Raw genomic sequence first — 57078 nt, 5'->3', positions numbered from 1 at the left:
CGAACGTGCGCGCCCTCAGCCGCCACACCACCAGCCAGCCGAACGCCACCACGCTCAGCCCCAGCGCCAGCGTGCTCACCAGCGGCACGTGCGGGCCCAGGAACTCCAGCGAGCCGTAGTGCAGCTCCACCCGGCCCCGCCAGCCGAACTGCCGCGCCACATGGAAGACCAGCGCCCCCAGCGACTCGACCTCGGTGCCCCGGTCGCGCTGGAATCCGAGAAAGGCCAGCGCGCCGGGCGCCGCCACCGCGCACAGCACCAGCAGCCCGAGCGCCACCCCCGCCGCGGTCGTCCACGCCAGACGCGTGCGGCGCCCGCGCGCCGTACCGGCGAGCAGCAGCACCGGCCACACCTTCAGCGTCGCCCCGACCGCCGCCAGCGCTCCCATCACCCGCGGATGCCGGACACCGGCCAGCAGCGCCGCCACCGCGACGGCCGTCACCATCACGTCGTACCGGGCGTACGCGGTCGCACCGAGCAGCGGCACCCCCGCCACCCACACCCACGCCCCGGCCGTCCGCCGGGCGGCGCCCCGGCCCGCGTACAGCAGCAGACCCAGCACCAGCGCGTCGCAGAGGAACGCCAGGACGAAGAAGGCCGAGGCGTAGTCCAGGAACGGCAGCAGGGCGGGGGACAGGATCGCGAGCGCCGCGACCGGCGGGTACTGCCAGGTGACGTCGGACTGCGGGTAGCTGCCCGAGCGCAGCACGTCGTACCAGCCGTGGTAGATCACCGAGACGTCGTTCGTCACGTCCGCCCCCGGCAGCGTGATCACCTTGATGACACAGAGCAGCAGCAGCGCCCTGGTGAGGGCCCACACCACGAAGGCCGGTTGTGCGCTGCTCGAACCCGTCATGTCCCGTCCTCGTCCGTTCCGTCGGTTCCGTCGGTGGTACGACAGGACATGATGCCCGGCCGGTCCGTGCGAGAGCCGAAGGGCCTGCTCCGCCCGGTACTGTCGGCGGCGATGGACAAGACCCTGATCGTGACCAACGACTTCCCGCCCCGCCCCGGTGGCATCCAGGCGTTCCTGCACAACATGGCGCTGCGGCTGGACCCGGACCGGATCGTCGTCTACGCCTCCACCTGGAAGCGCGGCCCCGAGGGCGCCGCCGCCACCGCCGCGTTCGACGCCGAGCAGCCCTTCACCGTGGTCCGCGACCGTACGACGATGCTGCTGCCGACCCCGCGGGTGACCCGGCGCGCCGTCCAGCTGCTGCGCACCCACGACTGCTCGTCCGTCTGGTTCGGCGCCGCCGCCCCGCTCGGGCTGATGGCACCGGCGCTGCGCCGGGCCGGTGCCCGCCGGCTGGTCGCCACCACGCACGGGCACGAGGCCGGCTGGGCCCAGCTGCCCGCCTCCCGGCAGCTGCTGCGGCGGATCGGCGAGGGCACGGACACGATCACCTATCTCGGCGAGTACACCCGGTCCCGGATCGCCGCCGCGCTCACCCCGGCGGCCGCTGACCGCATGGTCCAGCTGCCGCCCGGCGTGGACGAGAAGACCTTCCACCCGGACTCCGGCGGCGATCTGGTCCGCGCCCGGCTCGGGCTCACCGACCGGCCGGTCGTCGTCTGCGTGTCCCGGCTGGTGCCCCGCAAGGGCCAGGACACCCTGATCCTCGCGATGCCCGCGATCCTGGCCGAGGTGCCCGACGCCGTCCTGCTGATCGTCGGCGGCGGACCGTACGCCGGGGAGCTGGAGAAGCTGGCCGCCGAGACCGGGGTGCTGGACTCCGTGCGGTTCACCGGCCCCGTGCCCTGGGCGGAACTGCCCGCGCACTACGGGGCCGGTGACGTCTTCGCGATGCCGTGCCGCACCCGGCGCGGCGGCCTCGACGTGGAGGGGCTCGGCATCGTCTACCTGGAGGCGTCCGCGACCGGGCTGCCGGTGGTGGCGGGCGACTCGGGCGGCGCCCCGGACGCGGTGCTCGACGGCGAGACCGGCTGGGTGGTGCGCGGCGGCTCGGCCGAGGAGTCGGCGGAGCGGATCGTCGCGCTGCTCGGCGACGCGGAGCTGCGCCGGCGGATGGGGGAGCGGGGCCGGGCCTGGGTCGAGGAGAAGTGGCGCTGGGACCTGCTGGCGGAGAGGCTCAGGGCGCTGCTCTGAACGCCGGACGGGCCCGCACCGGAAAGCGGTGCGGGCCCGTCCGTAAGCGTCACGCACCGGAAAGCGGTGCGGGCCCCTGCGTAAGCGTCACGCGGATCAGGTGCGGTAGATCGACTCGACCTCGTCCGCGAAGTCCTTCGCCACCACGTTCCGCTTCAGCTTCAGCGACGGCGTGATGTGGCCCGCCTCCTCGGTGAACTGGGCGGCCAGGATCCGGAACTTGCGTACGGACTCGGCCTTGGACACCGCCGCGTTGCCGTCGTCGATCGCCCGCTGCACCTCGGCCAGCAGCTCCGGGTCCTCGCGCAGCGACAGGGCGGTGGAGCCGGCCGGCCTGCCGTGCTCCTCGGCCCAGTGGCCCAGGAACTCCTCGTCCAGCGTCACCAGCGCGCCCACGAACGGGCGTCCGTCGCCGACCACCATGCACTCCGCGACCAGGGCGTGCCCGCGGATGCGGTCCTCGATGACGGCGGGAGCGACGTTCTTGCCGCCCGCCGTGACGATGATCTCCTTCTTGCGGCCGGTGATCGCGAGATAGCCGTCCTCGTCGAGGGTGCCGATGTCGCCGGTGTGGAACCAGCCGTCGGCCAACGCCTCGGCCGTCGCCGTCTCGTTGTTCCAGTACCCGGAGAACAGGTGCTCGCCGTGCAGCAGCACCTCGCCGTCGTCCGCGATCCGCACGACCGAGCCGGGCAGCGGCTGGCCGACCGTGCCGATCTTCTGGCGGTCCCACGGGTTGAAGGCGGTCGCCGCGCACGTCTCGGTCAGGCCGTAGCCCTCCAGGACGGTGAAGCCGATCCCGCGGTAGAAGTGCCCGAGCCGCTCACCGAGCGGCGCACCGCCGGAGATCGCGTACTCGCCGCGTCCGCCGAGCACGGCCCGCAGCTTGCTGTAGACGAGCCGGTCGAACACCTTGTGCTTGAACCTCAGGCCCACGGACGGACCCTGCGGCGTGCCCAGCGCGCGGCTGTAGGCGATCGCGGTGTTCGCGGCCCTGTCGAAGATCTTGCCCTTGCCGTCGGCCTGGGCCTTGGCCCGCGCCGAGTTGTAGACCTTCTCGAAGACCCGCGGCACCCCGAGGATCAGGGTCGGCCGGAACGCGGCCAGTTCATCGGTGAGGTGCTTGACGTCCGGTACGCAGCCCAGCTTGATCGGGGCCATCACGGAGGCGACCTCGACCAGCCGTCCGAAGACGTGCGCGGCCGGCAGGAAGAGGAGGACGGAGCACTCACCCGTACGGAAGAGGGGCTTGAGCCGCTCCACCACGTTGCCGCACTCCGCGAAGAAGCTGCGGTGCGTGAGCACACAGCCCTTGGGGCGTCCGGTGGTGCCCGAGGTGTAGACGATGGTGGCCGGGTCGTCGGCCTTGGCGCTCCCGCTGCGCAGATCCACGGTCTCCTCGGAGACCTCCGCGCCCGAAGCGGTGAGCGCGTCGACCGCGCCCTTGTCGATCTGCCACACATGGCGCAGCTCCGGCAGCCGGTCGCGCACGGAGGCCACGGCGTCGGCGTGCGCTTCGCTCTCCACCAGGACCGCGACGGCGCCCGAGTCGCCGAGGATCCACTGGACCTGCTCGGCCGAACTGGTCTCGTACACCGGCACGGTGACGGCGCCCGCGCTCCAGATCGCGAAGTCCAGCTGCACCCACTCGTAGCGGGTGCGCGACATCAGGGCGACCCGGTCGCCGGGTTCGACACCGGCGGCGATCAGTCCCTTGGCCGCGGCTCTGACCTCGGTCAGGAACTGCGTGGCGGTGACGTCGGTCCAGGCACCCGCCACTTTGCGGCCCATCACCGCGACATCGGGATGCTGAGCGGCATTGCGGCGGATGAGATCCGTCAGGTTGCCGTCCGAGGGGACCTCGTACAGGGCCGGAAGGCTGAACTCGCGCAAGACTGCTGCTCCTCATCGGGCTCCGGTGCCACGGCTCTGTGTGACGCACCGGCTGCGGTCCAAGACGGCGGGTGCTCAGTGGGGTGAGCACGACTGGACTGCCCGGACGTTACCCACCAGTACTCGGTTCCGGATAGGGGGTTCCGGCCAGATGTCTTACGCGTCACACATATCGGCTGGCCTTTCGCGCACAGTAGTGCACCCCGGCCGGGCCCTGGAAGTAACCGCAGGTCCGATGGCCTCTACCCAGGCGGACGCGGGGGACCTAGGGTGATCGTCATGAGGGCCGGACCGAACAGCCGGGGGGCCGCCGCCGAGCGGCGCACCCGCATCCACGTGGTCAGTGACGTGCACGGGAACACCGAGGCGCTGGCCCGCGCGGGGGACGGCGCCGACGCCCTCGTCTGCCTGGGCGACCTGGTGCTCTTCCTCGACTACGCCGATCACTCGCGCGGCATCTTCCCGGAACTCTTCGGCGTGGAGAACGCCGACCGGATCGTCGCGCTGCGCACCGAGCGCCGTTTCGAGGAGGCCCGGGACTTCGGCCGGGGCCTGTGGACGGGCGTGGACCGCGACACCGCGATCGTCGCGGCGGTGCGCAAGCAGTACGCCGAGATGTTCGCCGCGCTGCCCACTCCGACGTACGCCACCTACGGCAACGTGGACATCCCCGGCCTGTGGCCCGAGTACGCCGGCCCCGGAACCACCGTCCTGGACGGCGAACGCGCCGAGATCGGCGGCCGCGTCTTCGGGTTCGTCGGCGGTGGGCTCCGGACCCCGATGCGCACCCCGTACGAGATCAGCGACGAGGAGTACGCCGCCAAGATCGAGGCGGTCGGTGAGGTCGACGTGCTCTGCACCCACATTCCGCCCGACGTCCCGGAGCTGACGTACGACACCGTGGCGCGCCGTTTCGAACGCGGCAGCCGGGCCCTGCTCGACGCCATCCGCCGTACCCGCCCCCGGTACTCCGTGTTCGGCCATGTCCACCAGCCCCTGGTCCGCCGGATGCGGATCGGCGCCACCGAGTGCGTGAACGTCGGCCACTTCGCCTCGACCGGGAGGCCGTGGGCGCTGGAGTGGTGACCGGGCCCGGCCGCACCGGGCATCCCGGCAGGCCCTGGGCCGAGGCGCGGCGCACACGCGATAGCCTTCTGGCGGCAGGTCTCTGCCGATCGACCGGTACACCGCACTGGAGGGCCACAGCGATGGCTGAACACACCAGCTCGAGCATCACCATCGAGGCGGCACCGGCCGACGTCATGGGCGTGATCGCCGACTTCGACCGCTATCCGGAATGGACCGGCGAGGTCAAGGAGGCCGAGGTGCTCGCCGCCGACGAGCGCGGCCGCGCCGAGAAGGTCCGCCTGGTCCTCGACGCCGGAGCGATCAAGGACGACCACACCCTCGCGTACACCTGGATCGGCGACTACGAGGTCAGCTGGACCCTGGTCAAGTCCCAGATGCTGCGTGCCATCGACGGCTCCTACGCACTGGCCCCGCTCGGCGACGGCGACCGCACCGAGGTCACCTACCGGCTGACCGTCGACGTCAAGATCCCGATGCTCGGCATGATCAAGCGCAAGGCGGAGAAGGTCATCATCGACCGCGCCCTGGCCGGACTGAAGAAGCGCGTCGAGTCCGTCCCGAAGGCCTGACCCGGTGCGTACGGTCCTGGTCACCGGCCCCGGCGGCGCCGGCCGTACCACCGTCGCGGCGGCGACCGCGCTGGCCGGCTCCCGCCGAGGCGCCCGAACCCTGCTGATCTCGGCGGACGCCATACCCGGCTTCCCCTCCGCCACCGAACCCGCACGGGTCACCGACACCCTGTGGTCCGTGCGGACCGACTCCGCGGAGACCTTCCGCGGCGAACTCCTCGCCCTCCAGGACCAGCTGTCCGGCGTACTCGGCATGCTCGGCGGCAACCAGCTGGACGGCGAGGAACTCACCGAACTCCCCGGCAGCGGCCAGCTCGCCCTTCTGCAGAGCCTGCGCCGCGCCGCACAGGGCGACTGGTCCGGCCACGGCTACGAGCTCCTCGTCGTCGACCTGCCGCCGCTGCGCGAAGCCCTCGCCCTGCTGGCCCTGCCCGAACAGCTGCGCCGCTACCTGCGCCGGCTGCTGCCCCAGGAACGCCAGGCCGCCCGCGCCCTGCGCCCGATGCTCGCCCAGCTGGCCGGCGTGCCCATGCCCGCACACTGGCTGTACGAGGCCGCCGCCCGGCGCGACGCCGAACTGGCCGCCGTCCAGGCCCTCATCGAGGACCGCGCCACCACGCTCCGGCTGGTCGCCGAACCGGGCCCGGCCGCCGAGGACACGCTGCGCACCGCCCGGACCGGACTCGCCCTCCAGGGAGTGCGCGTGGACGCCCTGGTGGCCAACCGGGTGCTGCCCCGGCACTCCCCGGACCCCTGGTTCGCGGCGCTCGCCGCCCAGCAGGAGAAGTGCCTCGACCACTGGCGCGAGGAGTGGGCCGCCGGAGCCCCGCCGGTGGAGGTGCCGCACCTGGGCCGCGACCCGCAGGGCCCCGCCGACCTGGCCGCCCTGACCGGCGGGGACACCGCGCCGGCCGTGGCCGTGGCCGACCGGGGGACCGGCCGGGCCGAGAACCCCTGGTGGATCGAGGAGTCCGGCGCGCAGGACGGCCCGGACGGCTCCGACGGCCCGGACGGCCCGGACGGCCCGGACGGAATACTGATCTGGTGCCTGCGGCTGCCCGGGGCGGTCAAGAAGGACCTCCAGCTGGTCCGCCGCGGCGACGAACTCCTGCTCACCGTCGGCCCGTTCCACCGCATCGTGCCCCTGGAGTCCGCGCTGCGCCGCTGCACCGTCTCCGGCGCCTCGCTCACCGACGGCGTGCTCCGTGTCCGGTTCACGCCCGACGCGGACCTGTGGCCCAGGACGAGCTGAACGGCCCGGGGGCCTGTCGCCAAACCGCCGTCGTCAGTTCGACGACAGGCCCTGCCACCGTTCGGGTACCGTCGTAGGTACGGGTCCCGTGTGCCGGGCCGCCGGCCACCCACGTCGCAGGAGTCCGCCATGAGCGAAGCCACCGATCGTCCCGTTGACGACGACGCGTGGGCGCAGGCCTGCGCCGAGGACCTCGCCGCCGAGAAGGCCCGCCGCCGTGCCGAGTACGGTCCGCCGCCCGGCTCCGCCGCCGAGGAGCTGCGCAAGCTGATGGACGCCGTGGCCGACAAGGTCTCGTCCCTCCAGTCGCCGCTGTTCGGCATGGCGGCCCAGGGCGCGGTCCAGCAGGTCATCAAGCAGGCGAAGTCCGCGGTCGAACCCGTCATCGAGCGCAACCCCGACGTTTTCGATCACATCGCCGCGGCCGGCGGCGAACTGCTCGCCGCCTACCGCTCGGCCGTCGAGGGCCAGGAACGCCGTTGGACCCAGGGCGCGGGGGACCCCGCGGGCACCGAAAAGAAGGCGGACGACGCGACCGACCCCCGAGACGAGGGGCCCGGCACCGGCGAGCAGATCGACCTGGACTGACCGGCGCCGACAGGGCGGGGCCCGGCCTCGGGTACGGTTGCCCCAGCGGGGCTCGACCGAAACTGAGGGATTCATGGGACTCACCATCGGCGTCGATATCGGCGGCACGAAGATCGCAGCTGGAGTGGTCGACGAAGAGGGCCACATCCTCTCGACCTTCAAGGTGTCGACCCCGCCGACGGCCGAAGGCATCGTGGACGCGATCGCGGCGGCGGTGTCCGGCGCCAGCGAGGGGCACGCGATCGAGGCGGTCGGCATCGGCGCGGCAGGATACGTCGACGACAAGCGTGCCACGGTGCTGTTCGCACCGAACGTCAACTGGCGGCACGAGCCGCTCAAGGACAAGGTCGAGCAGCGCGTCGGCCTCCCGGTGGTCGTCGAGAACGACGCCAACGCGGCGGCCTGGGGCGAGTACCGCTTCGGCGCGGGCCAGGGCCACGAGGACGTCATCTGCATCACGCTCGGCACCGGCCTCGGCGGCGGCATCATCATCGGTAACAAGCTGCGCCGCGGACGCTTCGGCGTGGCCGCCGAGTTCGGCCACATCCGGGTCGTCCCGGACGGTCTGCTCTGCGGCTGCGGCAGCCAGGGCTGCTGGGAGCAGTACGCCTCCGGGCGGGCGCTCGTCCGGTACGCGAAGCAGCGGGCCAACGCCACCCCCGAGAACGCCACGATCCTGCTGGCGCTCGGCGACGGCACGGTCGAGGGCATCGAGGGCAAGCACATCAGTGAGGCCGCCCGGCAGGGCTGCCCGGTGGCCGTCGACTCGTTCCGCGAGCTGGCCCGCTGGGCCGGCGCGGGACTGGCCGACCTCGCCTCGCTCTTCGACCCGTCCGCCTTCATCGTCGGCGGCGGCGTCTCGGACGAGGGCGATCTGGTCCTCGACCCGATCCGCAAGTCGTTCCGGCGCTGGCTGATCGGCGGCGAGTGGCGTCCGCACGCCCAGGTTCTCGCGGCCCAACTGGGCGGCAAGGCCGGGCTGGTGGGCGCAGCGGACCTGGCCCGGCAGGGCTGATCCACCCAGGCACCACGGACATGACGGACGCCCGTCGCACTCCTCTCGGAGCGCGGCGGGCGTCCGTCGTATCGTGAGCGCCATGGCCATGACGTCGCTGCCAGAATCCCGTACCGAGCAGGACGGCTCGGCCGTCATCAGAGTGCTCAGCTACAACATCCGGTCGATGCGCGACGACCGTGCGGCGCTGGCCCGGGTGATCCGCGGCTGCGCACCCGATCTGGTCCTCGTCCAGGAGGCGCCGCGCTTCTTCCGCTGGCGCAAGCGTGCCGCCCGGCTCGCCCGCGCCACCGATCTGGTGGTCCTCGGCGGCGGAGCCACCGCGGCCGGACCGCTGCTGCTCTGCTCGCTGCGCGCCACGGTGGAGCGCACCGAGGACGTCCTGCTGCCGCTCACCCCCGGACTGCACCGCAGGGGCTTCGCCACCGCGGTCGTCCGGATCGCGGGCACCCGGATCGGAGTGCTCAGCTGCCATCTGAGCCTCCAGCGCGAGGAGCGCCTCGCCCAGGCGGAGGCGCTGCTCGACCGGCTGGACGCGATGGGGGTCGAGCACGCCGTGGTGGGCGGTGACCTCAACGAGGTCCCGGGCGGGCAGGCGTTCCGGCGGCTGGCCGGGCGGCTCCAGGACTGCTGGACCGTACGGCCCCGGGGCGGCGAGCACACCTTCCCGCCGCACGACCCGCGCAAGCGGATCGACGCGGTCTTCGCGACCCGGGGCATCGAGGTGCTCGGCTGCGGTGTCCCGGCCGGGCTGCCCGGCGTGGCCGGGGGCGACCTGCGGGCCGCGACCGACCACCTGCCGGTGCTGGCCGCGCTGCGGGTGCCCGCGGCCGGTACGCCGTAGGGCGGCTCAGACCACCGCGCCGCGGCCGGGGTCGTCGCCGTCCTCGTCGTCGTGTTCCATCCGCGCCACCAGCGTCACGAAGCCGCCCAGGAAGCCGCCGACGCAGACCGTCGTCAGCCACCAGGTCATCTCCCACTGGAGCAGCACCGCGAGCAGCAGCAGGACCGGCCCGCCGATCACCGCGAGCCAGGCGAACTTCGCCGTGACGTCGGCCTCCGGCAGCGGTGGCGGCTCCGGCGGCACGAAGTGCCCCTCGCCGCTGTCGTCCCCGCCGTCCGTGTCACCCGCGGCCGGCTCCGCCGGCTCGTAGTCGCGCGGGCCGTTGCCGACGCCGGGGGCGAACACCACCGAGCTGCCGAGCGGCTTCTCCGGCGGCTTGGGCGGCCGCTTGCCGATGCCCTTGTCCGGATCCAGGGCGCTCAGCGGACCGTCCTCCAGCAGCGCGATGTCCTCGATGGACCGGAACGGCCTGGCGCCCGGCGGGTCCGGCGGCTCGTCGCCGTACCCCGCGACGATCGCCTCCCAGACGGCCTCCTCGTCGACCGGCCGCTCCCCGTCGCCGCCCTGGGCGATGCCCGGGGCCTCCGACGGAGGTGCGCCGCCGTCATCGGGGACGGCCGCTCCCTCGGCGGGGAGCGGCTCGCGCTCCTCCTCGCCGCCCGCGCGATCCGCGTTGTGCTCAGCCACCGGACGTGCTCCCCTTCTTCCCGACGCTCGGAGCGAGGCGGCCGATGAACGAATAGCTCTCGTCGAAGATCCGCTCCGCATCGTGGTCCAACGTCGCCACGTGGTAGCTCTGTTCCAGCAGGATCTCCTCGACGTCCCTGGACGAGACCCGGCTCAGGATCCGGGCCGAGTCGGCGGGCGGCACGACATGGTCCTGCGGGCTGTGCAGCAGCAGGACCGGCTGGGTCACCTGCGGCAGTTCGGCGTCGACCAGCCGGAAGAACTTCCGTACGGAGTGCGCCGCGTGCAGCGGTACCCGGTCGTAGCCGACCTCTTCGGAACCCTCCAGCGCGATGTCGCTGGCCAGGCCCTTCGCCGTCGGCACCAGATGGCGGGCGACCGGCAGCGCGTGCGCCGCGAGGCCGTGCACCTTGTTGGCCGGGTTGACGAGCACCAGCCCCCGGACCGCGTCACCGTGCTTCGCCGCGAGCCGCAGCGCGAGGGCTCCGCCCATGGAGAGACCGAAGACGAAGACCTGGGAACACCGCTCCAGCAGCGACCGCAGCTCCCGGTCCACCTCCGCGTACCAGTCCTGCCAGCCGGTCACCTGCATGTCCTGCCAGCGGGTGCCGTGCCCGGGGAGGAGCGGCAGCGAGACCGTGAGCCCGCGTCCGGCCAGGTAATCGGCCCAGGGGCGCAGCGACTGCGGGGAACCGGTGAATCCGTGACAGAGAAGGACGCCGACCTCTCCGCCCTCGTGGCGGAACGGCTCGGCTCCAGGAAGGACCGGCACCGGGGTCTCCTGTTCGTGAGGCTCGCAGGGGAGCGAAGGGGGAGTGCGGAAGGATTACTTCACCGTACGCGACCGGGCCGACACCGACCAGGGCCGTCACCGGCACGGGCCGGGTACCCCGGGCCGTGCCGGGCGGGAGCACGGACGGCGGCACGGGTTAGGGTCTGTCCGGGGGATCGCAGCCGGACAGGGTGAGGCGCCGTGCCGGATGTCGCGACCCCGGCCGCGAGCCGCCGGGCAGGCCCTGAGGTCTGCCGGACAGCACACTGGAGGCACCCGAGTTGATCTACGGCGCTATGAAGTTCTCCATCGGCGGGTCGCTGAAGCTCGCGTTCAGGCCATGGGTGGAGGGCCTGGAGAACATTCCCGCGCAGGGACCCGCGATCCTCGCGAGCAACCATCTGTCGTTCTCCGACTCCTTCTTCCTGCCCGCCGTCCTGGACCGCAAGGTCACCTTCATCGCCAAGGCCGAGTACTTCACCGCGCCCGGCGTCAAGGGCAAGCTGACCGCCGCCTTCTTCAAGGGCGTCGGCCAGCTCCCGGTGGACCGCTCGGGCGCCCGGGGCGCCGGTGAGGCGGCGATCAAGGCCGGCATCGAGGTGATCGAGAGCGGCGGCCTCTTCGGCATCTACCCGGAGGGCACCCGCTCGCCCGACGGCCGCCTCTACCGGGGCAAGCCCGGCGGGCTCGCCCGGGTGGCGCTCGCGACCGGGGCGCCGGTGATCCCCGTCGCGATGATCGACACGGAGAAGATCCAGCCGCCCGGCCAGGTGATGCCCAAGCTGATGCGCCCGGGGATCAGGATCGGCAAGCCGCTCGACTTCAGCCGGTACCACGGCATGGAGGGCGACCGCTTCATCCTGCGCTCGGTCACCGACGAGGTGATGTACGAGATCATGAAGCTCTCCGGGCAGGAGTACGTCGACATCTACGCGACCGCCGCCAAGCGGCAGATCGCGGAGGAGGCGAAGCGGCGCTCGGAGGCCGCCAAGCAGGCCGCGTCCGGCGGCCGGGACGAGCAGCAGGGTATGGACGAGGACCGCGGCGGCGCCTGAAGCGCGCGCCGGTCCGTCCGGGGTGGGGGAGAAGAAGATGGCCAAGCGCGTGCGGGTCGTGCGGATGTCGGTCGAGCAGCCGCTGTGGCGTGCGCTGACCGCGTACCGCATTCTGACGATGCTCTACGCGATCCTGCTCGCCGTCTTCGGACGCGACAAGTACGAGCGGCCGTGGGTCGCCGTCGTCTTCCTGACGGTGATGGCCGTCTGGACGCTCGCCACCCTGCCGAAGGTCGCCGGCGCGGCGGCCTGCACCAAGCGCTTCCTCGGCGCCGACCTCACCCTCGCCCTCGCCGGCATCCTCCTCACCCCGCTCGCCGACTTCCAGGCCCAGCACGTCGACGGTCCGACCCTGCCGTCGATCTGGACCGCGGGGTCCGTCCTGGCCTTCGCGATCAAGGGCGGCTGGCGCTGGGCGGCCTTCGCCTCCAGCTTCGTCGCCGCCGCCAACATCGTCGAGCGCGCCGAACCCAGCCGCGACACCCTGCACAACGTGCTGCTGGTCTGGGTCGCCTCCATCGCGATCGGCTACGTCGTCGAGGTGGCCCGCGCCAGTGAGCGCACCCTCGCCCGCGCCCTGGAGATCGAGGCCACCACCCGGGAACGGGAACGGCTGGCCCGCGACATCCACGACAGCGTGCTCCAGGTCCTGGCGATGGTGCAGCGCCGCGGTACGGCGATCGGCGGCGAGGCCGCCGAGCTGGGCCGGATGGCCGGGGAGCAGGAGGTCGCCCTGCGCACCCTGGTCTCCAGCGGCCTGGTGCCGCCCACCCGGGTCTCCGAGGACGCCGCCGAGGGCGCCGTGGTGCGGACCGTCGAGACCGACGACGAGCGCGGCGCGCCGGGCGTGACCGATCTGCGCACCCTGCTCGCCCCGCACGCCGGCTCCCGGATCAGCTTCGCGGAGCCCGGCGCCCCGGTGCTGCTCGCGCCCGAGGCGGCGATGGAACTGGCGGCCGCGGTCAGCGCCGCCCTGGACAATGTCCGGGTGCACGCGGGGGAGAACGCCCAGGCCTGGATCCTGGTCGAGGACTGGCCGCACGAGGTGATCGTCACGGTCCGGGACGACGGGCCGGGCATCCCGGAGGGACGGCTCGCCCAGGCCGAGGGCGAGGGGCGCCTCGGCGTCGCCCTGTCGATACGCGGCCGGCTGGCCGAACTGGGCGGCACGGCAGAGCTGGTCTCGGTGCCCGGCCAGGGCACCGAGGTCGAATTGAAGGTTCCGAAAGTTTCACGGGGGAAGGCGGGTTCGGTCCGATGAGTACGGAGCACGACCAGGGCGCGGCGGGAGAACGGCTGCCCATCAGGGTGATGGTGGTCGACGACCACCCGATGTGGCGCGACGCCGTCGCCCGCGACCTCGCGGAGTCCGGCTTCGACGTGGTGGCGACCGCGGGCGACGGCCCGCAGGCGGTCCGCCGGGCCGGGGCCGTCCGCCCCGACGTCCTCGTCCTCGACCTCAATCTGCCCGGGATGCCGGGCGTCCAGGTCTGCAAGGAGCTCGTCGGCTCGCACCCCGGACTGCGGGTCCTGGTGCTCTCCGCGAGCGGCGAGCACGCCGATGTGCTGGAGGCGGTCAAGTCCGGCGCCACCGGCTACCTGCTCAAGTCGGCGAGCACCCAGGAGCTGACCGAGGCGGTCCGGAGCACCGCGGCCGGCGACCCCGTCTTCACCCCCGGCCTCGCCGGGCTGGTGCTCGGCGAGTACCGCAGGCTGGCCTCCGAACCCGCGCCCGTGGCGTCCGACGAGCCGAAGGCCCCGGAACTCACCGACCGGGAGACCGAGGTGCTGCGGCTGGTCGCCAAGGGACTCTCGTACAAGCAGATCGCCGAACGGCTGGTCATCTCCCACCGCACGGTCCAGAACCACGTCCAGAACACCCTGGGCAAGCTCCAGCTGCACAACCGGGTGGAGCTGGTGCGGTACGCCATCGAGCGGGGACTCGACGACATCTGAGATCAATTCCCGCATATTGCACGGAATTTGACCGTCCGGCCCATCCCGGAGTGACCTGGGTCACCCTTAGGCTGGGTGTCACATGGGCTCACTTCGGCGAAGGGATGCTTTCATGCGGGTCGGAGTACTGACCGGGGGCGGCGACTGCCCCGGGCTCAACGCGGTCATCCGTGCCATAGTCCGCAAGGGCGTGCAGGAATACGACTACGACTTCATCGGATTCCGGGACGGCTGGCGCGGACCGCTCGAGGGTGTGACGGTCCCGCTCTCCATCCCGGCGGTGCGCGGCATCCTGCCACGCGGCGGCACCATCCTCGGTTCCTCACGCACCAACCCGCTCAAGGCGGACCACGGTGTCCGCCGGATCCGGGACAGCCTCGACAGGTACGAGGTCGACGCACTCGTCACGATCGGCGGCGAGGACACCCTCGGGGTGGCGGCGACCCTGTCCGACGAGCACGGCATCCACTGCGTCGGCGTGCCCAAGACCATCGACAACGACCTGTCCGCCACCGACTACACCTTCGGTTTCGACACGGCCGTCGGCATCGCGACCGAGGCCATCGACCGGCTCCACACCACGGCCGAGTCCCATATGCGGGTCCTCGTCGTCGAGGTGATGGGCCGCCACGCCGGGTGGATCGCGCTCCACTCGGGGCTGGCGGGCGGCGCCAACGTCATCCTCATCCCGGAGCAGCGCTTCGACGTCGACCAGGTCTGCGCCTGGGTGACCTCCCGGTTCCGGGCGAGCTACGCCCCGATCGTGGTGGTCGCCGAGGGGGCCATGCCCGCGGAGGGCGAGATGGTCCTCAAGGACGGGTCGCAGGACTCCTTCGGCCATGTCCGTCTCTCCGGGGTCGGCGAATGGCTGGCCAAGGAGATCGAGCGCCGCACCGGCAACGAGGCCAGGACCACCGTCCTGGGCCACGTCCAGCGCGGCGGCACCCCCAGCGCCTTCGACCGCTGGCTGGCCACCCGGTTCGGCCTGCACGCCATCGACGCCGTGCACGACGGCGACTTCGGGAAGATGGTCGCCCTGAACGGCACGGACATCGTGCGGGTGCCGATCGCGGAGGCGACCGCCCGGCTCAAGACGGTCGACCCGGCGCTCTACGCGGAGGTGGGGGTCTTCTTCGGCTGAGGTCCGGGCGGCGTGCCGGGCGTCCCGGCCTTATATTCGCGATGACCGGACCGGCCGGGTCCGTACGCACCCCCGTGCGTACGGCCCCGGCACCCCGCCCGCACCAGTCACGGGAGACGCAGTGGAGATCCTGGCCTTCGGCGTGCAGTCCGACGAGAAGCCGCTGATCGAGAAAGCCTTCGCCGGGAAGCACGAGGTCCGCTGCCTGGACGTCTTCCTGAACCGGGACACCGCGCCCATCGCGGCCGGCTACGAGATCATCTCCACCAGTGTCAACGCCGACCTGGGCAGCGGCGTACTGCAGACCCTCGCGGCCGGCGGCACGCAGATGATCGCCCAGCGCTCCACCGGCTTCAACAACATCGACCTGGACGTCGCCGAGCGCCTCGCCATGCGCGTCGCCCGGGTCTCGTACTACTCGCCCTACTCCGTCGCCGAATTCGCCTGGACCCTCGCCATGGCGGTCAACCGCCGCGTCATCCGGGCCGCGAGCCGCACCCGCGACTTCGACTTCCGCCTCGACGGGCTCCTCGGCCGGGACATGCACGGCCGCACCGCCGGCGTCGTCGGCACCGGCAAGATCGGTGAGGCCTTCACCCGGATCGCCCACGGCTTCGGCATGAATCTGCTCGGCTGGGACGTCGCGGAGAACCCGGCCTGCGTCGAACTGGGCATGCGCTACGTCGACAAGGACCAGCTCCTCGCCGAATCCGACCTGATCAGCCTGCACGTCCCGCTGCTGCCCTCGACCCACCACGTCATCGGCAAGGACGCCCTGGCCCGGATGAAGGACGACGCGATCCTGATCAACTCCAGCCGCGGCGGACTCATCGACACCACCGCCCTGGTCGGGGAGCTGCGGGCCGGCCGGTTCCTCGGCGTCGGCCTCGACGTGTACGAGGCCGAGGCCGGGCTCTTCTTCCTCGACAAGTCCCTGGAGGGCATCGACGACGACACCCTGGCCCGCCTTGTCACCTTCCCGAACGTCATCGTCACCTCGCACCAGGCGTACTACACCGAGGACGCGGTGGGCCAGATCATCGAGGCCACCGTCCAGAACGTCGACGACTACCTGGCCCGCCGCCGCGGCGACAACGTCCTGGTCCCGGCGCCGCCCGGGTCCTGATTCCGGCGGACCCGGGCGGCCCGCTCAGCCGCGCACCGGCAGCCCCGCCAGCAGCTCGCCCACGATCGCCGCCCCGCGCAGCGTCAGCACCGACTCCGGGTGGAACTGCACCGAGGCGAAACCGTCCCCGCGCAGCGCGTGCAGCTCCCCGGTCGCCCCGTCCGCGCTCGCCTCGATGCCGTGCGCCGCCAGCTCGGTGACCACGGCGTCGTCGCAGCGCGCGGTGAAACTGTTGTAGAAGCCGACCGTCTCCGGCCGCCCGAACAGCTCGATCCTGGTCTGCGCACCCTGGTACGGCACCGCCTTGCGGACGATCTCAAGACCCAGCTCCGCCGCGATCAGCTCATGGCCCAGGCACACCCCGAGGAGCCCGTGCCGGTGGTCGCGGACCAGCTCCGCCGCCAGCGACCGCAGCAGCCGCATCTTCGGATCGTCCGGGTCGCCCGGATTCCCCGGCCCGGGGCCCAGCACCACCGGCCCCTCGTGCGCCCGTACGGCCTCGCGCAGCCCCGGCTCGTCGTAGTGGCGCACCGACACATCGAGACCCGAGGCGCGCAGCAGATGCCCCAGCATCGCGGTGAACGTGTCCTCGCCGTCGATCACCAGCGCATGGCCGGACAGCTCGTCGGTGCGCTCCTGCATCCGCAGCCAGAACGGTGCGAGCCCCTCCCGCCTGGCGTCCAGCGCCGCCCGCACCCGCGGGTCCCCGGCCAGTCGCGGCAGCGCGCCTCCGGCCCTCGGCCGGCCCGGCAGCACGCCCAGCGCGGTCAGCACCCCGGCCGCCTTGGCGTGGGTCTCCGCTACCTCGCTCTCCGGATCGGAGTGGCGCACCAGCGTCGCCCCGACCGGCACCCGGAGCTGCCCATCCGCCGAGATGTCGGCGGTCCGGATCAGGATCGGTGAGTCCAGCGTCTGGGCCCCGTCGGGTCCCTGCCGCAGCAGGGCCAGCGCGCCCGCGTAGTAGCCGCGCCCGCCGGGCTCGTACCGCTCGATGACCCGGCAGGCGTTCTGCACGGGGGAGCCGGTGACCGTCGCCGCGAACATGGTCTCCTTCAGCACCTCGCGCACATCCAGCGAGGAGCGCCCGCGCAACTCGTACTCCGTGTGCGCGAGATGGGCCATCTCCTTGAGCCGGGGGCCGATCACCACGCCGCCCATGTCGCCGACCGTGCACATCATCTTGAGTTCCTCGTCGACCACCATGGAGAGCTCCTCGGTCTCCTTGCGGTCGCCGAGGAAGGCCAGCAGGCCCTCGGCGGACGGCCCTTCGGCGGGGTAGCGGTAGGTGCCGCTGATCGGATTCATCACGACCGTCCCGCCGGACATCCGCACATGCACCTCGGGGCTGGCGCCGACCAGTGTCCGCCCACCCGTCGCCCGCCGCCGCCCCGACGACGAGAGCCCTTCGGGCCCGCTGTCACCCGTGTGCACGACGAACGTCCAGTACGCGCCCCGCTCGCCCGCCAGCAGCCGCCGGAACAGCGCCAGCGCGTCCGCCCTCCCGAACCCCGGGATCTCGCCCCGGAAGGTGCGCCGGATGACGAAGTTCGCGCCCTCGCCCCGGCCGATCTCGTCCTCGATGACCCGCCGGACGGTCCCCGCGTACTCCTCGTCGGCGACATCGAACGCGCCGTCCTCGACCCGTACCTCGTGCGCGGGGAGCAGCTCCAGCGCCGCGTCGAGCGGCAGCGTGTACGTCTCGTCCGCGACCAGTACGGCCAGCGGCGTCCCGTCGTCCCGTACGTCGAAACCGCGCTCGGCGATCTGCCGGAACGGCACCATGGCGAGCGAGGGCCGCTCACCGACCGGGAGGTCCGCGAGCCGGTCCACCTCCCGCACCTCGCCGATCATGACCTCGACGGTGTCGTGGTCATGGCCGGGGGTACGCCTGCGGAGCAGGGCGAAGGGCGGGCAGTCGTCGCGGAGAAGTCTCTGGACAATCGTGTGCGGTGTCATGCGGGGTGTTCCTTCCAGTGGAATCAGCTGGGAGGAACGGCCCGTGGAAACGGAAAAGGCCGCCCCTCGGGCGGCCTCTGCGTCTTTCTGCGTACGCGCAGTCAGTGGGCCGCCGGATGAGCGGTCCACCACCAGTTACGGGTCGAGTGCGCGAACATGCCCGAACCATAACCCACGACCGGGCACGAGGAGGCCCGCTCCACCCGATGGATGGAACGGGCCTCCGGTCCGGCCGACTCGGCCGGGCCCGCAACAGCGGGTCTCAGAACAGCGTGTCGTAGATCTGCCAGCCGGTGCCGACCTGCGCCTTGGTGGCGAAGGGCTTGGCCGCGTTACCGGTGCCCTTGTAGTACCAGAGCACTCCTGATCCGTTCACACCGACCAGGTCGCCGATGCCGTCCCGGTCCAGGTCGCTCGGACCCAGCATCAGCTTGTAGGCGCCCCAGCCGGAACCGATCTGCACCCGCTTGGCATACGGTGCGGTGGCGTTGCCGGTACCCGTGTAGATCCAGAGCACCCCGGACTTGTCCCGCGCCACGAAGTCGGCCTTGCCGTCACCGTTCAGATCGCCGGTGGAGACGAGGGCGTCGTAGATCTGCCAGCCGGTGCCGATCTGCGCCTTGGGCGCGAAGGGCTTCGCCGGGTCACCCGTTCCCTTGTAGAAATAGATCACCCCGGAGCCGTTGCGGGCGAGCATGTCCGCCTTGCCGTCCCCGTCCAGGTCGCGCATGCCCCAGATGCCGTCGTACTGGTTCCAGCCGCTGCCGACCTTGAGGCGTGCCAGGTACGGCTTGTCCGGGTTGCCGCTGCCCCGGTAGTACCAGAGCACGCCGTCCTTGTCGCGGGCCGTGATGTCGCCCGTGCCGTTGGCACGCATCGCGGTCATCGCGGTGATGGCGGTGTAGTTCTGCCAGCCGTAGCCCATGAGGTAGCGCTTGTAGTACGGGGACGTGGCGCTGCCGGTGCCCTGGTACTGCCAGACGTCGCCCTTGCTGTCCCGGCCGATCATGTTGTAGCGGTCCGTCCCGGCATCCGGGACGGTGCCGCTCGCCTGCTGGACGTCGCTCGACTTCACCCAGGCGATGCGGTGGTTGTAGCGGATCGGGGTGTACAGCTCGGTGCCCACGACGCGGATCTGCGAGGAGCCGAAGTAGTCGTCGCCCTGGACCTCGTCCCCGGCCTTCACGTACGACTGCCCGCTGGGGAGCTTGTACTTCGACAGGTAGTCGGGGCTGTCCGTCGGCGCGGTGGCGCCGGTCCCGTCGTAGGCCGAGGCCTCGGGGAAGGAACGGCCGTAGAGCCGTGGCGTGGATCCGGCCTTCGCCTTCAGCACGGTCGGGGCGGTGCCGGCGACGCGTGCGGTGAACTGCCCGCCCGGGTTGGAGAACCAGGCCTTCTGCCCGCCGTACCAGATCGCCGTCCAGTCGTTCCGGGCCTCGGCCACGACGTACTCGCCGCCCGCGACGACCTTGTTGCCCCAGTTCGGGCCGTCAGTGGCCTTCACGTTCGGGATGTACGGGTCGGTGATCCTGGCCGACGTCGTCGAGGGCGAGGTGTGGAGGTAGCCGAAGTTCGCCGGCTGCTTGGTGACCGTGCTGCCGTTGTACGTCAGCTCCGGCTGGTTGGCCGTGGTGAACGGGGGCACCACCCGGACCACCTGGCCGGCCTTGACCGGGCCGCCCGCGCCACTGGCACCGGTCGGGGCGCCCATCAGCGACATGTAGTGGTTCCAGTCCCAGAACGGGCCCGCGTCCCAGTGCATGGGGGCGACATCGGCGTCCAGCGCACCGGGCACCTCGTCGTGGCCGATGACGTGCTCACGGTCCAGCGGGATGTCGTACTTGGCCGCCAGGAACTTCACCAGGGCCGCGGAGGACTCGTACTGCGGCTCGGTGTACCACGTACCGGCCTTGATGGCGTAGCCCTCGTGCTCCACGCCGATGGAGTGCATGTTCAGCGACCAGTTGCCCGCGTGCCACGCCAGGTTCTTGTTCTCGACCATCTGGGTGACCAGACCGTCCGAGGCGCGGACCAGGTAGTGCGTGCTGACACCGTTCGCCGAGTTCTGGAACGTGTCCACCGAGCCCTGGTAGGTGCCCTCGGTGTCGTGGATGACGATCTGGCGGATGCCGAACCCGCCCGCGGGCCGGTCGGCCGTGCTGTAGTTCCGCGTGCCGGTCTTCGGGTCCTCGGCCGGGATGAAGTTGCAGTTCAGGCCGGACGGGCACTCCGGTGTGACGGCCGCGGCCTTCGTCGTGGCCCTGCTCTCGGCCGCGGCGGCGAGCGGAATCTTCGACGGCTTGACCGGTTCGACGGAGGGGTCGGCGGGCAGCGTGACCTGCTGGCCCTCCGTGGTGAGCTGCCGCTCACCCGTCCTGATCGAGTCGAAGACCCGCTCGGCGAAGAGATCGGCGCCCTTCGTGTCCGTCGACTCGCTGAAACGGGCCACCGCGGGGTACCACTCACCCGCGCTGTCCGGCAGGGAGCCGGTCGCCTGCCGCTGGTACTCGGCCAGCAGCGCCGCGCCCGCGCGAATGCTCTGCTCGGTGCTGTCGCGGACCGCGTCGGTGCCGGCGTCGATGAGACCGGCGGCCTTGTCCAGGGTGTGGAGCCGCGGGTCGTCGGTGGCGACGGCTTCCCCGGGCAGCCCGCGCAGCGCCTCGGCGGCGTCGAACTTGCGCTCGATCTCGGGGCTGCCGCTCATGTTGAGGTGCGCGAGACGCTCCTTGCCGTCCGGCTGGACGACGTCCTTCGGTGTCACCCGGGTGAGCCCCATGACGTTGTACGCGCCGCTGGTGCTCGGCTCGCCGTCGTGGCTCTCCCACAGCGTCTGGCGGTACGAGACCGCCATCAGCACGCTCTGCGGTACGTCGAACTCGCGCGCCGCGTCCTTGAACTGCGTCTGCAGCGCGGCGGCCGCCGGAGCCGGCTTGCCGTCGGACGTCACGGTGTCCTGCGAGGCCATGGCGACCGTGCCGATCGTCGCGGTCGCCACGACCGCTGCCCCCACCCCGTAGAGCAGCCGTCTCTTCTTGAGATCCTTGCGATGGTTCCGCTTCAAATCCCCACCCCCAGTTGTCCACTTGTCCGAGTCTGAAAGTCGTGAGGCTAGCAGCCCCGACTGTGTCCCTCGTCACTGACCGCGCCGCGTCGTCCGTCTCAGTGACTGAGCACCAGGAAAAGCAGTCGACACGACCCCGTAATGTGGGACCCGTGACCGTGAACGCCAATACCTCCGTCGCCGGTGGCAACACCTGGCGAGACCTTCCCGCGGCGCAGCAGCCCGAGTACCCCGACTCCGAGGCGCTGCGCGATGTACTCGCGGACCTCGCGTCGTATCCGCCGCTCGTCTTCGCGGGCGAGTGCGACCAGCTGCGCGCCCGCATGGGAGCCGTCGCCAAGGGCGAGGCGTTCCTGCTTCAGGGCGGTGACTGCGCCGAGGCCTTCGACGCCGTGTCGGCCGAGCACATCCGCGCCAAGCTGAAGACGCTGCTCCAGATGAGCGCCGTCCTCACCTACGCGGCCTCCGTGCCCGTCGTCAAGGTGGGCCGGATCGCCGGCCAGTACTCCAAGCCCCGCTCCAAGTCGACCGAGACCCGCGACGGCGTGACCCTGCCGACCTACCGCGGCGACTCCGTCAACGGCTTCGCCTTCACCGAGGCCGAGCGCATCCCGGACCCGGACCGGCTGAAGCAGATGTACCACGCGTCCGCTTCCACGCTGAACCTCGTCCGCGCCTTCACCACCGGCGGTTACGCCGACCTGCGCCAGGTGCACGCCTGGAACCAGGACTTCGTGAAGTCGTCCCCGTCCGGCCAGCGCTACGAGGCCCTGGCCCGCGAGATCGACAACGCGCTGAACTTCATGAAGGCGTGCGGCACGGACCCGGCCGAGTTCAAGGCCGTCGAGTTCTACGCCTCGCACGAGGGCCTGCTGCTGGACTACGAGTCGGCGCTGACCCGCACCGACTCGCGCACCGGTGAGCTGTACGACACCTCGGGCCACATGGTGTGGATCGGTGAGCGCACCCGCCAGATGGACGGCGCGCACATCGAGTTCGCCTCGAAGATCCGCAACCCCATCGGCATCAAGCTCGGCCCGACGACCACCGTCGACGAGGCGCTCGGCTACATCGACCGCCTCGACCCCGAGCGCGAGCCCGGCCGGCTGACCTTCATCGTCCGGATGGGCGCCGACAAGGTCCGCGCCAAGCTCCCCGAGCTGGTCGAGAAGGTCACCGCCTCCGGGGCCACCGTCGCCTGGGTCACCGACCCGATGCACGGCAACACCTTCGAGGCCGCGTCCGGCCACAAGACCCGCCGCTTCGACGACGTCCTGGACGAGGTCAAGGGCTTCTTCGAGGTGCACAAGGGCCTCGGCACCCACCCGGGCGGCATCCACGTCGAGCTCACCGGTGACGACGTCACCGAGTGCGTCGGCGGCGGCCACGAGATCTTCGTGGACGATCTGCACCAGCGTTACGAGACGGCCTGCGACCCGCGGCTCAACCGCAGCCAGTCGCTGGACCTCGCGTTCCTGGTCGCCGAGATGTACCGGGATCAGTAGGCATCACCGCTGGTAGCGCGCGTACGACGGTGGGGCACGGATCGATGTGATCCGTGCCCCACTGGGCGTTCCGGGGCTTTTACCGCCCTTGAGTGGCGGGTAAGGTTAGGTTAGCCTCACCGACTATCGGGGCGGCCGCCACGACCCATCCCGCCGGGAGGTGAAACCGCGTGTACGTCTGCTCGTGCTTCGGCGTTACGGAGCAGCAGGTCAAGGAGCATGCGGAAGCCGGCGCCTGCACGCCCCGCCAGATAGCCTCCGCCTCCAAGGCGGGGACCGACTGCGGTGGCTGCGTCCGCACCATTCAGGCGATGCTCGGCCGCGGCGCCTGTCCGCGCCGTGAGCTGCTCGACCGCAAGCAGCCGCCCGGCACCGCTCCTGAACCAGGTATCGCCCCCGGTGCCGGTACCGGCACCGCTCTCGGGTTCCCCGAAGCCGCCTGAGCGTGACGGGGCACGAACGCGGGCCCGGTGCGCCCCGTGCCGGTCAGCTGTCCGGCTGCTCGATCAGCTGCGCGATGTAGAGCGGCTCGCCGAGCTTCTCGACCAGTTCCAGCTGGGTGTCGAGATAGTCGATGTGGTGTTCCTCGTCGGCCAGGATCGATTCGAAGATGTTCGCGGACGTGATGTCGCCCTTGCCGCGCATCAGCTCGATGCCCCGCTTGAGGCGGTCGATCGCCTCCACCTCGACCTGGCGGTCCGCCTGGAACATCTCGGTGACCGTCTGGCCCACGCGTACGTGGAAGAGCCGCTGGTAGTTCGGCAGTCCGTCGAGGAAGAGAATCCGGTCGGTCAGGATCTCGGCGTGCTTCATCTCGTCGAACGACTCGGAGCGGGTGTACTTCGCGAGCTTCGTCCAGCCGAAGTTGTCCTGCATCTTGGCATGCAGGAAATACTGATTGATGGCAGTCAATTCGGCGGTCAGCTGTTCGTTCAGGAACTCAAGGACCTCGGGGTCGCCCTGCATCGCAGAGGCTCCTTCCAACCGGTGAACTGGGCAAGTTGGCCGCATCTTCGCATCGCGCTCGGTGGCCGTCCAGTAAGTACATGCTTAGTAGTTCTTGCCCGAAACGTCTCTGTGCTGGTCATGACCACCCCTGCCTGTCTGTCACCATGGAGGCATGGGTCAGCCGGAAAGCCGGGAGAACCGCGCGTCAGAGCAGTCCGAGCTTCCACCGGGACAGCGACTGCAGCGCGGCTGGCCGGTCACCCATTACGGGCCGGTGCCGAAGTTCAAACCCGACCGCTGGGAATTCCGGGTTTTCGGCGCCACGGCCGACGGCGACAAGCACTGCTGGAACCATCAGGAATTCTCGGCGCTGCCGTTTTCCTCCGTCGTCGCCGATCTGCACTGCGTGACGAAATTCAGCATGCTCGGCGCGGAGTGGGGCGGGGTGCTCGTCCGCGACGTCGTGGCACTCGCGCCGCCCGCGCCTCATGTCACCCATGTGATGGTCTGGGCCGAGTACGGATTCAGCTCGAACCTCAGGATCGAGGACTTCACCGCCGAGCGGGCCCTGTTCGCCACCCACAAGGACGGTGAGCTGCTCACCGCCGAACACGGCTTCCCGCTCCGGCTCGTGGTTCCGCAGCTGTACGCCTGGAAGGGCCCCAAGTGGGTCCGGGGCGTCGAGTACATGACCGCCGACCGCCGCGGCTTCTGGGAGGAGCGCGGCTATCACAACGTCGGCGATCCGTGGAAGGAACAGCGCTACTCCTACCAGGAGGAGCCCGGGGACGGCCCCGAGCTCTGACCCCCGGCCCCTGCCGGTCCCCGGTCCACGGCCGCCTCAGTGGTGGTACTGGTGCGGGAGCGGGACCTGATCAGCTCCGGCCGCGCAGCTCCTTCAGCCGGGCCACGTCCGCCGCGTGCCCCTCCTTGCCGCCCGGTGTCTCGATGATCAGCGGTACGCCCTCGGTGGCCGGATGGGAGAACAGCTCCCGGAACGGCTCCGCGCCGATACGGCCCGCGCCGATGTTCTCGTGCCGGTCCTTGTGGGCCCCGGCCACGTCCTTGGAGTCATTGGCGTGGATCAGTTTCAGCCGGCCCTCGCCGACCGTCTCCACCAGCAGGTCCAGCGTCTCCGTCATCCCGCCGGGACCGGCCAGATCGTGTCCCGCCGCGAAGATGTGGCAGGTGTCGAGGCAGATGCCGAGCTTCGGGTGGGCGTCGAGCGCGTCAAAGTACGGGCCGAAGTCCCAGGTCCGCGAACAGAGCGAGAACCCCTGGCCGGCGGTCGACTCCAGCAGCAGGAACGGGTCGTCGTCGTGCGTCAGCTCGTCCAGCAGCGGCCGCATATGGGTGCGCACCTGGGCGAGCGCCTCCTCGCGGGGCCGGCCGTTGGTCGCCGAGCCGGTGTGCACCACGACGCCCAGGGCGCCGATCTCACGGGCGCGGCGCAGCGAGTGGCGCAGCGAGGTCACCGACTTCTCGACGGTCGCCGGGGTGTGCGAGCCGAAATTGATCAGGTACGGGGCGTGGACGTACGCCGGCACGGACTCGGCGGCGCACTCGGCGCGGAACTGCTCGTCCTGCGCCGGGTTACCGGGCGAGGTCGCCCAGCCGCGCGGGTTGGCGACGAAGACCTGGACGGCCTCCGCGCCCATCTCGCGGGCGTACGGGAGGCCCGCCCTGGCGAGGCCGCCGGCCACCGGTACATGGCCGCCTACAGGGTTGCGCATACGGATCTAGAGCCTCTTGGTCTTGATGGTGATGGTGCTGCCCTCGGGGGCCCGGTCGCCGCCGTCGACGGACTGGCTCGCGACAGTGTCGCTGATGGAGAGGAACGGGCGGTCGACCTTGACCTCGAAGCCGGCGTCCTCCAGCTCGCCGCGGGCGTCGTCGACGTCCTTGCCGGTGACGTCCGGCACATCGATCATCTGCGGGCCCTTGGAGACCGTCAGTGTGACGGTGTCGCCCTCGGCGGCCTCCTGGCCCTCGGCCGGTGACTGCTCGGCGATGTCGCCCGCGTCCTGCGGGGAGTTCACCCGGCCGGGCAGCACCTTGGCCTTCAGCCCCTCGTCGTCCAGCGCGTCGGTGGCGTCCTCGACGGAGAGGCCGGTGACATCGGGGACGTCGACCGGGCTGCCCTTGGACACCACGATCGCGATCGCGCTGTCCGCGTGGCGCTCGGTGCCCGCCTCGGGATCCGTCCGCACCACCTCACCGGCCTCCGCGTCCTCGCTGAACTCCTTGGTGGTCATGCCGGGCACCAGGCCCGCCTTCGTCAGCTTCCGCTTGGCCTCGGCCAGCGCGATGCCCTCGACGTCGGGCACCTTCACGATCTCGGGCCCGCGCGAGACGACGAGCGTCACCGAGCCGTTGCCCCGGATCCTGGCGGCCGGCTTCGGGTCGCTGTTGATCACCTTGCCGCGGTCGACGGTGTCGCTGTAGGCGCGCTCGACGCCCTTCACTTCGAGGCCGGCGTCCGACAGCCGTCCCTTGGCCGCCTGCTCGCTCTGGCCGAGGACCGAGGGGACGTGGGTGAACTGTCCGGAGTTGATGTACCAGACGCCGCCGCCGATCCCCAGGACCAGCAGCACGGCGACGACCGCGGCGACGATGCCGCGCCGCGGCCCGCCGAGGAGCCCGGCCCGCCGGTCCTGCCGGTCCGGCGGCAGCGGCGGGGGCATCTCCAGCCGGCTGGTGTGGTGAGCGGTTCCCTGGCCGGGCGGCAGCACTCGCGCAATCACGCTCGTGCGGTCCTCGGCGGCGTCGCGCACCTCGGCCAGGGCCTGCGGCGGTACGGCGTCCAGCTGGGCGTCGGTGAGGCCGGCGCGGGCCCGGCGGGACTCGGCGAGCAGGTCCACCGCGTCGAACGGCCGGACCTCGGGGTCACGCGCGGTGGCGCTCGCCACCAGCTCGTCGAGCTCGGGCGCGAGCGCCGGGACGATGGCCGAGGGGGCCGGGACGTCCTCGTTCAGATGCTGGTAGATGACCTGGGCGGGGGAGTCGCCGGTGTGCGGCTTGGCGCCGGTGAGCATCTCGTACAGGACCACCCCGCACGCGTACACATCGGCGCGGGTGTCCGCGGTGCCGCGCTCGATCTGCTCGGGGGCGAGATAGGAGACGGTGCCCAGGACGGAACCGGTGGTGTTGGTGACCGTGCCCACGGCCCGGACCAGGCCGAAATCGGCGACCTTGACCCGGCCGTCGTCGCCTATGAGTACGTTCTCCGGCTTCATGTCACGGTGCACGAAGCCCGCCCGGTGCGCGGCGCCGAGCGCGGCGAGCACCGGCTCCAGGATGTCCAGCGCGGCCCGCGGCTGCAGTGCCCCGCGCTCGCGCAGCACATCGCGCAGCGTGCAGCCCGCGACGTACTCCATCGCCAGGTATACGTACTGCCCCTGGGCCCCCTGGTCGAAGACCCCGACCACATTGGGGTGCGCGAGCCCCGCCACCGACTTGGCCTCGCGGATGAAGCGCTCGACGAACGAGGCGTCGGCCGCGAGCGCCGGATGCATCACCTTGAGGGCGAGCACCCGGTCGAGGCGGGTGTCCATGGCCCGGTAGACCGTGGCCATGCCGCCCACGGCGATGCGGGCATCGACGCGGTAGCGGCCGTCGAGCAGCTGCCCGACGAGAGGGTCCTGGAGGGTCGTATCCACGCAGCGAGTCTACGAGTCGCCGCGGACACGACCGACGGGCCGGGACGATTCCGGACTCGTGCTGCAGCCGAGCCGTGACAGGGACACGCGATCCACCGCCGCCGGAGCCGCGGTACCCGGTGTCAGAACGCCGGCCGTTCCGGGTCCAGCGCCGCCAGCCCCGCCACCGGCGACGACGCCTCGGCGAAGTGCCGGCGCGGTATCCGTCCCGCGCGGTACGCCAGCCGCCCGCCCTCCACCGCGTGACGCATCGCGGCGGCCATCAGCTCGGGTTCCCGGGCCCGGGTCACCGCCGAGGCGAGCATCACAGCCGCGCACCCCAGCTCCATGGCGAGCGCCGCGTCCGAAGCCGTCCCGGCGCCCGCGTCCAGGATCACCGGGACCCGGGCCTGCTCGACGATCAGCTGGAAGTTGTGCGGATTGCGGATGCCGAGACCCGAGCCGATGGGGGAGCCGAGCGGCATGACCGCCGCGCACCCCACGTCCTCCAGCTTCCGGGCCAGCACCGGATCGTCGTTGGTGTACGGCAGCACGGTGAAACCGTCGTCCACCAGGATCTCCGCGGCGTCCAGCAGCTCGACGGGGTCGGGCAGCAGGGTCCGCTCGTCGGCCACCACCTCCAGCTTGACCCAGTCGGTGCCGAGCGCCTCGCGGGCCAGCCGGGCGGTGAGCACGGCCTCGCCCGCCGTGAAGCAGCCCGCGGTGTTCGGCAGGACGCGGATGGCGAGCCGCTCCAGCACGGAGAGCACGGAGCCCCGCACGGTCGGGTCGAGGCGGCGCATCGCGACGGTGGTCAGCTCGGTGCCGGAGGCGGTCAGTGAGCGTTCCAGCACATCGAGGCTGGGCGCCCCGCCCGTCCCCATGATCAGCCGGGAACCGAGGACAGAGCCCCCCAGGGCGAAGAGGTCGTCCGACACGGTCAGCCTCCCTGGACCGCGGTCAGGACCTCGACCCGGTCGCCGTCGCGGAGCGCGGCGGCGGACCACTGGCCGCGCGGCACGACGGTCTCGTTCAGCGCGGCCGCGACACCCGAGGGCGCCTCGGTCAGGGTCGCCACAAGGGCGTCCAGGGTGGTGCCCGCGGCGACGGCGACGGCCTCGCCGTTCACGGAAACGGAGAGGGCCTGGGGCGCGGTCATGCGGGCTGCTCCTGTCGTACGGGGGTGGCGGCCGCGAAACGGCCGGGGGAGAAGGGGCGGGCCACCTCGGGCAGCTCGCCGCCGGCCAGCAGCTGCGCCATGGCGTCACCGGTGACCGGAGTGAGCAGCACCCCGTTGCGGTGGTGGCCGGTGGCGAGGTGGAGGCCTGGCAGCGCGGTGCGGCCGAGCAGCGGGGCGTTGTCGGGGGAGGCGGGGCGCAGACCGGCCAGGGTCTCGGTGAGCGGCAGCTCGGTGATGCCGGGCACCAGCTCGTGGGCGTCGCGCAGCAGCTCGTACACCCCGCCCGCCGTGACGGTGGTGTCCCAGCCCATCTCCTCGCTGGTGGCGCCGATCACCAGCTCGCCGTTCTCGCGCGGCACGAGGTAGACGTGGCTGCCCCGGACCACGGCCCGTACGGTGCGGCTGAGGAAGGGGGCGTACGCGGTGGGTACGGTCAGCCGCAGCACCTGGCCCTTGACCGGGCGGACGGGCGGCAGGACGTGGTCCGGCACCCCCGCGAGCCGGCCGCTGAGGCTGCCCGCGGCGAGTACGACCTGATCGGCCGCCGGCTCCGAACCGTCGGCCAGCACGGCCCCGGTGGCCCGGTCCCGCACCGCCGAGAGCCGTTCGGCCCGGTGGCGGTGGAAGACGACCCCGGCCCGCTCGCACGCCGTCAGCAGCGCGGTGGCCAGCCGGCGCGGGTCGACCTGGTGGTCGCCGTCGACCCGCAGTCCGCCGCGTACGCCCGGCGCGAGCATCGGCTCCAGGCGACGGCACTCACGGCCGGTGAGCCATTCGGACTCCAGCCCCGACCGGCGCTGCAACTCGTGCAGCTCCCGCAGATGGGCGCGGTCGTCGGTGTCCAGCGCGACGGCCAGGGTGCCGCAGGCGCGGTAGCCGATGTCCTGTCCGCCCGCCGCCTCCAGCTCGGCCGCGAACGCCGGATAGCGCGCGGCGGAGGCGACGTTGAGACCCAGCAGCAGTTCTTCGCCGTAGTGCAGTTCGGTGACGGCGGCCAGCATCCCGGCCGCGACCCGGGCGGCCCCGCCGCCCGGATCGGGATCGACGACCGCGGTGGCCAGGCCGCGCTGTGCGGACCGCCAGGCGGTCACCAGGCCGATGATGCCGCCCCCGATGACGAGGACGTCGGACCCGCTCGCGCGGTGGGTGCGCATGGGCATCCAGCCCCTCCCTTCGCCGGCATGACCCGGATCAGGTTCGTACGGTCGGAGGCCGTCCAGCCTCCCTCTCAGCCCGGTGCGTCCGGGCTCCCGCGAGTGTTCTACGTGGGCCACCCTAGACCCCGTCCCGCGGGGAGTCCCGGGAGGGCGGTGGGCGAGAGCGCGACGGCGGACCACTTTCCTGACGGACCGTCAGATGATTAAGGTGGACGGGTGAACGAACAGCAGCGGGCAGAGCGGCAGTCGGAGCGGGCGGGGCGACGGGTGGTCGTCGTCGGCGCGGGCATGGCGGGCGTGCAGACGGCGGTGGCCCTGCGGGAGCAGGGCTTCACCGGCGCCCTCACGCTGATCGGCGCCGAACCCCATCAGCCCTACGACCGCCCCCCGCTGTCCAAGGCGGTGCTGCTCGGCAAGGCCGAGGAATCCGCCTTCGACATCGACTTCGAGGCACTGGGCATCGAGTTGCGGCTGGGCCGCGAGGTCACCGGCCTGCGCGCCGGCGACCACGAGCTGGACACCTCCGCGGGGCCCGTCCCCTACGACGTCCTGGTCATCGCCACCGGCGCCGAACCCGTCGTGCTGCCCGGTTCCGAGGGCGTGCCGGGCGTCCACCTGCTGCGCACCCTGGACGACGCGGCGCGGCTGCGGCCCGTCCTGGAGGCGCGGCACACCGTCGTGGTCGTCGGCGCGGGCTGGATCGGCGCCGAGTTCGCCACCGCGGCCCGCGCCGCGGGCTGCGAGGTCACCGTCGTCGAGGCCGCCGAACGCCCCCTCGCGGGCGCCCTGCCCGCCGAGGTCGCCGCCCCGATGGCCGCCTGGTACGCGGAGAGCGGCGCCGTACTCCTCACCGGGGCGCGGGTGGCCCGCGTCGAGCCCGGCGGCGTGGTCCTGGCGGACGGGCGCACGCTCCCGGCCGACGCGGTCGTCGTCGGGATCGGCGCACGGCCCGCCACCGGCTGGCTGGCCGGCTCCGGCGTCGGGCTCGGGCCCGACGGATCGGTGACCGCCGACGCGGCGCTGCGCACCTCGCTGCCCGACGTGTACGCCGTCGGTGACTGCGCCTCGTTCCCCTCCGCGCGCTACGGGGCGCGCCTGCTGGTCCACCACTGGGACAACGCCCTCCAGGGGCCCCGGACCGCGGCCGCCCAGATCATCGGCGCGGCCGGCGGGGACGGGGCGGAGCCGCCCGCCTATGACCCCGTGCCGTATTTCTGGTCCGAGCAGTTCGGCCGGTTCGTCCAGTACGCGGGTCACCACGATGGCGCGGACACCCTGCTGTGGCGCGGCGATCCGGCCGGCCCCGCCTGGTCGGTGTGCTGGCTGCGCGACGGCGTCCTGGTCGCGGTGCTCGCCGTCGGCCGGCCGCGCGACCTGATCCAGGGGCGCAAGCTCATCGAGGCGGGCACGCGGCTCGATCCGGAGCGGGCCGGTGACGCGTCCGTACCGCTGAAGTCGGCGGCCCGGCAGTAGGCCCCCGCACCGCCGGAGCCGTCCGCCCGTGGCCGGGTCACGGCCGGTCGCCGGCACCACTGCCGCGGCGCGCGAGGCCCTGAAGGGCCGAGTCCGGGTATCGGCTGTCAGTCCGGGATGGCAGGCTTGTCCCGTGACCGAGATTGACGCAAAGATCGATGCTCTCGTCCCTGACTGGCTCTACCTTCCCGATATCGCCGAAATGTTCGATATCGAGGTGACGCGTGTGCGGCAGCTGGTCAAGGAGGGCCAGCTGATCGCCGTACGACGTGGTGAGAACCGGGCACTCCAGGTGCCTGCCGCCTTCATCGACGGCGACAAGGTGGTCAAGGGTCTTACGGGGACCCTGACGCTCCTGAGGGACGACGGCTACTCCGACAAGGAGATGCTGGAATGGCTCTTCACTCCCGACCCGAGCCTGCCGGGCACGCCCGCGCAGGCGCTGAGTGAGAACCGCGGCACGGAGGTGAAGCGCCGCGCCCAGGCGCTCGCCGTCTGACCGACAGCCGTACAGGTGGTGCGGGCCGCACGGTGCGGTCCGCACCACTTCCGCACCGCCTACCGAACGCCATCGCTCTCCCGGGGGAACTCACCATGTCCACGCCTCGCGCGCTGCTTTCCGATGCCCGGCTCTATCTGTGCACGGACGCCCGCAGGCGGCAGGGGGACCTCCCCGAGTTCCTCGACGCCGTCCTCTCCGGCGGGGTGGACATCGTCCAGCTCCGCGACAAGGGGATGGAGGCGGCCGAGGAGCTCGAACACCTCGCGGTCCTCGCCGACGCCTGCGAGCGGCACGGCAGGCTCCTCGCGGTCAACGACCGGGCCGACGTCGCCCATGCCATCGGCTCCGACGTGCTGCACCTGGGCCAGGGCGACCTGCCGGTGCCCGCAGCCCGCGCGATCATCGGCCGGGACGTGATCGTCGGCCGCTCCACGCACGCCGGGGCCGAGGTCGACGCCGCCGTCACCGAGCCCGGCGTGGACTACTTCTGCACCGGCCCCTGCTGGCCCACCCCGACCAAGCCCGGCCGGCACGCACCCGGCCTCGATCTCGTCCGCTACGCCGCCTCGCTCGCCCCGGCGCGTCCGTGGTTCGCCATCGGCGGGATCGACGCCGGCAATCTCGACGAGGTGCTGGACGCCGGAGCGCGCCGCGTCGTCGTCGTACGGGCCCTCACCGAGGCCGCGGATCCCGCTGCCGCCGCCGCTGAGCTGGCCGAAAGGATCCGGGCCCGCGCCGACGCGTGATCCGGCGGACACACCGGGGCGGGCGGGACCGCCCGAGCGGCGTGTTTGGGACATCGGTGTCCGAAGCGTGGACAAGTACCGGTCAATTCGGGCAAATCCCGCCGGTTCGGTTGGGTGGCCGCCACGCCCTGGTTAACCTGCCGTTATGGCCCTTGGCACACCCTCCACCAGGACAGATCGCGCGCGCACCGTGCGTGAGATGCTCGCGACCGGCGAGACCTTGTACTCCTTCGAGTTCTGGGCGCCCAAGACCGAGAAGGGCGAGCGCAATCTCTGGAACGCGCTGCGCCGGATCGAGGCAGTGGGACCGAGCTTCGTCTCGGTGACCTACGGAGCCGGTGGGTCCACCCGGGCCGGGACGGTGAAGGCGACGCAGGACATCGCCGCCGAGTCCACCCTCACCCCGGTCGCGCACCTCACGGCGGTCAACCACTCCATCGCCGAACTGCGCAACATGGTCGGCCAGTACGCGGACGCCGGAATCCGGAACATCCTCGCCGTGCGCGGGGACCCGCCGGGCGACCCGATGGGCCCGTGGATCGAGCACCCGCAGGGTGTGCGGTACGCGGCCGACCTCGTCCGGCTGATCAAGGAATCCGGCGACTTCTGTGTCGGCGTCGCGGCGTTCCCCGAGATGCATCCGCGCTCCGCCGACTGGGACACCGACATCCGGCATTTCGTGGACAAGTGCCGCGCCGGTGCGGACTACGCGATCACGCAGATGTTCTTCGACCCCGAGGACTACCTGCGTATGCGTGACCGAGTGGTCGCCGCCGGTTGCGAAACCCCGGTCATTCCCGAGGTGATGCCCCTGACGAGCGTCCGCCAATTGGAGCGTTTCCCGCAGCTCAGCAACGCGAGCCTGCCCGCGGCACTGAAAGAACGCATCCTCGCCGCCAAGGACGATCCCGCCGCTGTACGCTCCATTGGCATCGACTTCGCAACGCGGTTCTGCGCGAGGCTGCTGTCCGAGGGTGTTCCCGGGCTGCACTTCATCACGTTGAACAACTCGACGGCGACGCTCGAAATCTACGAAAATCTCGGACTGCACAAGCAGTCGTGACCGGCCGTACCCGCCGAGATCCGGGGCGGTGGCCGTAGAAGGGGGCGGGCATGGGCTGGACGGTCCTCTACATCGCGTTCGGCATCGTTGCGCTGTGGCTGCTCGGCGAGGTGCTGCTCCAGTACAAGGCGCGGCTGCGCTGGCGTCTGCTCGCCTTCACCGGCTTCGTCGGTGTGGTCATCGGTGTCCTGATCCCGTCCGTGCCCGTCATCGCGATCGGCGCGATCGCCTTCGCTACCGGCCAGACGTACGTCACGCTCTCCTTCCGGCGCGGTTTCTCGACCGGCTGGGCCATAGGGGGCAGCCCCGGTGAGAGCCGCCGCCGCCGTGGCGGCGGGGACCGCGAGCCGCGTCTCCAGGTCTCGGACCTGGAGACGGAGCACGACCCCGGCACACCGCCGGAGCCGTCCCACGTCCCGCAGGATCCAGCGGCGGTCTACGCGCCGGAGCCCCTGCCGGACGACACCGGGCAGTACGGCGTCTACACCGACCCCCGGCCGCAGCAGGGGCAGCACCAGGAGCCCCAACAGCCCCAGGGCCAGCCGCAGTACGCCGCCTACGACCCCTACACCGACTACTCCGCGTACCCGGCGCAGGGCCAGGACACCTCCTACGGCGGCCAGGACGGCCAGAGCGGCTACGGCGGCCAGGACACGTACGCGGGCCAGGACGGCTACGCGGGAGCCGGGCAGTACGACTACGGCACGGCGGGCCAGCAGTACGCCGCGTACTCCGACCCGTACATCGGCACCGGTACGACCGAGGGCGCACCGCAGTACGGCACGTACGACAGCTACGGGAACCACGACAGCAACGGCGGCCGGGAGCAGTACGCCGACCCGTACGCCCAGTCCCAGCAGTACGCTCCCGAGACCCCGCCGGGCGGTGTCTGGGTGCCGCAGCAGCGCGAGGGCGAGCAGTACCACCCCCCGATGCCCCCGGAACAGCCCGTACAGCCCGCCCAGTACCCGAACGGCTACGACACCGGCCACAACGACCAGTACCGCTACTGACACCACCGCCTGACGGCTGGTCACCACTCCCCGGCGCCCACCGCCTGACGGCTGGTCACCGCCTGACGGCCGGTCACCACTCCCCGGCCCCCGCCGCCTCACTGGGAGCCGCGGAACCCGTCCCCCTCGACGATGAGCCCCGCGACCAGCGTCCCCGACATCCCCGCGTGCGCCAGGCCGCCGCCCGGATGCGCCCAGCCGCCCGCCAGCAGCAGCCCCGGCACCCGCGTGCGGTTCCCCGGATGCAGATACCCGCCGCCGGCCCCGGCCAGCGCGGGCGGCGGAACCGAGCCGCCCCGCGCACCGGTCTCCGCCTCGGTCTCCGCGGGCGTCCGCACCTCCGTGCGGAGCAGCCGGTCGCGCAGACCGGGCACGGCCGCACCCGCCGTGTCGATCAGGGTGTCCGCGTACCGCGTGCGCAGCGCGGCGTCCGTCCAGTCGACCGGGCCGTGCGGTGCGACCGTCGCCATCAGCGTCACGGCCTCGTGGGCCGCGTCGGGACGGGTCGAGGGGTCATCGGGGCGCAGCACCGTCACCGTGGGGTGCGCGGCGAGCCGGCCCCCGAACACCGCCGCGCGCTCGGCCGCCCCGTCCGCCGGGTGCACCAGCGTCCGGTGCGCGGCATCCGCGGGGCGGGCGCCGCGCAGCGACAGCAGGACCAGGAACCGGCCCGCCGCCCCGCCGCCCGGCCGCGGCTGAACCGTCACATCGCCGTCCCGCCAGATCTCCTGACCCGGCATCAGCCCCGCGTGCGGGCGGGCTCCGAGCACCACGTGGGCGGCCTCCGTGACCGTCCCGTCGGCCAGCTCCACACCCGCCGCCCGGCCGTCCTTCTCCACCACCCGCGCCACCTCGGCGCCGAAGACGAACTCCACCTTCCGCGCCAGGCACCGCTCGTACACCGCCTGCGCCAGCGCCCGCATGCCGCCGGAGACGTACCAGCTGCCGAACGTCTCCTCCATGTACGGCAGCAGGGCCGCGCTCGCCGGGGCGTGCAGCGGATCCAGGCCGTAGGACAGCGCGTACCCGTCGAGGAGAGCGGCCAGCCGGGGGTCCGCCAGCTCACGGGAGCCGACCTCCGCCACCGTGCCGGCCCGCGAGGCCGGGCGCAGCAGCCGCCGCCGTACCAGCGCCGGGTACGGATCGCGGGCCAGCACCTGCCAGTCGGGCCGCAGCGGTTCCTCCAGCAACGGCCGCCTGGACCGGTCCCAGGCATCCCCGGCCCGGTCCAGGAACGCGCCCCAGCTCGCGCCGGCGCCCTTCCCGAGCGCGCCGTCCAGCGCTTCGACGACCCCGGCCCGCGAGGCGTTCGGCAGCGACACCGCGGTGCCGTCCGCGAAGACATGGCGGCTCGCCGGATCGACCTGGGTCAGGGTGACGCACCGCTCCAGCGGCTCCTTGCCCGTCTTCACGAACAGATCGCGGTAGACCGCGGGCAGGTGCAGCAGGCCGGGCCCGGTGTCGAACGCGAAGCCGCCCCGGGCATGACGGCCGACCGAGCCGCCGAAGGTCTCCGACCGCTCGTACACCGTCACCCGGTGGCCTGCCACGGCCAGCCGGGCCGCCGCCGACATCGCGCCCATCCCGGCGCCGATCACCGCAATACGTGCCATGGCAGCGACCTTAACGGCCGCCACTGACAGCTCAGCCGTCAGGCCACTGGGAAACGGGGGAGGCCGGCCGCCTCTCCTCCCGCCGCTGCGCTCTGCGGCGCAGGAAGCGGCGGATGCGGGAGGCCAGGAAGGCCAGTACCAGCAGGCCGAGCAGCAGCAGCGTCCCGGCGATGCCGGCCGCGATCACCGGATGGAAGATGGCGAACGTGACCACCGCGGCCACGCCCAGGTCCTCGACCGTGCTCATGGCGATATTGCTGAACGGCTCGGGGGAGGTGTTGACCGCCATCCTGGTGCCGGCCTTCACCAGATGGCTCATCAGCGCGGTGGAACCGCCGACGGCCCCCGCCGCGAGCTCCGACAGCGAACCGTCCCCGCCCGCCAGCAGTGCCGCGACGACCGCTCCGGCGAGCGGCCTGACGAAGGTGTGCGCCGTGTCCCACACCGAGTCCACGTACGGGATCTTGTCGGCCACCATCTCGCACAGGAAGAGCACACCGGCCACGACGAGCACATCGGTGCGCTGGAGCGACTCGGGCACCTCGTCGGTGACACCGGTCGCGCCGAAGACGCCGAGCAGGAGGACCACCGCGTAGGCGTTGATCCCGCTCGCCCAGCCGCTCGTGAACACCAGAGGGAGTACGGACACGGACGCGATCGTAACCAGTCGGCGTACCGCCGCGGGAGCGCTTGGATGCGCAGGCCTGAGTATCCGTACCCAGAGGCCGAGATGAGTAGGTACGCGGATGAGCCGCGACCTGCGCGGACGGCAGAGTGGGGACCACGGAAGGGGCGCTGCGCCGGTACCGCCGGCACGGGGCGGCGGAGCAGGTGCGGCACCCCGTCCGGAACGGGGGTGCGCGGCGGAGGACCGGGACCACGGGGGACAACGGGGTCACGGGGGAAGGTTCTCCGGCAGCACGGATGACGCCGGTCGGGCGAGGCTCGGGGGGATCGAGCCCCGCCGGACCGGCGTCGTCGTGTGTCCGGGCCGCCGCGCGGAGCGCGGGTCAGCGCCCGCTGACCCGCCCGTGCAGCAGCAGGGACAGCGCCGAGTGGACGTCGTCGATGGACCGCTCCGGCTGGAACGCCTGCCAGTCCAGCGCCGCCACCAGCACCATGCCGACCAGCGCGGCCGCCGTCAGCGGGATGTCGATCTCCTCGCTGAGCTCGCCGCCCGCGACCCCCTCCTTGAGCACGTCCTCGACCACGGCGACGGCCTCCTGGCGCACCACCAGCAGGGTCGCCTGCCAGGCCCGGTTCGTGCGCCACAGCTCGGCCACGTACAGCTGGGTGAAGGCGGGATAGCGGTCGATGAACGCCAGGCCGGCCCGGATCATGGCGTCCAGCGCCTCGACCCGGCTGCCACCGCGCTCGTCGGTCTCCTCGGCCGCCGAGCGCAGCGAGGAGGTGAGCAGCCCGACGCCGTGGCGCAGCAGCTCCTCGAAGAGTTCGGTCTTGCTCTTGAAGTTGTAGTAGACCGTCCCCTTGGCGACCCCGGCGCGTTCGGCGATCTCGTCCACGGTGGTGGCCGAGAAGCCCTTCTCGGCGATGAGGGTCACGGCCGCCTCGTAGAGCTTCTGCCGGGTGGCCTGGCGGCGCGTGGTGCTACTGCTTTCCATGCTCCTGATTCTCACAGGTCCCGGGGTGCTCACAGGCTCAGTTCCGGGTGGAGCCGCTCCAGTGTCCACATCTGCTTGCGGCGTGCCGAGACTGCGGTCAGTGCGAGCGCGCCCGCGGTGAAGGCCAGCAGCACCGCGCAGCCGTGCCAGACCGGGCCGAGCCCGCCGCCCGTGATCAGCCGGCGCAGCCCTTCGACGACGTAGCTCATCGGCAGGTAGGGGTGGATCGCGTTGAAGAAGCCCGGACTGGTCTGCACGGGGTACGTACCCCCGGCCGAGGTCAGCTGGAGCATCAGCACCGCGAGTACGAGGATGCGTCCCGCCGCCCCGAAGCGGGCGTTCAGCCACTGCACGATCGCGGCGAAGCAGCAGGTCACCAGCGCCAGGAAGCCGATCGTCCCGGCGGCCCTGACCATCTGGAGACCGAGTCCCCAGTGCAGTACGGACATCAGCGCGGCCACCTGGAGCAGGCCGATCGCGGCCACCGGCAGCCAGCCCGCGAGGGCGATGCGCCAGGCCGGGGCCCCTGCTGCCAGGGCGCGCCGGTTGAGCGGCTGGATCAGCATGTACGCCACCATCGCGCCGACCCAGAGGGAGAGCGGGATGAAGTAGGGGGCGAAACCGGTGCCGTAGTCGGGGGCGGCGTGCAGTGACTTGGAGGCCAGCTGCACCGGGTCGGACATGACTCCCGTACGGGCGTCGCGGTCCTTCTCGTCGTAGTCGGGGATCTTGCCGACCCCGTCGTTGAGGCCCTGGGCGAGCGTGGCCGAACCGTCTCCCAGCCGGATCATTGCGCTGTCCAGGCTGGTCGCGCCCTTCTTGAGGTCCCCGACGCCGGTGTTCAGCTCGGCCGATCCCGACTTGGCCGTGGCCAGTCCGGTGTGCAGCTGACCGGCGCCCTTGGCGACCTTGTGGGCACCGGTGTTGAGCGCGTTGATCTTCTTGACCGCGCTCTTCAGGTCCTCGTCGAGATGCGGTGAGTGCTTGGCGAGGGCGTCGGCCTGCTCCTGAAGGGTGGTCAGCTGACCGCGCAGCTTCTTGAGGTCCCCGTGCTGGTTCTCGACCAGGGCGTTCACGTCGTCGGCCACGGCCGCGACATCGGCCGCCGCCGTCACGGCCCGCTTCAGCGGCGGACAGACGGTGGCGTCGGGGAGCGGCTGCTCCTCGCACCGGGTGCGGTGGACGTCGGTGAGATCGTCGGAGGCCGTGTGCGCGGCGGTGGCGGCGGCGGGCGCGGCCTTCACCAGCACGTCGAGGTTGTCCCGTACGGTCTGCGAGGAATCGGCGACCAGCCTGGCCGTGTCACCGATCGACTTCCCGTTGTCCTTCAGGAACGGGCGGACATCGGCCGCCACCCCGTTGACCTTGTCGGCGAGGAGCTGGGTGCCGTCCGCGACCTGGCGCGAGCCGGTCTCCAGGTCGCCCGCGCCGGTGTTCAGCCTGACGATGCCGCCGGCCAGTTCGCTGCTGCCGGCCTTCGCGTCCTTCAGCCCGTCCGCGAGGTCCTTCGAGCCCTTCTTCGCCTTGCCGATCCCGCCCTTGAGATCGTCGGCGCCCCCGGCCGCCTTCGCCGTCGCGTCGTGGAGATCGGAGAAGTTGATGAAGATCCGGTCGAGGAAGCCGCGCGAGGCGTTGGCCGATGCGGCGGTGCGGACCTCGGAGAAGACCGTCCGGGAGATCTGGCCGACGATGTAGTTGTTCGCGTCGTTGGTGCGCACCTGGAGCGCACCGGTCTCGGGGGAGTCGCCCGCGCTGGAGGCGATGCGCCTGCTGAGGTCCGACGGCATGGTCAGCGAGAGGTAGTACGTTCCGTCCTCGACGCCCTTGCCGGCCTCGGCGGCGCTCACCTCGTGCCAGTCGAAGACCTTGGAGTCGAGCAGCCTGCCGGTGATCTCGTCCCCGGCGGCGATGCGCTTGCCCTCGGCGGTGGCGCCCTTGTCGTCGTTGACCAGGGCGACCGGGATGCGGTCCAGGCGGCCGTACGGGTCCCAGAACGACCACAGGTACAGGGCGCCGTAGAGCAGGGGCAGCAGCAGAAGTGCGGCCAGGGCCGCTCGCGGCAGCCTCCCCCTGCCGAAGCGCCTCAGCTCAAGAGTGGCCAGTCTCGGCGAACGCATCGGCCGTCCTTTCGTCGTCCGTGGTGTCGGTGGTGTCGGTGCCGCCGTGGGTATCCGTGCGTACGGTGACCGCGTCCTCGGGGGCCTCGCTGCACACGGCCAGCACGGTCGTGCCGCCGGCGGCCAGGGAGCGCAGCAGCTCCCAGGCCTCGGCGCGCTCGGCGGCGGAGAGCTTGAGATCGGCGTCGTCCACCGCGATCAGCGCCGGCCGGCCGATCAGCGTGAGGGCGAGCGAGAGCCGCAGGGCCTCCAGCCGCTCCAGGTCCCGTACGGAGGTCCGCTCGGCCTTGGGCAGCGTGGCGGGGTCGAGTCCGGCGGCTTCCAGCGCCGCGTCGATCCGGGCCCTTGCCGTGGCAGCGCGCTCGCGGCGAGGTCGCAGCAGGGCGCGCGGGGAGCCGTCGTAGCGGCGCTGGAGCAGGACGCGTTCGCGCAGGTGCTCGGCGACCGTGAAGGCCGGGTCGAGCTCGCTGACCCCGGGCACGGGGCCCAGCGCGGCGATGCGCCGTACGGCGGCGGCCCGGCGCGGCAGGCGCAGGCCGCCGGTCTCGGCGTGGCCCTCGATGGAGCGCATCCGGCCGGTGAGGGCGAGCAGCAGGCAGGTGCGGCCGGAGCCGGACGGGCCCTCGACCGCGATCAGGGAGCCGGGCCCGGCGCTGAACGTCACACCGCGGAAGGCCCAGCCGCGTGGTCCCTTGAGCCCGAGGTTCTCGGCGGCGACAGCTGCCCCGTGCGGACTGTCCACAGGCCCTCTCCGTTCTTTTGAACTGACTGGTCAGTACAAAAAGATAGCCCCAGCTCGCGATCGAAGCAAAACCCCAGGTCAGGCGGTGGTCGAAGCCGATTGTCAGTGGGGGCCGTCACGATGGATACAGACGGCCACGAAGCCGTTACGAGACAGGAGGTTCTGTCATGGCCCACTCGTCCGCAGCAGCCGCTCCGCGACGCCGCGCAGACGGCCCTGCCCCCTCACCGACCGGTCCGGCGCACGACGTCCACCCCGTTCTCCGGCGAGCCACGGCGCCGCCCGCCGCTCTCGACCTCCTCGCCCAGGCCCGCGCCGGCCTCGAAGAGGCAGCTGTTCTCGACGTGCCCAACGAGCGCTATGCCACCGCCCACCTCGCCGCGCTGCGCGCCGCCGCCGCGGTTCTCGCGGTCCGGGGGCGCCCCGAGACCTCCCGGCGGCGCCGGGAGCGGATCCGCAGCGCCTGGGAGGTCCTCCCGGAAATCGCCCCCGAGCTGACCGAGTGGAGCGCGCTGTTCGCCTCGGGTGCCCGGCGGCGGGCCCGTGCGGAAGCGGGCATACCCGGAGCGGCCGGCCGGCGTGACGCGGACGACCTGCTGCGGGACGCGGCGATGTTCCTGCGCCTGGTGGAACGGCTGCTGGTCCTCCAGCCGGTGCTGCCGCGGCCCCGCGGGGAGCGGCCCGAGGAGTGAGGGCGGCGCGGGCGGTGCGAGGCAATAGGGTGGACAGGACCTATCACCTGCGCTGTTCACGCTCCGCCGTCAGCGGCGGCACCGTGCCGAGGAGACAACTGCCGTGTCGGACCAGCTGCGCCCCCGCGCCTCCCTTCGTACCGCCGTGGTCTGGGAGGTCCTCAAGGACGCCCTCGACCGTCAGGTCAAGGCGACCGGCAGGGACGCCCTGGACGTACTGGACACCGGCGGCGGTACGGGCAACTTCGCCGTACCCGTGGCCCGCCTCGGCCATCGGGTCACCGTCGTCGACCCCAGCCCCAACGCGCTCTTCGCGCTGGAGCGCCGCGCCGCCGAGGCCGGGGTCGCCGACCGGGTCCGCGGTGTCCAGGGCGACATCCTGGGGCTGTTCGACGTGGTCGAGCGCGGTGGCTACGACGCGGCGCTCTGCCACGGCGTCCTGGAGTACGTGGACGACCCCGCCGATGGCGTACGGAACGCGGTCGACGCGCTCCGCCCGGCAGGGGCCCTCAGCCTGCTCGCCGCCGGGCTGGGCGGCGCGGTCCTGGCCCGCGCGCTCGCCGGTCACTTCACCGAGGCCAGGCAGGCGCTCAGCGACCCGGCGGGCCGCTGGGGCGAGGGCGACCCGATGCCCCGGCGGTACACGGCGGAGCAGCTCACCGAGCTGGTCACGGCGGCCGGTGCCGAGGTCGGCGCGGTCCACGGCGTACGCGTCTTCGCGGACCTCGTACCGGGCGTCCTGGTGGACACCGAGCCCGGCGCGATGGAAGCCCTGCTCAAGCTGGAGACGGCTGCCGCCGAACTGCCTGCTTTCCATTCCGTGGCGACCCAGCTGCACGTCCTGGGCACCAAGCCCGCCTGAGGCACCGGCCGGATCATGCCGCTAGCGCGGCTGATCAGCAACGCAGCCGCAGACGGAGTACGGCCCAGCAGCCCCGATCAGCTCCTCGGCCCCGTATGATCGGGGGACACCATCCGGCATGACGGATCGGAGGTTGGGGAATCAACGCCTCAGCAGCTGAGCCGTCGTGGCGGCCCGGACTGGCTGTTTGGCAATGAGGGCGGGTTTCACGGGGACGATTCCCTGCCTATCCTGGAAGGGCCGCATACCGGCCGCCCCCCGCGGCCGACGACGAGGAGGACTCCGTGCCGCTCTCGGAGCACGAGCAGCGAATGCTCGAGCAAATGGAGCGAGCGCTGTACGCCGAAGATCCCAAGTTCGCGACAGCGCTCGAGGGAAGCGGGCTGCGTACGTACACCCGGCGACGGGTCTACCAGGCAGTTGCTGGCTTCCTGGTGGGTATCGCGCTCCTCATGGCCGGAATGGTCGCCCAGCAGATCTGGATCAGCGTGGTGGGGTTCCTCGTCATGCTGGGCTGCGCGGTGCTCGCGGTCACGGGCTGGCGCAAGGCGCCCAAGCCCGGTGAGCAACAGACAGCCGGGACCGGGACCGGAGGCGAGGGCGAGCGTCGACAGCCCAAACAGCGCCGGACCGTGATGAACCGGATCGAGCAGCGGTGGCAGCGCCGCCGCGATGAGCAGGGCCAGTAAGCGCTTCGAACACTTATGGGTGAGGGGCGGTCGCATTTCTGCGACCGCCCCTCACACGTGTGTCCGCGCCGCGGACGCCGGCTGGACGGCGTGCGCCCCCAGCCGCCGGGCGGGCTCCCGAGCCCGCCCGGCGGTCGGGGCGATCAGCCCCGCGCGGTTCAGCCCTCCTGGTGGGACGGGCGCCGCAGCCACGTGGGGCGTCGGGGCATGCGCCACCGGGCGGTCAGAGCTGCCCGGCGGTCCGAGGCCGCCCACACCACCCGTACGGCCGATCGCGGTGCCACGACCGCGCGGAGCCGGGTGGACCGGCCGACGGAGGCCCGCAGCGCCGTCCGTACCGCCTGCACGTCCTCCGAGAGCCCTGCTCCGGGGCGCGGCTCAGGGGCGTAGAGCACCTGCTCCACCGCGCCCGCCACCCGGTGCACCGCCTCGGCCCCGTCGCTGCCGAGCTGCCCCAGCCGCACGATCCGGGCCGCGGCCTTGCGCGGGGTCAGGGACTCGTCCGGGACGATGCCGTGGTCCCACGCCGTGTCGGTGATCTCCCGCCAGGCCGCCAGCGTTCTGGCGACGGCGTCGCCCGGCGTACGCCCGGCGGAGAAGCTGAGCCTGCGGGCCCGCGCCCGGATCCGCCAGAGCATCGGCAGCGACGGCAGCAGCAGTACGAGCAGCACCAGCAGGACCACGCCGAGCACCGTGCCCGTCGGCGTCCCCGAATCCGTCGGCCCCACCGCTCCGGAAGCCACCGTGCTGCCGCACTCGCCCTGCTTGCGCAGCTGCGGCGGGCAGCTGTCCGAGGCGGACGGGGCGGCCGGCACCGCGGCCGACGCACCCGTCTCCGGGCGGGCCGGATCGGCCGGATCGCCGGACGGAGCGTCCGGCAGGGTGTACGACGGCGCGGTGCCACGCGTCGGCGTCGGCTCGAAGCGGGTCCAGCCGATGCCCTCGAAATACAGCTCCGGCCAGGCGTGCGCGTCACGCAGTCCGACCGACATCGAACCGTCCGACTGCGCGGTACCGGGGGTGAAGCCGATGGCGACCCTGGCCGGAATGCCGAGCGTCCGGGCCATCGCGGCCATCGTGAAGGAGAAGTGGACGCAGAAGCCCTCCTTGTCCTTGAGGAAACGGCCGATCGCCGCGCTGCCGGTGCCGGAGTTCACCGAGGTGTCGTAGGTGAACCCGCCGTCCGAGGCGAAGTAGTCCTGCAGCTTCACCGCCTGCTCGTAGGCGTTGCGGGCCCCCCTCGTCACCTCGTCGGCCGTCTCCCTGACCACCTTCGGCAGCGAGTCGGGCACCTGGGTGTACTCGCGCCGGAGGGCGGCCGGGGCCGGTCCCGCGTCGGCGAGCTGGCCCGATGTCGGCTGCACGACCAGGCTGGAGACCTCGTACTGCGCACCCTTGGTCGTCTCCCCGTCGTCACCGACGAGGGTGCGTCCCTCGGACTCGTACCGCCAGTGCCCGCCGACCCTGACCTCGGTCGCCGGATAGGGGAGGGGCAGATAGGTCTGCCGGTACGAGGGGGACGCGGAGATGTTCGAGCTGATCTCCGTGACCGCGACCTCCGGGGACAGACCCCCCGGGCTCGGAAGCCGCTTCGGCACGTCCTTCAGCCGGCGGGTCGACGCCCGCCACTCGTTTCCGTTGAACTGGTCCAGCGCCAGGATCCGCAGATAGAAGTCCTGAGGACTGTTCGAGTTGGTGCGGTACGACATCACCTGCCGGTTCTCCGGCTGGTTGAGGTTGTTCTGCAGCGAGACCAGCGGGTTCACCGCGGAGATGGTGCCGCCACCGCCCCCTCTGCCGTTGCCGGCCCCGTTGCCGGCCAGCAGACCGCTGTCGAGAGCGGGCAGCGCCGCGGGTACGGCCAGCGCGACTCCCAGGGCCAGCGCGCCGATGCGGCGCCCCGTGCGCACCGGGGCGAGCGCTCCGCCGCCCGAGAGATCGCCACCGGCCGGGCCGCCCCTGGGCCTGGCCGCGCCGGAGAAGACCCGGCCCCACTGGGAGAGCCGCTCGCGCCCCTCGGCCAGCAGCAGGAGCAGATAGCCGCAGGCGGCGAGGAGGAACCACAGCCAGTCCGCACCGCCGTCCGACAGCCCGGCCGCGACCGAGTACAGGGCCAGCAGGGGCAGCCCGGCCGGGGCGGCACTGCGGAACGTCACCGCCAGCACGTCCACCGCGAGGCCGACCAGCAGCACACCGCCCACCAGCATCAGCCGGATGCCCGCCGTGGCCGGTGCCGGAATCGCGTACCGGCCGACGTCATCGGCGCCCGCCGACAGCAGATCCACGAGCAGCCGCACGGCCTGCGGTCCCGGCAGGAACCCCGCCGGCGCCTGCTCCCGGGCGAACGCCACGGTCAGCAGCATCAGCGTGACCAGCATCTGCGCGGCGACGGTCAGCAGCCGTGGCAGCGGCACCCGGCGGCCGAGCGCACCCACCCCGCACTGGACGGCCAGCAGGAACGCGGCCTGCCCCATCCAGCCGACCGGGTCGACCAGCGGCAGCATCGAACACGCCGCCATCAGCGTCGCCGCATAGGCGCACAGCGCCAGTCGACCATGACCGCTCATGACCGTCCCCTCATGACCAACCACTGGAGAAACCTGTCGTACCGCCCGTCGCGGACTGCGTCAGCGAACCCAGCTGGCTCGCCTGCTGCCACAGCGGCGCGAGATCCGTTCCCGGCCCCGCCGCGACCGCCGTCCACCCCGACTCGCGCAGCAGCCGCAGCCGCTGCTCGGAGGCCGCCTCGGTGGCGGGCGACTCGCTGTGCACCCAGGCGGAGCTGTCCAGCACGAACGCGACGGCGCCACCGCTGCGCTGCCGCATCCGGGCGGCCACTGCCGCCTGCTCCTCGTCCAGATCGCCGAGGAAGGCGATCAGCAGGCCCTCGTTGCCGCCGCGCAGCACGTCGTACGCACGGGAGAGACCGCCCCCGTCGGAGTGGTCGAGGACGGCGAGGGTGTCCATCATCAGCCCGGCCGCGGTCGCGGAGTCCTGGCCGGAGCCGGCGAAACCGCCCTGCCCCTCTCCCGCGAGCGCACCGCCCTCGTCCGTCAGCAACCGGACCGCGAAGCCCCGTTCCAGCATGTGCATCAGCGCGGAGGCGGCCCCCGACACGGCCCACTCGAACGCCGATTCGGGCCCCGTCCCCTGGTACGCGCTCTGCCGGGTGTCCAGCAGCACCGTGCATCTGGCCCGCTGCGGCTGCTCCTCGCGGCGCACCATCAGCTCGCCGTAGCGCGCGGTGGAGCGCCAGTGGACGCGGCGCAGGTCGTCGCCGTGCCGGTAGCCGCGCGGGATCACGTCGTCCTCGCCGGCCAGCGCCAGCGACCGCTGCCGCCCCTCGCCGTACCCGGAGGACTCGCCCGCCAGCCGCACCGGCGGCAGCGGTTCGGTCCGAGGGATGACGACGAGGGTGTCGTACGCGCTGAACGAACGGGTCAGCTCGCACATCCCGAACGGATCGCTCAGCCGCAGCTGCAGCGGACCGAGCGGATAGCGCCCCCGCAGATCGGACCGCACCCGGTAGGACACCTCGCGCCGGCCGCCCGCCTCCACCCGGTCCAGGACGAAACGGGGGCGTGGACCGAGCCCGTACGGCACCCGGTCCTGGAGCATCAGCAGACCGGTGGGCAGCCGGGAGATGTTGTCCATCCGCAGATGGACCCGCGCCTCGGAGCCCGCGGGCACCCGGGACGGCGAGAGGCGCCGGGTGCCCGCGACCCGGTAGCGCGTCCGGAAGAGCACCGTCACGCAGACCAGCGGCAGCACGGCGAGCAGCAGCCCGACGCGCAGCAGGTCCCCCTGGCCCAGCACATACGCGCAGACCGCGGCGGCGATACCGGCCGCGAGGAAGGACCGGCCGCGCGTGGTCAGCCCGCTCAGGGCGGCCCGCAGACCGCCTTTGCCGCTGTCGTCCATCGCGACGGGCCCCCCGGCGCTCATCAGAGCCGCCGTACGCCGGGCTGCTGCCGGCTGCCGTACGCGGCGTCCGGCCGATGCTGCGGCGCCGGGACGCCCGCACCGCCCGCCGCCGTCGGCACCGGTGTCTGCTGGAGGATCTCCAGCACGACCTGCTCGGCGGTGCGGCGGTTCAGCTGGGCCTGCGCGGTCGGCAGCAGCCGGTGGGCGAGCACCGCGACGGCCAGCGCCTGCACGTCGTCGGGCAGGCAGTAGTCCCGGCTGCTCAGCGCCGCGGAGGCCTTCGCCGCGCGCAGCAGATGCAGGGTGGCGCGCGGCGAGGCGCCGAGTCTGAGATCGGGATGGCTGCGGGTGGCCCTGACGAGCTGCACCGCGTACCGGCGGACGGCGTCGGCGACGTGGACCGTGCGCACCGCGTCGATCAGCTTCACGATGTCGTGTGCGTGCGCCACCGGCTGGAGGTCGTCCAGGGGCGAGACGCCGCCGTGCACATCGAGCATCTGGAGCTCGGCCTCCGGGCTGGGGTAGCCGATCGACACCCTCGCCATGAACCGGTCGCGCTGGGCCTCGGGCAGCGGGTACGTGCCCTCCATCTCCACCGGGTTCTGGGTGGCCACGACCATGAAGGGGTCGGGCAGTTCGTAGGTGTGCCCGTCGATCGTGACCTGGCGCTCCTCCATCGACTCCAGCAGCGCGGACTGCGTCTTGGGCGAGGCGCGGTTGATCTCGTCGCCGATCACGATCTGGGCGAAGATCGCGCCCGGTTTGAACTCGAACTCGCGGCGCTGCTGATCGAAGATGGACACCCCGGTGATGTCCGACGGCAGCAGGTCCGGTGTGAACTGGATACGCCGCACCGAGCAGTCGATGGACCGCGCCAGCGCCTTGGCCAGCATGGTCTTGCCGACGCCGGGGACGTCCTCGATCAGCAGGTGTCCCTCCGCGAGCAGCACGGTCAGCGAAAGCCGTACGACCTCAGGCTTGCCCTCGATCACACTCTCCACCGACCTGCGCACCCGCTCCGCTGTGGTGGTCAGATCTGTGAGGCTCGCTCGATCGTCATAGGTCGTCACCCGGCCCTCCTCGGCCCTGCCCCACGCTCACCAGGAGCACGGGATTCCCCAGTCACGGGCCGGTGCCCTCGTGCGGCCCGGCCCACCCCGAAATCCGGACACCGCGGCGGACATCGTCCGACGGGGTGTCACCCCCGCATTCTTGTTGCCGTTACCGCTTCGTGTCACTCGCCTGTGGATAACTGGTGCCGATATGTCGGGTTGGGTAGGTTTTTCGATGCCCGGCTGATGTCATTCCGGGTCTTTCCGGAGGTCAGGAGGCCGGAAAGATCTCGCGCAGCAGACCGCTGGTCACATCGAAGACGAAACCGCGCACGTCATCGTTGTGCAGCAGGAACGGCGACGTGCGGACCCGCTGCATCGACTGCCGTACATCCTGGTCCGCGTCGCTGTAGGCCTCCACGGCCCAGACGGGGCGCTGGCCGACCTCGCCCTCCAGCTCCTGGCGGAACTCCTCGGTGATCGACTCCATGCCGCAGTTCGTGTGGTGGATCAGTATCACGCTGCGGGTGCCGAGGGCCCGCTGGCTGATGGTCAGCGAGCGGATCACGTCGTCGGTGACCACGCCGCCCGCGTTGCGGATGGTGTGGCAGTCACCGAGCGCCAGGCCGAGCGCCTTGTGCAGGTCGAGGCGGGCGTCCATGCAGGCGACCACGGCGACGCGCAGCACCGGCTTCGCGTCCATGCCGGGATCGCTGAACTCGGAGGCGTAGTGGACGTTCGCCTCGACGAGGCGGTCGGTGACCGTGCCGCCGGCGACGGGAGCGGACGGCTCGGCAGGGGAATGCGCGGAAGTCGACATGGAACAAGACGTTAGCCCGCGTCGGCCGCTGCGGCGTGGCGTGGAAGCGGACAAAGAACGTCAACGACGTTTGTTGTGAGGTAACCCACAAGCCTCGCACTCGGTCGCCCGGCCGGGTGAACAAAGGGAGGGGCCGACGCGCTGCCGGGTTGATTGATCGGGAATGGATCGAATGGCAGGGTGGAACAAGACCGACTGCCGGTCGGTCTAAAGTGACGGGAAGTTACCGACACCCTGCACATTCCGAAGTTTCCCCGTGTGCGCGGCGTACGTACGGCCCGGCCCTCTCCCGCTCGCCGGTCGGCTGACGCCCCTTCCCCGGCGCCGGCGGACCTCCCCTTCGCGAGCGGGCGGGGACCAGGCCGTACGTACAGCCACCCGGGACCTGAGCCTGAGAGGGCGCATGAGCCAGACCCGACACGTCCCGGTGATGCTCCAGCGGTGCCTGGACCTGTTGGCCCCGGCTCTTGAGGCACCGGGACCGCAGCCGCCCGTGGTCGTCGACTGCACGCTGGGCCTCGGCGGACACAGCGAGGCACTGCTCGCCGCCTTCCCCACCGCCCGGCTGATCGCGCTGGACCGGGACAAGGAGGCGCTGCGCCTCTCGGGCGAGCGCCTCGCCCCCTACGGCGACCGCGCCGAACTGGTGCACGCCGTCTACGACGAACTGCCCGAGGTGCTCGACCGGCTCGGCGTCCCCAAGGTCCAGGGGATCCTGTTCGACCTCGGCGTCTCCTCCATGCAACTGGACGAGGCCGACCGCGGATTCGCGTACGCCCAGGACGCCCCGCTCGACATGCGCATGGACCAGACGACCGGCATCGGCGCGGCCGAGGTGCTCAACACCTATCCGCCCGGCGAACTGGTCCGGATCCTGCGGGCGTACGGCGAGGAGAAGCAGGCCAAGCGGATCGTCTCCGCCGTCGTCCGCGAGCGCGAGAAGGAACCTTTCAGTAACAGCGCCAGGCTCGTCGAGCTGATCCGTGACTCGCTGCCGCAGGCCGCCAAGCGCACCGGCGGTAACCCCGCCAAACGCACCTTCCAGGCGCTGCGCATCGAGGTCAACGGTGAGCTCACCGTGCTGGAGCGGGCGATCCCGGCCGCTGTGCGCAGCCTCGCCGTCGGCGGCCGCATCGCCGTCCTCTCGTACCACTCGCTGGAGGACCGGCTGGTCAAGCAGGTGTTGGCGGCGGGCGCCGCCAACACCGCTCCGGCCGGGCTGCCGGTCGTCCCCGAGCGCTACCAGCCCCGGCTGAAGCTGCTGACCCGGGGTGCGGAGCTGCCCACCGAGGAGGAGGTCGCCGAGAACCGGCGGGCCGCCCCCGCCCGGCTGCGCGGCGCCCAGCGGATCCGGGCGGAGGAGCGATGAGCCCCCGGAGCCCCGGCGTGCGGACGCGGCCGAGGGACGGGGCGGTGCGGTGAGCAAGGCGGCAGGGCAGTTGAAAGGGCGTGCCGCACGGCTCACCCGGCTGATGCCGGCCGGGCCGAGCAACGCGGCCCGTGCCCCCTTCGTCCTGCTGGTCGTCCTGCTCCTGGGCGGCGGCCTGATCACCCTGCTGCTGCTGAACTCCGCGCTCAACGAAGGATCGTTCCGGCTGAGTGAGCTGAAGAAGCGGACCACCGACCTCACCGATGAGCAGCAGGCGCTCCAGCGTGACGTCGACAGCTCCGCCGAGCCCGACGCGCTGGCCCGGCGCGCCCGGGAACTGGGCATGGTCCCCGGCGGCAGCCCCGTCTTCCTGAGCCCCGACGGCACGGTCCGGGGTGTGCCCTCGACCGCCACCGCCGAGCCGACCCCCACACCGCCGCAGAAGACCACCGCGCCGCCGCAGCCCACCACGAGCCAGGCGACGCCCTCCGGCCCGCCCGGCGCCACCCCCTCGGGCGGCACGACCGGCAGCACCGCCGGCGCCCCCGCCGCCCAACCGGGTACGTCCGCGGCCGGGCCCGCCGCCGACGCGGCCGGGCCGAACGGACCGGCGACCCCCAGTACCCCGGCAGACCAGCCCTCCACGAGCCCCGGCAGGTGACGCAGTGCCTTCCAAGGAACCACCGCGCCGCCGGGTCCCCGGCCCGGCGCGCCCCCGTAAGGCCGCGCCCCGCTCCGGCCGCCCCCGCCCCGACGCGCGGCGGCGGTCCTCGTCCGCCGCGCGCGGGCCGGTGCCGCGCGGCCGCTCCGGCCGCCCGCTGCGGCTCGGCAGCCCGCGCCCCAGGCTGCGGCTGGTCAGCCTCGCCCTGACACTCGTCATGATCGCGTTCGTCGTCCGGCTCCTCCAGGTCCAGGCCGTCGACGCCAACGCGTACGCGGCCAAGGCCGACGAGAACCGCTACCTCAGCTACACCGTCGCCGCCGAGCGCGGCGAGATCACCGACCGCAGCGGCATCGCGCTGGCCACCAGCGTCGACGCGTACGACATCACCGCCGACCCCAAGATGTTCACACCGGCCGACAGCAACGCCCCGGACGCCCCCCAGCAGGCGGCGGCCCTGCTCGCGCCCATCCTCGGCGCCGACGCGGCCGAGCTGACGAAGAAGCTGGCGAAGCCGAAGAGCCGGTACGCGGTGCTGGCCCGCCGGCAGACACCGCAGGTCTGGAAGCAGATCAAGGACCTCAAGTCGGTCTTCGCCGAGAAGGCCGCGAAGGACAAGGCGGCCGGCGGCCCCGGAGCCAATGTGCTGGCCGGTGTCTTCCAGGAGGCGACCACCAAGCGGGTCTATCCCAACGGCGGGCTCGCCGCCGGGATACTGGGTTATGTCAACGCCGAGGGCGAGGGCGCGGGCGGCCTGGAATCGCAGCTGGACAAGGAGCTGGCGGGCGAGGACGGCACGATCAAGTACGCCCAGTCGGGCGGCCGCCGGGTGCCCACCGCGGGCACCAAGGAGGTCCCGGCCGTCGCGGGCTCCGACATCGAGCTGACGATCGACCGCGACATCCAGTGGGCGGCCCAGAAGGCCATCTCCGAACAGGTGACGAAGTCCAAGGCCGACCGCGGCTACGTCGTCGTCCAGAACACCCGGACGGGTGAGGTGCTCGCCATGGCCAACGCCCCCGGCTTCGACCCCAACGACCTCTCGCAGGCCGACGCGGCGTCGCTGGGCAACGCCGCGCTCCAGGACGTGTACGAGCCCGGCTCCACCAGCAAGGTCATGTCCATGGCCGCGGTGCTGGAGGAAGGGGTCGCCACGCCCGGCACCCACGTCACCGTCCCGAACCGGCTGCACCGCGGCGACCGGAGCTTCAAGGACGACATCGACCACCCCACCTGGTACCTGACGCTCAACGGTGTACTGGCCAAGTCCAGCAACATCGGAACCATCATGGCCGCCGGACAGCTCGGCAAGACCCAGGCCCAGGCCAACAAGACGCTCTACTCCTACCTGCGCAAATTCGGCATCGGCTCACCGACCGGGCTCGGATATCCGGGCGAGACCCCCGGCATCCTCGCCAAGCCGCAGGACTGGTCGACCTCGCAGCAGTACACGATCCCGTTCGGCCAGGGCCTCTCGCTCAACGCCGTACAGGCCGCCTCGATCTACTCCACGATCGCCAACGGCGGGGTCCGGATCGCACCGACCCTCGTCCGCGGCACCAAGGGCGCCGACGGCCGCTTCACCGCCACCGACGCCCCCGAGCAGACCCGGGTGGTCAGCGAGAAGACCGCCAGGACACTCGCGAGCATGCTGGAGTCGGTGGTCGGCGACCAGGAGGGCACCGGAACGCAGGCCAAGATCCCCGGCTACCGGGTCGCGGGCAAGACCGGTACGGCCAACCGGGTCGACCCGGTACGCGGCGGCTACCACGGCTACACCGCCTCCTTCGCCGGCTTCGCCCCCGCCGACGACCCCCAGATCACCGTCTACTGTGCGATCCAGAACCCCACCAAGGGCGGCTATTTCGGCGGCCAGATCTGCGGACCCATCTACAAGCAGGTCATGGAATTCGCGCTCAAGACGCTTCAGACCGCACCGTCCGGCAGTGAGCCGGCCAGGCTGCCGGTGTCCTTCAAACCCGGCGAGTGAACTCGGGGAGACCCTCCAGTGACAACCATCACCCCTGATCCCGGGAACCGGAACGGGAACCACCGCGACCCCGCCCCCTCGCTTCGCGAGAGGCCGGGTGCTCCCGGTACGCTCACCGCCGTGCCCGCTGAACAGTCCCGAAACACCCAGAAGGACGCCCCTGTGAACTACCCGGGAGCGCCCCGCCCGGATCGGCTGCGGCCGACCTCCATGGTGACACTGGCAGCCAGGCTGGGAGTCGAACCGCCCGGCACCGGCGAAGTCACCGGCATCACCCATGACTCACGGGCCGTACGCCCCGGAGACGTGTACGCGGCCCTGCCGGGTGCCCGCCTCCACGGCGCCGACTTCACCGCCCAGGCGGCCGGCCTCGGCGCGGCCGCCATCCTCACCGACCCGGCGGGCGCCGAACGCGCCGCCGCCACCGGACTCCCGGTGCTCGTCACCGAGGACCCGCGCGGCCGGATGGGGGAACTCGCCGCCGAGATCTACGGACACCCGGGTACCGACCTGCTCCAGATCGGCATCACCGGAACCTCCGGCAAGACCACCACCGCCTACCTCATCGAGGGCGGCTTCCGCGGCGCCGGACGCAGCACCGGTCTGATCGGCACCGTGGAGATGCGGATCGGCGACGAGCGCATCAAGTCCGAGCGGACCACCCCCGAGGCCACCGATCTGCAGGCCCTGCTCGCCGTCATGCGCGAACGCGGTGCCGACGCGGTGACCATGGAGGTCTCCAGCCACGCCCTGGTGCTCGGCCGGGTCGACGGCTGCGTCTTCGACGTATCCGTCTTCAACAACCTCAGCCCCGAGCACATGGAGTTCCACTCCGGCATGGAGGACTACTTCCAGGCCAAGGCGCGGCTGTTCACCCCGCAGCGCAGCAGGCAGGGCGTCGTCAACTTCGACGACGCGTACGGACGCAGGCTGATCACCGAGGCCTCCGTCCCGGTCACCACCTTCTCCGCCGAGGGCCACCCGGACGCCGACTGGCGGGCCGAGGACGTCGAGGTCGGCCAGCGCGGCTCCACCTTCACCGTCGTCGGCCCCAAGGACGAACGGGCCACCGCCAGGGCCCCGCTGCCCGGACCGTTCAACGTAGCCAACACCCTGGCCGCGATCGTCACCCTCGCGGTCGCGGGCATCGACCCGCAGATCGCGGCCGACGGCGTCGCCGTCGTGCCCGGGGTGCCCGGCCGGCTGGAGCGGGTCGACGCCGGACAGCCGTATCTCGCACTCGTCGACTACGCGCACAAGACCGACGCCGTCGAATCGGTCCTCCGCTCCCTGCGGAAGGTCACCGAGGGCAAGCTGCACATCGTCCTCGGCTGCGGCGGCGACCGCGACACCACCAAGCGCGGCCCGATGGGCGCAGCCGCGGCCCGGCTCTCCGACACCGCCGTACTGACCTCCGACAACCCCCGCTCCGAGGACCCCCTGGGCATCCTCGCCGCCATGCTCGCGGGCGCCGCCGAGGTGCCCGTGCACGAACGCGGTGACGTCCTGGTCGACGCCGACCGGGCCGCCGCCATCGCCGCCGCGGTCGGCCGGGCCGGGCCCGGCGACACCGTGATCGTCGCGGGCAAGGGCCACGAGCAGGGCCAGGACATCCACGGAGTGGTGCGCCCCTTCGACGACCGGGTGGTCCTGCGCGAGGCCATCGAGCGGTCCCTGGGACACGAGAGCGCCGTCCACCGTGCCTCCACCCACGAGAACAACAGTCAGGGATGACCAAGTGATCGCCCTCTCCCTCGCCGAGATCGCCGAAATCGTCGGCGGGCAGTCGTACGACATACCGGATCCGGCAGCAACCGTCAGCGGGCCAGTCGTCATCGACTCCCGGGCGGTGAAGCAAGGAAGCCTCTTCGTCGCCTTCGCCGGTGAACGGGTCGACGGCCACGACTACGCGCAGCGCGCGGTCGAGGCGGGCGCGGCAGTCGTCCTGGCCGCCCGCCCCGTCGGCGTTCCCGCGATCGTCGTGGACGACGTGGTGGCGGCGCTCGGCGCGCTCGCCCGCGCCGTCACAGGGCGCCTCGGCACCACCGTGGTCGCCCTCACCGGATCCGCCGGCAAGACCTCCACCAAGGACCTGATCGCCCAGCTCCTGGAGCGCAAGGGCCCCACCGTCTACCCGCTGGGCAACCTCAACAACGAGATCGGGCTGCCGCTCACCGCGCTGCGCGCCACCGAGGAGACCCGGCACCTGGTCCTCGAAATGGGTGCCCGCTACATCGGGGACATCTGTTACCTCACCGGCCTGGTCCCGCCCCGGATCGGCCTCGTCCTGAACGTCGGCACCGCCCACATCGGCGAGTTCGGCGGCCGCGAGCAGATCGCCCAGGCCAAGGGCGAGATGGTCGAGTCGCTGCCCGAGGACGGCCTCGCCGTCCTCAACGCCGACGACCCGCTCGTACGCGCCATGACCTCCCGCACCAAGGCCCGCGTCCTGCTCTTCGGCGAAGCCGCGGATGCGGACGTACGGGGAGAGAACGTGCGGCTCACCGACGACGGCCGCCCCGCGTTCCGCCTCCACACACCCACCGGGTGCAGCGATGTGACCATGCGCCTGTACGGTGAGCACCACGTGTCGAACGCGCTCGCCGCGGCCGCCGTCGCCCATGAGTTGGGCCTGTCCGCAGACGAGATCGCCGAGGCGCTCTCCGAGGCGGGCACCCTCTCCCGCTGGCGCATGGAGGTCACCGAGCGTCCGGACGGCGTGACGTTCGTCAATGACGCCTACAACGCCAACCCCGAATCCATGAGAGCCGCGCTGCGCGCGCTGGCCGCCATGGGGAAGGGGCGTCGTACGTGGGCGGTGCTCGGCCAGATGGCCGAGCTCGGCGACGCCTCGCTCACCGAGCACGACGCGGTCGGACGGCTCGCCGTCCGGCTCAACGTCAGCAAGCTCGTCGCGGTCGGGGGCAGAGAAGCCTCCTGGCTGCAACTGGGCGCATACAACGAGGGTTCGTGGGGTGAGGAGTCGGTGCATGTGTCCGACGCACAGGCTGCCGTCGACCTGTTGCGCAGTGAACTGCGCCCGGGAGACGTCGTGCTGGTGAAGGCGTCCCGGTCGGTCGGCCTGGAGCAGGTTGCCATGGCACTGCTGGATAACGCGACCGAGGGCGAGGTCGCCGGCCGATGAGGCAGATCCTCTTCGCGGGGGCCATCGGGCTCTTCCTGACCCTGGTCGGTACCCCGCTGCTGATCAAGCTGCTGGCCCGCAAGGGATACGGGCAGTTCATCCGGGACGACGGCCCGCGCAGCCACGGATCGAAGAAGGGCACGCCCACCATGGGCGGCATCGCCTTCATCCTGGCGACGATCATCGCGTACGTCCTGGCGAAGGTGATCACCGGCGAGGACATGCGCTTCTCCGGTGTGCTGGTCCTCTTCCTGATGACCGGCATGGGCCTCGTCGGGTTCCTCGACGACTACATCAAGATCGTCAAGCAGCGCTCGCTCGGCCTGCGGGCCAAGGCGAAGATGGCCGGTCAGCTGATCGTCGGCATCGCCTTCGCGGTGCTCTCGCTCCAGTTCGCCGACGCCCGCGGCAACACCCCCGCCTCCACCAAGCTCTCGTTCGTCGAGGACTTCGGCTGGTCGATCGGCCCGGTGCTGTTCGTGGTCTGGGCGCTCTTCATGATTCTCGCCATGTCCAACGGCGTGAACCTGACGGACGGTCTGGACGGCCTCGCCACCGGCGCGTCGGTGATGGTCTTCGGCGCGTACACCTTCATCGGGCTCTGGCAGTTCCAGGAGTCCTGCGCCAACGCGGCCACCCTCACCAACCCGAGCGCCTGTTTCGAAGTACGAGATCCACTCGACCTCGCGGTCGTGGCCTCCGCACTGATGGGCTCCTGCTTCGGCTTCCTGTGGTGGAACACCTCGCCCGCCAAGATCTTCATGGGTGACACCGGTTCGCTCGCCCTCGGCGGCGCGCTCGCCGGCCTGGCGATCTGCTCCCGCACCGAGTTCCTGATGGCGGTGCTCGGCGGCCTCTTCGTGATGATCACGATGTCCGTCGTCATCCAGGTCGGCTCGTTCAAGATGACCGGCAAGCGGGTGTTCCGGATGGCGCCGCTCCAGCACCACTTCGAACTCAAGGGGTGGTCCGAAGTCCTTGTCGTGGTCCGCTTCTGGATCATCCAGGGCATGTGCGTGATCGTCGGTCTCGGCCTCTTCTACGCAGGATGGGCAGCCAAGAAGTGAGCAACGCGGACTGGCAGGGCAAGCACGTCGCGGTCGCCGGACTCGGGGTCTCCGGGATCCCGGCGGCCCGGGCGCTGCGCGGCCTCGGCGCCGTCGTCACCGTCGTCAACGACGGGGACGACGAGCGCTCCCGCACCCAGGCCGCCCAGCTGGAGGCGCAGGGCATCACCGTGCGCCTCGGCGACGGGGCCACCCTGCCCGAGTCCACCGAGCTCATCGTCACCACCCCGGGCTGGAAGCCCGACAAGCCGCTGTTCGCCGCGGCCGCCGAGGCGGGCGTCCCGGTCTGGGGCGACGTCGAACTCGCCTGGCGGCTGCGCGGCCGGGACGGCCGCGAGCCGGCACCCTGGCTCGCGGTCACCGGCACCAACGGC

52 protein-coding genes and 1 riboswitch (2 of these 53 only partly in view) are annotated in these 57078 nt (G+C 71.9%); of the genes, 30 read left to right on the top strand and 22 right to left on the bottom strand.

Translation table 11 applies throughout. From position 1 onward, the window contains the following. Positions 1-856, bottom strand: partial view of a glycosyltransferase 87 family protein gene (locus tag ACZ6S6_RS01855; protein ID WP_469703104.1) — the 5' portion only. It extends 377 nt beyond the left edge of the window; only the first 856 of its 1233 coding nucleotides appear in the window; its start codon is at positions 854-856; its stop codon lies off the left edge, out of view. Between the two features lie 111 nt (positions 857-967). Here ACZ6S6_RS01855 and ACZ6S6_RS01850 point away from each other — a divergent pair, with 111 nt between their 5' ends. Then, the gene (locus ACZ6S6_RS01850; protein WP_362953513.1) at positions 968-2110 is read left to right on the top strand and encodes a glycosyltransferase family 4 protein; all 1143 of its coding nucleotides are present in this window, start codon (positions 968-970) and stop codon (positions 2108-2110) included. A gap of 96 nt (positions 2111-2206) precedes the next feature. On the opposite strand, the gene ACZ6S6_RS01845 is transcribed toward ACZ6S6_RS01850, so the two are convergent. Next, positions 2207-4003 carry an AMP-dependent synthetase/ligase gene (locus ACZ6S6_RS01845; RefSeq protein ID WP_469703099.1) on the bottom strand — a complete coding sequence of 599 codons (1797 nt, stop codon included), beginning with the start codon at positions 4001-4003 and terminating at the stop codon, positions 2207-2209. Positions 4004-4282: 279 nt separating this feature from the next. On the opposite strand from ACZ6S6_RS01845, the gene ACZ6S6_RS01840 reads away from it, so the two are divergent. The 6 genes from ACZ6S6_RS01840 to ACZ6S6_RS01815 all read left to right on the top strand — a co-directional run bounded on the left by ACZ6S6_RS01840 (position 4283) and on the right by ACZ6S6_RS01815 (position 9360). Next, positions 4283-5089 (top strand): metallophosphoesterase family protein, encoded by an 807-nt coding sequence (locus ACZ6S6_RS01840; RefSeq protein ID WP_469703096.1) that lies wholly within the window; start codon positions 4283-4285, stop codon positions 5087-5089. A 122-nt stretch (positions 5090-5211) separates the two neighbouring features. Then, entirely contained in the window at positions 5212-5661 is a 450-nt protein-coding gene (locus ACZ6S6_RS01835) for an SRPBCC family protein (RefSeq protein ID WP_362953518.1), read from the top strand. A 4-nt stretch (positions 5662-5665) separates the two neighbouring features. Further along, complete coding sequence (locus tag ACZ6S6_RS01830) at positions 5666-6913, top strand: ArsA family ATPase (RefSeq protein ID WP_469703091.1); 1248 nt, start codon at positions 5666-5668, stop codon at positions 6911-6913. Positions 6914-7042: 129 nt separating this feature from the next. Further along, positions 7043-7501 (top strand): DUF5304 domain-containing protein, encoded by a 459-nt coding sequence (locus tag ACZ6S6_RS01825; RefSeq protein ID WP_362953521.1) that lies wholly within the window; start codon positions 7043-7045, stop codon positions 7499-7501. 73 nt (positions 7502-7574) lie between these two features. Continuing rightward, positions 7575-8516 (top strand): ROK family glucokinase, encoded by a 942-nt coding sequence (locus ACZ6S6_RS01820; RefSeq protein ID WP_362953523.1) that lies wholly within the window; start codon positions 7575-7577, stop codon positions 8514-8516. 82 nt (positions 8517-8598) lie between these two features. Continuing rightward, positions 8599-9360 carry an endonuclease/exonuclease/phosphatase family protein gene (locus ACZ6S6_RS01815; protein ID WP_362953525.1) on the top strand — a complete coding sequence of 254 codons (762 nt, stop codon included), beginning with the start codon at positions 8599-8601 and terminating at the stop codon, positions 9358-9360. A 6-nt stretch (positions 9361-9366) separates the two neighbouring features. On the opposite strand, the gene ACZ6S6_RS01810 is transcribed toward ACZ6S6_RS01815, so the two are convergent. Together ACZ6S6_RS01810 and ACZ6S6_RS01805 are read right to left on the bottom strand one after the other, a co-directional pair. Continuing rightward, the gene (locus ACZ6S6_RS01810; RefSeq protein WP_469703084.1) at positions 9367-10047 is read right to left on the bottom strand and encodes a hypothetical protein; all 681 of its coding nucleotides are present in this window, start codon (positions 10045-10047) and stop codon (positions 9367-9369) included. Continuing rightward, a complete protein-coding gene (locus tag ACZ6S6_RS01805) occupies positions 10040-10819 on the bottom strand; it encodes an alpha/beta hydrolase (protein ID WP_469703082.1) in 780 nt (259 codons plus the stop codon). The genes ACZ6S6_RS01810 and ACZ6S6_RS01805 overlap by 8 nt, the downstream gene beginning before the upstream one ends. A 296-nt stretch (positions 10820-11115) precedes the next feature. On the opposite strand from ACZ6S6_RS01805, the gene ACZ6S6_RS01800 reads away from it, so the two are divergent. The 5 genes from ACZ6S6_RS01800 to ACZ6S6_RS01780 all read left to right on the top strand — a co-directional run bounded on the left by ACZ6S6_RS01800 (position 11116) and on the right by ACZ6S6_RS01780 (position 16097). Continuing rightward, positions 11116-11874 (top strand): lysophospholipid acyltransferase family protein, encoded by a 759-nt coding sequence (locus tag ACZ6S6_RS01800; protein ID WP_362953530.1) that lies wholly within the window; start codon positions 11116-11118, stop codon positions 11872-11874. 37 nt (positions 11875-11911) lie between these two features. Then, positions 11912-13135, top strand: a complete 1224-nt coding sequence (macS, locus tag ACZ6S6_RS01795) for a MacS family sensor histidine kinase (protein ID WP_362953532.1) — start codon at positions 11912-11914, stop codon at positions 13133-13135. Then, positions 13132-13830, top strand: coding sequence for a response regulator transcription factor (locus ACZ6S6_RS01790; protein ID WP_362953534.1), 699 nt, complete (start codon positions 13132-13134; stop codon positions 13828-13830). The genes macS and ACZ6S6_RS01790 overlap by 4 nt, the downstream gene beginning before the upstream one ends. Before the next feature lie 112 nt (positions 13831-13942). Beyond that, positions 13943-14971, top strand: a complete 1029-nt coding sequence (locus ACZ6S6_RS01785; RefSeq protein WP_362953536.1) for a 6-phosphofructokinase — start codon at positions 13943-13945, stop codon at positions 14969-14971. Positions 14972-15092: 121 nt separating this feature from the next. Beyond that, positions 15093-16097 (top strand): 2-hydroxyacid dehydrogenase, encoded by a 1005-nt coding sequence (locus ACZ6S6_RS01780; protein WP_362953538.1) that lies wholly within the window; start codon positions 15093-15095, stop codon positions 16095-16097. Positions 16098-16121: 24 nt separating this feature from the next. On the opposite strand, the gene ACZ6S6_RS01775 is transcribed toward ACZ6S6_RS01780, so the two are convergent. The 3 genes from ACZ6S6_RS01775 to ACZ6S6_RS01765 all read right to left on the bottom strand — a co-directional run bounded on the left by ACZ6S6_RS01775 (position 16122) and on the right by ACZ6S6_RS01765 (position 21114). Continuing rightward, positions 16122-18053: an anthranilate synthase family protein gene (locus ACZ6S6_RS01775; RefSeq protein WP_362953540.1), complete on the bottom strand. Its 1932-nt coding sequence runs from the start codon at positions 18051-18053 to the stop codon at positions 16122-16124. A gap of 101 nt (positions 18054-18154) precedes the next feature. Continuing rightward, positions 18155-18211, bottom strand: a complete 57-nt coding sequence (locus ACZ6S6_RS01770) for a trp operon leader peptide (protein WP_073735655.1) — start codon at positions 18209-18211, stop codon at positions 18155-18157. A gap of 104 nt (positions 18212-18315) precedes the next feature. Continuing rightward, complete coding sequence (locus ACZ6S6_RS01765) at positions 18316-21114, bottom strand: N-acetylmuramoyl-L-alanine amidase (RefSeq protein WP_469703069.1); 2799 nt, start codon at positions 21112-21114, stop codon at positions 18316-18318. Positions 21115-21272: 158 nt separating this feature from the next. Here ACZ6S6_RS01765 and ACZ6S6_RS01760 point away from each other — a divergent pair, with 158 nt between their 5' ends. Together ACZ6S6_RS01760 and ACZ6S6_RS01755 are read left to right on the top strand one after the other, a co-directional pair. Next, positions 21273-22619 (top strand): class II 3-deoxy-7-phosphoheptulonate synthase, encoded by a 1347-nt coding sequence (locus ACZ6S6_RS01760; RefSeq protein ID WP_362953796.1) that lies wholly within the window; start codon positions 21273-21275, stop codon positions 22617-22619. A 170-nt stretch (positions 22620-22789) separates the two neighbouring features. Continuing rightward, positions 22790-23062, top strand: coding sequence for a (2Fe-2S)-binding protein (locus tag ACZ6S6_RS01755; RefSeq protein ID WP_469703067.1), 273 nt, complete (start codon positions 22790-22792; stop codon positions 23060-23062). Between the two features lie 43 nt (positions 23063-23105). Here ACZ6S6_RS01755 and bfr read toward each other — a convergent pair whose 3' ends face one another. Then, positions 23106-23585 (bottom strand): bacterioferritin, encoded by a 480-nt coding sequence (bfr, locus tag ACZ6S6_RS01750; RefSeq protein WP_124718145.1) that lies wholly within the window; start codon positions 23583-23585, stop codon positions 23106-23108. Between the two features lie 154 nt (positions 23586-23739). Here bfr and ACZ6S6_RS01745 point away from each other — a divergent pair, with 154 nt between their 5' ends. Further along, positions 23740-24372 (top strand): sulfite oxidase-like oxidoreductase, encoded by a 633-nt coding sequence (locus ACZ6S6_RS01745; protein WP_362953546.1) that lies wholly within the window; start codon positions 23740-23742, stop codon positions 24370-24372. Between the two features lie 70 nt (positions 24373-24442). On the opposite strand, the gene ACZ6S6_RS01740 is transcribed toward ACZ6S6_RS01745, so the two are convergent. The 5 genes from ACZ6S6_RS01740 to thiO form a co-directional block, all read right to left on the bottom strand. Then, entirely contained in the window at positions 24443-25300 is an 858-nt protein-coding gene (locus ACZ6S6_RS01740; RefSeq protein WP_362953548.1) for a deoxyribonuclease IV, read from the bottom strand. Between the two features lie 6 nt (positions 25301-25306). Continuing rightward, a complete protein-coding gene (gene pknB / locus ACZ6S6_RS01735) occupies positions 25307-27226 on the bottom strand; it encodes a Stk1 family PASTA domain-containing Ser/Thr kinase (protein WP_469703062.1) in 1920 nt (639 codons plus the stop codon). Positions 27227-27348: 122 nt separating this feature from the next. Beyond that, positions 27349-28143, bottom strand: coding sequence for a thiazole synthase (locus ACZ6S6_RS01730; RefSeq protein ID WP_362953552.1), 795 nt, complete (start codon positions 28141-28143; stop codon positions 27349-27351). A gap of 2 nt (positions 28144-28145) precedes the next feature. After that, a complete protein-coding gene (gene thiS, locus ACZ6S6_RS01725) occupies positions 28146-28364 on the bottom strand; it encodes a sulfur carrier protein ThiS (protein ID WP_362953554.1) in 219 nt (72 codons plus the stop codon). Then, positions 28361-29539: a glycine oxidase ThiO gene (gene thiO, locus ACZ6S6_RS01720; protein ID WP_469703822.1), complete on the bottom strand. Its 1179-nt coding sequence runs from the start codon at positions 29537-29539 to the stop codon at positions 28361-28363. The genes thiS and thiO overlap by 4 nt, the downstream gene beginning before the upstream one ends. After that, a riboswitch (TPP riboswitch) is annotated at positions 29537-29649 on the bottom strand. Its footprint overlaps the gene before it by 3 nt. A 109-nt stretch (positions 29650-29758) precedes the next feature. Here thiO and ACZ6S6_RS01715 point away from each other — a divergent pair. The 5 genes from ACZ6S6_RS01715 to ACZ6S6_RS01695 all read left to right on the top strand — a co-directional run bounded on the left by ACZ6S6_RS01715 (position 29759) and on the right by ACZ6S6_RS01695 (position 34339). Then, positions 29759-31015 carry an NAD(P)/FAD-dependent oxidoreductase gene (locus tag ACZ6S6_RS01715; RefSeq protein WP_469703058.1) on the top strand — a complete coding sequence of 419 codons (1257 nt, stop codon included), beginning with the start codon at positions 29759-29761 and terminating at the stop codon, positions 31013-31015. Positions 31016-31148: 133 nt separating this feature from the next. Continuing rightward, positions 31149-31514, top strand: a complete 366-nt coding sequence (locus tag ACZ6S6_RS01710; RefSeq protein WP_362953558.1) for an Rv2175c family DNA-binding protein — start codon at positions 31149-31151, stop codon at positions 31512-31514. Positions 31515-31609: 95 nt separating this feature from the next. Further along, positions 31610-32263, top strand: a complete 654-nt coding sequence (gene thiE, locus ACZ6S6_RS01705) for a thiamine phosphate synthase (RefSeq protein ID WP_362953560.1) — start codon at positions 31610-31612, stop codon at positions 32261-32263. A 145-nt stretch (positions 32264-32408) separates the two neighbouring features. Further along, the gene (gene metF / locus ACZ6S6_RS01700) at positions 32409-33326 is read left to right on the top strand and encodes a methylenetetrahydrofolate reductase [NAD(P)H] (RefSeq protein ID WP_362953562.1); all 918 of its coding nucleotides are present in this window, start codon (positions 32409-32411) and stop codon (positions 33324-33326) included. 50 nt (positions 33327-33376) lie between these two features. Next, positions 33377-34339: a hypothetical protein gene (locus tag ACZ6S6_RS01695; RefSeq protein ID WP_469703050.1), complete on the top strand. Its 963-nt coding sequence runs from the start codon at positions 33377-33379 to the stop codon at positions 34337-34339. 98 nt (positions 34340-34437) lie between these two features. Here the strand turns inward: ACZ6S6_RS01695 and ACZ6S6_RS01690 are convergent, their stop codons facing one another. From ACZ6S6_RS01690 to ACZ6S6_RS01670, 5 genes are all read right to left on the bottom strand, one after another. After that, positions 34438-35952, bottom strand: coding sequence for a phytoene desaturase family protein (locus tag ACZ6S6_RS01690; RefSeq protein WP_469703047.1), 1515 nt, complete (start codon positions 35950-35952; stop codon positions 34438-34440). Positions 35953-35983: 31 nt separating this feature from the next. Next, positions 35984-36601 carry a DUF4126 domain-containing protein gene (locus tag ACZ6S6_RS01685; protein WP_469703045.1) on the bottom strand — a complete coding sequence of 206 codons (618 nt, stop codon included), beginning with the start codon at positions 36599-36601 and terminating at the stop codon, positions 35984-35986. A 361-nt stretch (positions 36602-36962) separates the two neighbouring features. After that, complete coding sequence (locus tag ACZ6S6_RS01680; protein ID WP_362953569.1) at positions 36963-37574, bottom strand: TetR/AcrR family transcriptional regulator; 612 nt, start codon at positions 37572-37574, stop codon at positions 36963-36965. Between the two features lie 29 nt (positions 37575-37603). Beyond that, entirely contained in the window at positions 37604-39691 is a 2088-nt protein-coding gene (locus ACZ6S6_RS01675) for a YhgE/Pip domain-containing protein (protein ID WP_362953571.1), read from the bottom strand. Beyond that, a complete protein-coding gene (locus tag ACZ6S6_RS01670; protein WP_469703042.1) occupies positions 39663-40433 on the bottom strand; it encodes an ATP-binding cassette domain-containing protein in 771 nt (256 codons plus the stop codon). The genes ACZ6S6_RS01675 and ACZ6S6_RS01670 overlap by 29 nt, the downstream gene beginning before the upstream one ends. Positions 40434-40600: 167 nt before the next feature. On the opposite strand from ACZ6S6_RS01670, the gene ACZ6S6_RS01665 reads away from it, so the two are divergent. From ACZ6S6_RS01665 to ACZ6S6_RS01655, 3 genes are all read left to right on the top strand, one after another. Continuing rightward, entirely contained in the window at positions 40601-41125 is a 525-nt protein-coding gene (locus ACZ6S6_RS01665) for an SAV_6107 family HEPN domain-containing protein (protein WP_362953575.1), read from the top strand. Between the two features lie 103 nt (positions 41126-41228). Next, positions 41229-41987 carry a methyltransferase gene (locus ACZ6S6_RS01660; RefSeq protein ID WP_469703040.1) on the top strand — a complete coding sequence of 253 codons (759 nt, stop codon included), beginning with the start codon at positions 41229-41231 and terminating at the stop codon, positions 41985-41987. A gap of 284 nt (positions 41988-42271) precedes the next feature. Further along, a complete protein-coding gene (locus ACZ6S6_RS01655; RefSeq protein WP_362953579.1) occupies positions 42272-42676 on the top strand; it encodes a DUF3040 domain-containing protein in 405 nt (134 codons plus the stop codon). Between the two features lie 158 nt (positions 42677-42834). Here the strand turns inward: ACZ6S6_RS01655 and ACZ6S6_RS01650 are convergent, their stop codons facing one another. The 4 genes from ACZ6S6_RS01650 to ACZ6S6_RS01635 form a co-directional block, all read right to left on the bottom strand. Continuing rightward, a complete protein-coding gene (locus tag ACZ6S6_RS01650; RefSeq protein WP_469703038.1) occupies positions 42835-45243 on the bottom strand; it encodes a transglutaminase TgpA family protein in 2409 nt (802 codons plus the stop codon). Between the two features lie 10 nt (positions 45244-45253). After that, complete coding sequence (locus ACZ6S6_RS01645) at positions 45254-46621, bottom strand: DUF58 domain-containing protein (RefSeq protein ID WP_469703036.1); 1368 nt, start codon at positions 46619-46621, stop codon at positions 45254-45256. Further along, positions 46621-47670 carry an AAA family ATPase gene (locus ACZ6S6_RS01640; protein WP_469703034.1) on the bottom strand — a complete coding sequence of 350 codons (1050 nt, stop codon included), beginning with the start codon at positions 47668-47670 and terminating at the stop codon, positions 46621-46623. Before ACZ6S6_RS01640 ends, ACZ6S6_RS01645 begins: the two co-directional genes overlap by 1 nt. A 253-nt stretch (positions 47671-47923) precedes the next feature. Continuing rightward, the gene (locus ACZ6S6_RS01635; RefSeq protein WP_362953587.1) at positions 47924-48472 is read right to left on the bottom strand and encodes a beta-class carbonic anhydrase; all 549 of its coding nucleotides are present in this window, start codon (positions 48470-48472) and stop codon (positions 47924-47926) included. Positions 48473-48875: 403 nt separating this feature from the next. Here ACZ6S6_RS01635 and rsmH point away from each other — a divergent pair, with 403 nt between their 5' ends. From rsmH to murD, 7 genes are all read left to right on the top strand, one after another. Continuing rightward, entirely contained in the window at positions 48876-49841 is a 966-nt protein-coding gene (rsmH, locus tag ACZ6S6_RS01630) for a 16S rRNA (cytosine(1402)-N(4))-methyltransferase RsmH (protein ID WP_362953589.1), read from the top strand. A 103-nt stretch (positions 49842-49944) separates the two neighbouring features. Next, positions 49945-50502, top strand: a complete 558-nt coding sequence (gene ftsL / locus ACZ6S6_RS01625) for a cell division protein FtsL (protein ID WP_469703820.1) — start codon at positions 49945-49947, stop codon at positions 50500-50502. A gap of 4 nt (positions 50503-50506) precedes the next feature. Next, positions 50507-52492: a peptidoglycan D,D-transpeptidase FtsI family protein gene (locus ACZ6S6_RS01620; protein WP_469703028.1), complete on the top strand. Its 1986-nt coding sequence runs from the start codon at positions 50507-50509 to the stop codon at positions 52490-52492. Positions 52493-52510: 18 nt separating this feature from the next. Further along, a complete protein-coding gene (locus tag ACZ6S6_RS01615; RefSeq protein WP_362953594.1) occupies positions 52511-54226 on the top strand; it encodes a UDP-N-acetylmuramoyl-L-alanyl-D-glutamate--2,6-diaminopimelate ligase in 1716 nt (571 codons plus the stop codon). Between the two features lie 4 nt (positions 54227-54230). After that, a complete protein-coding gene (locus ACZ6S6_RS01610) occupies positions 54231-55637 on the top strand; it encodes a UDP-N-acetylmuramoyl-tripeptide--D-alanyl-D-alanine ligase (RefSeq protein ID WP_362953596.1) in 1407 nt (468 codons plus the stop codon). Then, positions 55634-56704: a phospho-N-acetylmuramoyl-pentapeptide-transferase gene (gene mraY / locus ACZ6S6_RS01605; RefSeq protein ID WP_362953598.1), complete on the top strand. Its 1071-nt coding sequence runs from the start codon at positions 55634-55636 to the stop codon at positions 56702-56704. Before ACZ6S6_RS01610 ends, mraY begins: the two co-directional genes overlap by 4 nt. Continuing rightward, positions 56686-57078 carry the 5' portion of a UDP-N-acetylmuramoyl-L-alanine--D-glutamate ligase gene (gene murD / locus ACZ6S6_RS01600; protein ID WP_362953600.1) on the top strand. It continues 1050 nt past the right edge of the window, so 393 of the gene's 1443 nt are visible here — the first part of the coding sequence; the start codon lies at positions 56686-56688; its stop codon lies off the right edge, out of view. The genes mraY and murD overlap by 19 nt, the downstream gene beginning before the upstream one ends.

This window comes from Streptomyces sp. NPDC048671 (assembly GCF_055587045.1).
The sequence above is the reverse complement of the archived record's forward strand: the minus strand, read 5'-3'. Positions and strand labels throughout refer to the sequence as shown.

Coding starts and splice junctions, on each gene's coding strand:
- ACZ6S6_RS01850 (WP_362953513.1), top strand. CDS start 968: ATGGACAAGACCCTGATCGTGACCAACGACTTCCCGCCCCGCCCCGGT.
- ACZ6S6_RS01840 (WP_469703096.1), top strand. CDS start 4,283: ATGAGGGCCGGACCGAACAGCCGGGGGGCCGCCGCCGAGCGGCGCACC.
- ACZ6S6_RS01835 (WP_362953518.1), top strand. CDS start 5,212: ATGGCTGAACACACCAGCTCGAGCATCACCATCGAGGCGGCACCGGCC.
- ACZ6S6_RS01825 (WP_362953521.1), top strand. CDS start 7,043: ATGAGCGAAGCCACCGATCGTCCCGTTGACGACGACGCGTGGGCGCAG.
- ACZ6S6_RS01820 (WP_362953523.1), top strand. CDS start 7,575: ATGGGACTCACCATCGGCGTCGATATCGGCGGCACGAAGATCGCAGCT.
- ACZ6S6_RS01815 (WP_362953525.1), top strand. CDS start 8,599: ATGGCCATGACGTCGCTGCCAGAATCCCGTACCGAGCAGGACGGCTCG.
- ACZ6S6_RS01800 (WP_362953530.1), top strand. CDS start 11,116: ATGAAGTTCTCCATCGGCGGGTCGCTGAAGCTCGCGTTCAGGCCATGG.
- macS (WP_362953532.1), top strand. CDS start 11,912: ATGGCCAAGCGCGTGCGGGTCGTGCGGATGTCGGTCGAGCAGCCGCTG.
- ACZ6S6_RS01790 (WP_362953534.1), top strand. CDS start 13,132: ATGAGTACGGAGCACGACCAGGGCGCGGCGGGAGAACGGCTGCCCATC.
- ACZ6S6_RS01785 (WP_362953536.1), top strand. CDS start 13,943: ATGCGGGTCGGAGTACTGACCGGGGGCGGCGACTGCCCCGGGCTCAAC.
- ACZ6S6_RS01775 (WP_362953540.1), bottom strand. CDS start 18,053: ATGACACCGCACACGATTGTCCAGAGACTTCTCCGCGACGACTGCCCG.
- bfr (WP_124718145.1), bottom strand. CDS start 23,585: ATGCAGGGCGACCCCGAGGTCCTTGAGTTCCTGAACGAACAGCTGACC.
- ACZ6S6_RS01745 (WP_362953546.1), top strand. CDS start 23,740: ATGGGTCAGCCGGAAAGCCGGGAGAACCGCGCGTCAGAGCAGTCCGAG.
- ACZ6S6_RS01740 (WP_362953548.1), bottom strand. CDS start 25,300: ATGCGCAACCCTGTAGGCGGCCATGTACCGGTGGCCGGCGGCCTCGCC.
- thiS (WP_362953554.1), bottom strand. CDS start 28,364: ATGACCGCGCCCCAGGCCCTCTCCGTTTCCGTGAACGGCGAGGCCGTC.
- thiO (WP_469703822.1), bottom strand. CDS start 29,539: ATGCGCACCCACCGCGCGAGCGGGTCCGACGTCCTCGTCATCGGGGGC.
- thiE (WP_362953560.1), top strand. CDS start 31,610: ATGTCCACGCCTCGCGCGCTGCTTTCCGATGCCCGGCTCTATCTGTGC.
- metF (WP_362953562.1), top strand. CDS start 32,409: ATGGCCCTTGGCACACCCTCCACCAGGACAGATCGCGCGCGCACCGTG.
- ACZ6S6_RS01695 (WP_469703050.1), top strand. CDS start 33,377: ATGGGCTGGACGGTCCTCTACATCGCGTTCGGCATCGTTGCGCTGTGG.
- ACZ6S6_RS01690 (WP_469703047.1), bottom strand. CDS start 35,952: ATGGCACGTATTGCGGTGATCGGCGCCGGGATGGGCGCGATGTCGGCG.
- ACZ6S6_RS01680 (WP_362953569.1), bottom strand. CDS start 37,574: ATGGAAAGCAGTAGCACCACGCGCCGCCAGGCCACCCGGCAGAAGCTC.
- ACZ6S6_RS01675 (WP_362953571.1), bottom strand. CDS start 39,691: ATGCGTTCGCCGAGACTGGCCACTCTTGAGCTGAGGCGCTTCGGCAGG.
- ACZ6S6_RS01665 (WP_362953575.1), top strand. CDS start 40,601: ATGGCCCACTCGTCCGCAGCAGCCGCTCCGCGACGCCGCGCAGACGGC.
- ACZ6S6_RS01650 (WP_469703038.1), bottom strand. CDS start 45,243: ATGAGCGGTCATGGTCGACTGGCGCTGTGCGCCTATGCGGCGACGCTG.
- ACZ6S6_RS01645 (WP_469703036.1), bottom strand. CDS start 46,621: ATGAGCGCCGGGGGGCCCGTCGCGATGGACGACAGCGGCAAAGGCGGT.
- ACZ6S6_RS01635 (WP_362953587.1), bottom strand. CDS start 48,472: ATGTCGACTTCCGCGCATTCCCCTGCCGAGCCGTCCGCTCCCGTCGCC.
- rsmH (WP_362953589.1), top strand. CDS start 48,876: ATGAGCCAGACCCGACACGTCCCGGTGATGCTCCAGCGGTGCCTGGAC.
- ftsL (WP_469703820.1), top strand. CDS start 49,945: ATGCCGGCCGGGCCGAGCAACGCGGCCCGTGCCCCCTTCGTCCTGCTG.
- mraY (WP_362953598.1), top strand. CDS start 55,634: ATGAGGCAGATCCTCTTCGCGGGGGCCATCGGGCTCTTCCTGACCCTG.